Raw genomic sequence first — 57,671 nt, forward strand, 5'->3', positions numbered from 1 at the left:
CAAGGTGATGCGTGGTCAATCAGACCAAAATATTCTTTATAACCCGCTGGTTGGCCTGAGTTACCCGCCGCCACCGCGACAGAAATACCGGCTTCGCGAGCAGACAAGAAGGCTAATTCCACATCATCTACCCAAGGGTTTGAATCTTGGCCACCGATGGAGAAGTTGATGACATCAACGCCATCGCTGATTGCATCTTCAATACCGGCAATCAGCGCCTCACCTGGACAACCTGCATTCAGCTGGTTATCCGGATGACACACTTGGTAAGCGACGATGTTCGCATGGGGCGCGACACCACTCATGCGCGGGAACAGATTCGGTTTAATCACAGCGCCATCGGAAACGGCTTTGCCACCTTCTGGGCTAACATAATCCACATCCAGCAGCACGTTACCCGCTGCGGTTGAGGCAACGTGTGAACCGTGGCCTTGATAGTCTTCACCTACGGCAGGGCGAGTCGCACCATAAACACCGCTGGTAAAGTTATCGGTAATAACTGGGTATGAGCGAACGCCAATTAACTTGTCGTTACACATGGTCTCAAAACCGCTCTTGGTACAGTCACCTACGTAGTTACCGGCGCCCCAAGGGTTGCTGTGCTTATAACCATCGTCACCGACAGCGGCAAATGAGCGGTGATCTGAGTTAATCCCGGTATCGACGATACCAACAATAATCCCCTCACCTTTGTAAGGCACGGCCTCTGTCGCTTCACCCGACCAAATCTTATCGGCTTGGATAAGCTCAGGGCCCGCATCCGAGAATAGCTCATAGTTTTTCGAGCGACGTACCGAAGACACATTGGCTAACTGAGACACGCGCTGCGCCTCTTCCTGTGTCATCGCCATCGAGAAACCGTTCACCGCATTAGTAAATTGTTGGCGAACTTGGCGCGCACCGACGGTCGATTGAATGTCAGCGATCACTTGTCTTTGGCTATCGAGTAAGCGGCTACGGTAGTTCTTTACTGCACTACTTGCAGGTTGTCCGGCAACGAATAATTTTTGGCTTGACGATTTCGCAACGGTTTTGCTGGCGTTGCTGCTAGCAAACAGTTCCGTACTCACTTGTGCCAGTGGTTTTTGGTTTAAGCGAACGATGTAGATCTGCTCACCGGTCAAACCTTCCTCATATTCGAATTTGTTAGCTTGAGGGGTAATTTGAAGGTTGAGTCCAACCCCTTGTGCCGAATCATCGATCTCGGCTTGGGGAGCATTTAACTTTGCAATTTGTTCTGGTGTTAACTGCAAACCTTTAAGTTGATGTACATCGCCTATGCTAGCAGCAGCCTGCATAGCACCAGCACCATAAAGGGCGGCAGCAATAGTACAAGTTAGTATTTTAAGCTTCACTTTGCTTTCTCCATTATTGTTATCGCAAGCCGTTTATCACGGACAAGCTGCCTAGCGGCCAACCATCTAAGCACTCAAGCTGGAGAAAACAGTAACACTTTTACGTAGCATTTTGTACAATTTGATAACACACAAAAAACACAAAACTCACACACTCCTTTGCAGACAAAGATGTAGCATTTTGTAGCACTATGAATAATTATGCTTAAATTCTGTGAACAAAATGATAGGCTGAGGCTCGTCTTAATGCGGTTTAGCAAAGTATTTGAACAACATTGGGGATTATCTAAGAAGTGACAGTTAAGGTTAAAAAACGATTCTTACTGCTCGCACTACTACTAAGTCAGAGTGCCGCGCTGCAAGCTAAAGAAATTGAAACAGTTTCCGCCGGAGACTGGCAGATTTCCCTTGCCGCAGGTTATGGCGCACTCGAAAACCCAAGGGCTAAGGTGGAAAACATCAGCACTTGGATACTGCCCACTTGGTATTATTACGGTGAAAACTTTTATGTCGAAAACTTCACCTTAGGTTACAGCCTGTACGAATCAGATAGCTTTATTGTCGACGTGCAGACGCGTTTTAATGAGGATGGTTTTTTCTACGAATTCGATGGACTGAATAAACTATTACTGAGTGATATTTTAGGTTACACCCCAGTGAAACAGCCCATTAATCCTAAAGTCGTCAAATTCGAGGAAATTGAACGCAATCTTTCCTACCTAGGTGGACTCAACGCCACTTGGGTGACTCCCTATCTCGATGTCAGCCTAGGTTACTTCCATGATATTACTGGGGTTCATCAAGGTAACGAGATCCAAATTAGGCTAAAACGCAGTCAGGCGTTTTCTTGGGGCGCATTAGGCTTTGAAGTCGGTGCCATTCGAAAAAGTGAGAGCCTCGTCAGTTACTACTACAAGCTCACTAAAGAGGAAGAAGGCCCACTGCATCCCAAATACACCCCCTCTGCCGCCATCAATTATCATGCTCGCACTGTGGTTAATGTGCCCATTTTCGACAGCGTTAATTTTGTGGCGATACTCGAATATACTTGGCTAGGACAAGAAATCACTGACAGTGTATTAATAGATAAAGCTGGCTATATTTCTGGATTTGTTGGAATTAGCTATGACTTCTAAGGCGTACCATTCCAATTCTGTGTGGCTCATCTACTGCACCTATTGCAGTTTAATTCTCGCCTGTTTCGTGAGTCTATCTTCCTTTGCTGACGAACTAAAGATTACACCAAATACTTGCGCGGTCACCCTCGAAAAACCCGATTGCCATTTAGACTTACTCATTGAATATCAATCGGATATTCCACAGTCGCTCTGTATTTGGTTAACCACAGAATCAGTGGCTATCGCCTGCTTTCAAGATAAACTCGATTTTAAATACCAAGTACAACTCACCTTAGCGAAAGACACCTTATTCGAACTTAGGGATCCTAAAAGCAATAACTTAGTGACTACGGCGTTAGTCAAAGTCGCTAAGTTTGAACCCGCCAATCCCAGAAGACGTCGTGGACTGAGCTGGAACTTATTATGACAAGCGCGCCAATGCCTGAACCCCTATTGCAAATCCTACTGATTGAAGACGACCAACCTCTTGCCGAGCTGGTCTGCACTTATTTAACCCAAGAGGGCTATAAGCTTATCCATTTGGACAATGCTGAAGATGCGCTCATTCGCCAAGATACCGATGATTTTGACCTGATTATTTGCGATGTCATGCTCCCTGGGCAGGATGGTTTTAGTATCTACCCGCAGCTGGCGGCAAGTTATCCCTGCCCAATTATTTTCCTGACGGCGCTCGACAATCATGCAGATCAAATTCGTGGATTAAATTTGGGCGCCTGCGATTACTTACTCAAACCTGTGGTTCCACCTCTGCTCCTAGCTCGAATAAAAGCCAATCTACGCAAACAACAATCCAGCAGCAGCCGCAGTAAGCTCAAGTTACACAACCTCTATTTAGACCCCAACCTACAGCAAGTTAACCTAGGTGATGAAGCCTTATCCTTCACCACCAAAGAGTTTTCTCTGCTGTGGATCTTCGCCCTGCATGCCGGCAAAGTCTTGTCTCGAGAGTTTTTATTCGAACAACTCGTCGGCCGTGAATATGACGGTTTAGACAGGGCCATAGACTTAAAAATCAGCCGCCTGCGTAAACGCTTAGATGAGCTCAATGTGCCAGGATTAGCCATTACGACTATTCACGGAAAAGGCTATTTATTCAATTACTTACCAAAAAAAGGCTAGGTTTAACCGGAATGAAATTTCAGTTCTACCGCTTGTTTATTTTTTTATTGTTGTCCTGCGGATTAGTGATCTGGAGCTTTGGTGAACTCGCCGAGCATTTTGCCCATGATGAGTATAACTACCAAATCGACGTTGACGACCTACTACAAAACTATGATAAGCAGCTTCCTAGGATAAAACGCATACCAGTTGATGCCCTGTCCCTGCCTGAAAATCTGCAATCCTCACTGCAACAAGGCGCGACTATCGCCCTACGCCATAGTAGTAATGAACTCTATTACTACCACTTAGAGAAAGATAAACAGCACATTTTGATGTTAGGCCCAGTGCAAACCTCTGCGCCCAAAGAGCGTAATACTAGTTTGATTTTATTGGGATTATATTCATCTCTGTGTTTGGTTGCTCTGTGGTGGATTTGGCCCGTATTTCGGGATCTGAACCATCTGCAACGTGCAGCAATTGAGTTTGGTCAATCCCCGCGCAAACGCCCCAACGAAGTCCATAAACACTCGGCTATTTTCCCGCTGGCCAAAGCCTTTAACAGTGTTAGCCACCAAATTGTCGACTTTGTACAAATGCATAAGGAATTATCCCGCACTATCTCCCACGAGGTACGTACCCCCTTAGCTCGGATGCGTTTTGCTCTGGAAATTATTCGGCCACAAATCGATGCTAATTATGCTAACCGATTAAACGAAGATATTGATGATATTGAACAACTCGCGGCAAATTACCTGTCCTTTGCCCGCCTAGAACATAAAGAAGAAACCTTAAATCAAGAATCTCAATCCATTGAATTATTTATGGAAAAGCTGGCTCATAAATATGCTATCTACCAGTCTAAGTTCAATATTGTGTTTCACTATGAACCGCTGCAGGCCCATTTCGACCCCATTGCCATGACGATTGCGATTCAAAACCTAGTTCAAAACGCCATGCGCTTCGCAAGCCATGAAATCCATGCCCACTTCTATCAGGAAAACGGTATAAATCGTATCAGTGTCGAGGATGATGGTCCGGGATTTGAAGGCAAAGGCAAAAAATTGGTGGCCGCCTTCGAACGGGATAGCCAACAGAGCGATACCAGCGGTTATGGTTTAGGGCTGTATATAGTCAAAAAAATTGCCACTTGGCATTATGGTACGCTGAAATTAAGCCGCTCAAAGACCTTAGGTGGCGCCGAAATCAGCATAATCTGGGACGATGCCTTAACGCCCAAAGCCGATACTGACGCCGAGTAATTGAGTGCTGAGGTTTAGTCTTTTACTAATAAGGCTAACACTTCGAAATGATCCGAGTGAGGAAAGAGATCGAACAACTGTACCTTAGTTAACCGATAACCACGAATATGGGCAAGATCCTTGGCAAGAGTTTTAGGATTGCAACTAGAATACAAAATCGCCTTAGGCGCAAACTCACTTAAGGCATGGCACAGGGACTCACCAATCCCGCGGCGCGGTGGATTAACGATAATCAAATCGGGCTTCGTTTGCGCCGCCTCGCCCTTGGCAAAGTCGGTAGAATCTAGCGCCATAAACTGTACTTTATCCAGCCCCATCTGCTGCGCCGACATCTTAGCGCAGGCAATGGCCTCGGCTTCAATTTCAATCCCCGTCAGCGGAATATCCTTAGTCGCACAGTGCAAACCAAAGCCGCCCACACCACAAAATAAATCCCAAAGGGACTTAGGCGCAAAGTCAGCCACCCACTCACGGGCGGTTTGATACAGCTTTACCGCCACCTGCGGATTGGTTTGAAAAAAGCTTTTTGGGCGAATAAACAAAGGTACATCGTTAAAGCGCTCTTCGAGGCGAGTGTTTTCGGTGAGGAAAATCTCCTCTTCACCCTCCAAGATAGCCATATGAACAGGTTGCAAATTGACTGAGACGACTTTGATCTGCGGATATTCAACCATCAACGCAGGCAATTCACGCTCAATACGGGCGATAGCATCCCGCGAGCGTAGCACAAACCGCAACATATACTCGCCACGCACTTGGCTGCGCGTCAGTAGGATAAATTTAAGCTCGCCCTTGGCTTTATCGACACGGTAAGGCGGAATGCCCGCCTGCTGTACAAAGCGCTCTAAACGGTGGAGTAAGGCTTGCATATCAGCAGGATACAACAGACAGTCACACAGGCTCACCGCTTCGCCGCTGGGGCTAACAATCCCCAACACGGGGGTGTGAGCAGCGCCCAGCGCCACCATTTTGGCCTTGTTACGAAAACCGCTGCTGTCACCCACTACTGGCGGCAACAATTGAGTGTGAGTGTTATCGACAAAAGGAGCTAACAATTGCTGCAATTCTTGGGTTTTCGCCGCCAATTGTTGCGCCATAGGTTGCTTAATATGGCGACAGGATTGGCATTGGCCTCGTTCAAAATACCCACATTGTACTAATGTACTCACAGCATCGTACCCACAGCAGTTCCCGTCTATCTTATCTATTGAGATGGCGAGTGAAATTTGGATGACAACTCAAGCCTAACAAACACAACTAAGACCTCAGTCAAAAAGCGCCACACTTTAGCGTTTTTATGCCGAAAAATCACCTCGAAGTGCAGCATCAAGCCCTTGTATGGGCTAAATTAACTTAATCTCAGGCTATCCACATCGGCTTTAGTAGTACGTTTCCCGAGTTTTTGTTCAATCCACTCAAGCACTTCTGCTGAAGTACTCCTAAAGGTAGTAAGTTTTCCACCGTATAGACTCAGCAGCCTTGGATGAGAAACAGAGGTTTGCATTAACGTGTCCCGTGGGCGCTCAAAGGCGGAGTTCGCCTGTTTGGGTAGAGCTCTCACCCCGCAAAAGGTCTGCACTATCTTCGTTTTAAGCTCGTCAACCGAGGGAGACAGCGGAAAGTAATGGCGATATATCCCTAAGAGATAATTCATTTCTGACTCAGTGACTTGGGGCGGTGAATCTAGGGAAGTCAGCTCAGTTTCCGTGGTGCCAATCAGCATTTTGCCATACCAAGGCATCACAAAAATCACCCGCTTATCGAAGCAAGACTCTAGGTATAAGATGCCTTCGGGAGCGGGTAAATCAAGCAGCAGATGCGCGCCCTGCACCCAATCAAGCTCAACCCCTGCCAGTGGCGGTGTGACTTTCGCAATCACCTCATTGACCCAAGGGCCTGCGGCATTTATCACTAATTTAGTGTCTATCTGTTGGACTGCGCCGCGATGACGAAAACTCAGTTCAATCAACTCACTCATATGATTAAGCTGCAAAAACTCCGCCTCAGCATAAATATGAGCGCCCAACGACTCTGCACTACGCGCCACCGCCTGGGTAAGCAATTTATCGTCGGTTTGCGCATCCCAATATTGGAACACCGCCTTTAAACCTTGGAGTTTAAGCCCGTTAAAACGATGCCAATGCACGGCAGGTATCGACACAAAGCGGCCAAGCGGGTCAAATTCACTTAACAGTGCGTACAGACTCAAGCCCGCCCGAATCGTCCACGGATTGCGTTGGCTATCTTGATAGACGGGAATATAAAAAGGCACAGGTTTGACTAAGCTTGGCGCGAAGTCGAGTAAATGGCGCCTCTCCAGTAGTGATTTACGCACTAAGTTCAATTGACCACTTTCGAGATAACGTAAACCTCCGTGGATCAACTTGCTAGAATTGGCCGAGGTTTGGCCACCAATCTCGCCTTTTTCGATAAGTAAGGTTGAATATCCGGCCGCCGCAGCGTATTGGGCTATGCCCACACCGCTGATCCCACCGCCGATAATCGCAATGTCGTATGTACTCATACAGGCTTTACCCATCCCTACACCTTGATGACTTGTTTATCCATGTCTCCAATCCTTTGCCGTATATCTTGGGCAATCACACTATTCGATACTGGCGTGCAATTGTTTTAACGCTTTGTCACACATGGCTTTTAGTGCCTTAAAATCATCAATTTCTGCGCCAATTTTACAGCGCATCAGATGCGGGATCTCACTCGCCTCGAGCTTAAGCGCCTGCCCAACGGGGGTCAAAGACAGCACTCGAACCCTTTCATCCTGTTCGCTGCGCCCACGGCTCACCAAGCCCTTCGACTCTAAACGTTTTAACAGAGGCGTCAACGTCCCCGAATCGAGGAACAATTTATCCCCTAAGGTCTTCACGCTGATCCCCTGCTCCTGCCACAAAACCAGCATAACCAAGTACTGGGGATAGGTTAAATCTAGCTTATCTAGCATAGGTCGATAGGCACGCACCATAGCATTAGCGGCACTGTAAAGAGAGAAGCAAACCTGATTCTCTAAACATAAGGCATTGTCTATTTGGGCATTTTCAGCTGAATCCTGTGATTTTGCTGAGGATGATAACTCTGAATTAGGCATAGTCGATCCAAAAAACTTAAATATATTGCGCACAATATACTTGCATTCATTGTAAAGATCGAATTATAGTTCATCACAATTGAATTGCGCGCAATTTAAATTACTATTTATCACTATGAGGAACGAAATATGAAAACATTATATGAAACCCAAGCTACCGCCAGAGCCGGTCGCCAAGGCCAAGTCAGTACCGATGATGGTTTACTCGATGTTGCGCTCGCCTATCCAAAGGCGATGGGCGGAAGTGGATTGGCAACCAACCCTGAGCAACTGTTCGCAGCGGGTTATGCAGCCTGTTTCTCTAATGCAGTTTTGCACGTTGCCAAAATCGGCAAGGTGGCCATTACTGAAGCGCCAGTGAGTGCTGTGGTTGGCATTGGTGCCAATGATGCGGGTGGCTTTGCCTTAACCGTCGCCCTAGAAGTGAATCTAGACCTTCCCCAAGCCGAGGCCGAAGCCCTAGTGCGTCATGCCCATCAAGTGTGTCCTTATTCCAACGCTACGCGTAATAATATCGATGTAAAACTGAGTGTTAATGGCGCGACATTAAACTAAGCCCCATAAAACAATAGACACAGCAGACCAAAAAGCACCTCAGGGTGCTTTTTGGATATATGCCGCTAAATCCCACAAGTGTAAACCTGCCTCACTTCCCAAAAAACCGCTAATCGCGAGTTAACTAACATTTCTTAATGCTTAATTTAATCAAGGGGATTGAATTCAGTAGAGTAGTAGTCAGAGAACCGTCTAAACACTAATAACCCCACGATTGTGGAGGCACTATGACTAAATACTTAACCAAATTTGCTCTGCTATGCTCCTTAGCACTGGCCATGTTGAGCACACCGAGTTGGGCCGAAACGCCCAATAACCCGGACCAAACTTGGCACTATGTGAATGCCCAAGGGGAGCTTAAAATCAAGCTCTACTTCTTTTGGTCAAAAACCTGCCCGCACTGCGCCGAGGCTCACCCCTTTATCGACTCACTGCCACAGAAATACCCTTGGATAGAACTCGAATCCCATATGGTTTCTGCCCCAGGCGTGCAGGAAATTTGGCAAGGTATCGCCACTAAGACCATGACAGAGGCTCGCTCTGTGCCTTATATGGCGAGCTGCGAAAAAGCCATTGTTGGTTACTCCAGCGAGGCGGTGACAGGTGAGTTTCTGGTGAATCGCTTGAAGAACTGCTACTTATCCCTTGGCGGTCAGCTGAGCGAAGCGGATATGCCGACAAAGGGAGCGGCGACAACTGCGCCTTCCAATAGTGAACCCCTCTTTGGCACCTGTGGAACCGACTCTGGCGAAGGTACCTGCGATGCAACGAGCCTAACAAGTACCGACCAAGCCGAAGTGCAACCCGTTGAATTACCGCTTGTGGGTGTGGTTACACCTGAGACTATGTCACTCCCCTTGTTGACCTTAGTACTCGCGGGCGTCGATGCCTTTAACCCCTGCGCCTTCTTCGTCCTGCTGTTTTTGCTGTCGATTATGGTTAACGCTAAGAGCCGCAGCCGTATGCTATTAGTCGGCGGGATCTTTGTGTTCTTCTCCGGCTTTATTTACTTCCTGTTTATGACGGCCTGGCTAAATATCTTCCAACTATTAGGCGCAGGTAGTGATGGCGGGATGATCATCTTGGCCGCGGGGATCTTAGCCTTGATCGCAGGCACGATAAACGTGAAGGATTATTTCTTCACCAAGGGGGAAGTCACCCTCTCTATGTCGGCGGAAAACCGCACAAGTCTTATTAAACGTATGGGAAAACTGTCGAATTCCAGCAGCTTAGGCGCGCTGATTGTCGGCTCGACAGTGCTGGCTATTTTAGCGAATGCCTACGAACTGCTCTGCACCGCAGGCTTCCCGATGATTTACACCAGTGTGCTATCCATGCATAATCTGCCGGACATTGAGCGCTATATGTATTTGGTTTTATACAATATTGTTTATGTGATCCCACTGGCGATTATTGTAATAGTGTTTAGTGCGACCTTAGGTAAACGCAAACTGACAGAAAAAGAAGGTCAAGCACTCAAGCTAATGTCGGGCGTGATGATGTTTGGTATGGGTGTCGCACTAGTGTTAGATCCGACCGCGCTACAGAGTGTAGGACTGGCACTGGGGTTAATTCTAGGTTCATTAGGGGTAACCGCCATCATAGTACTCAGTCGTAAGTTACTCACGACAAAAGCGAATAAAGCGGTATAAGCAATAGCGGGGTTTTGAATTGGCAAACTTGGGATAAAGGACTAAAGTAAGACCTGAGCTTGCCGATACAAAGACTCAGCTTACAATTGAGGTTAGTTATGTCTATTTCACTGAACACCCAAGCTATCACGCCTAACTTAGAAAATGGTGCCGTTGGCGTTAAAGTGGCGCAGTTAGCCAAAGAGCAGCAAAAGGCGGAAGGTCAAATTGCCGTTGATTTGATTAACGCTGCAACACCTCAACCCGTGGGAAATACTGGCCACAATATCAACACTACGGCCTAACCCACCCGCAATGTATTGATAAAAAAGCGCCCCGAAGTTCGGGGCGCTTTTTTGTTTAAGGCATTTGAGTGGAGTTAAGCCATTTGAACGGACTAATTAGATCTACCCGACTCTGCCCTAAGAAAAGGCATTACCATTGACATGCATAATAGTGAATGTCCACACCACAAACGCGAGTGGAATATGCACTAAGGCGTAGAAGCATTGATCCAGCCGACTCATTCCCTTGGCCAGCCAAATCAAATACAGATGCAGGCCAATCACCACAGGGAACAACATAAATAATGGATACAAGGCAAAAGGGCTGGCATCGGCTAATAGGCTGTGACTCAACAGCGCCCAAGCCACCATCAGCGCCGTGGTTAAAGGTGGCGTGGCAACACGATACTGCTCTGGATACGGGAACATCCTGGCCTCTTACACTTCTTCAATACTGATATGGTCAGTCGCCCAGCGATGGGGTGACGTCTAGGGTTTTCGAGCGATCAGCTGCGCCTTGGCACTTTCAGTACCTGCAGCATCGCTTAACCGACCTTCAAAGTAATGCAAAGGTTGCCAGTTAGCAAATACGGATTGCAGTTCGTTCTCTGTCAGTAAAAAGTCAGGGTTGCGAGGTCGACCAATTTGCGCCTGTTGCCAAGTAAAGGTCTCATACACAATCAGTCCACCGGACTTTAAGCTCGCAGTGATTTGCGGAAACAGTGGTCGATATAAGTAATTAAAGACTAATACAATATTAAAAGACTCTTGGGGTAACGGAGGCGCGCTGCCGTCTTCTAAATTCCACTGCCATTGATGTGCTTTGTCGTGTGTCAGCTTGGCTAAGGCACCCAAATCCTGGTCGATAAAGGTCACTTCACAACCTTGGGAGAGAAACCACAGACCATTTCGGCCCGAACCACAGGCTAAATCCAATACCTTAAGCCCTGTAAGCTCAGGCCATGAAAACTGGGTAATTAAGCTTGAGGCGGTGCTGAGTGTGGCGTGTGTCATCCCTTTATCTCTTTTTTAGTATCTATCTGTTTGCGATGCACAATCGAATAGTGCCTTAGCCCCGATGGGCCATGGGATACTACCACAGATAAAAATAACACTAAGATAAACAGTTCTGGCTTATAGTTGGCAAGCGGCACAAACAGGCAAAGCAGCCCTAATTTCCCGAGGGTTAACACGCCCTTGAGCTGAATTAACCAACGCCAATCTCGACTAATTTCCCACAACATCAATATGCTGCCGGTAATCATCGCCAGATACCAATAATTGAGCCATAGGGATTTCTCAACGGAAAGTAATATTCCGCCGCCCGCTCCAGCAATCCCCAATATATGTAAAGCTCTTAGGGTTGTTTTACTCAGCCGCTGTACCCAAAAACGTCTTTCAGACATCTGCTGCCTTGGCATAGATTTAACCCCTCAACACCACTAAAGTAACAATTTGGAAAAATATATTATATTTTATCAAAAAACACTGGTGACATTTCATTATTTACGGAATACTCACAGGATAAATATTCGAATATTTACACTAAACAATTAAATCGAAAATATTCTATAAAATTAGCATGTTAAAATAACAACTTCGTACAAGCCATTATTTTCCCACAATTATTCAGCAATGATAATTTAGCCCATCAAAATATGTTAACTCACGCAAGTTATACCGTATTCACTGAGTGATTAACTTCAATTTCGTTAATATTTTCAGCCATATTGCACATTTCAAATATGTAATTTTCGTTGTAACAATCGTTATGTGACCCAAGTACGCATATACCTCTTTAGATAGTGGTAACTTTGTTCATGGAGAATACTCTAAAAGTGCGTGAGCTACGTAAAATATAAATATCACGCCATGATGAATAACCCTTATTAAGTAGATGAAATGTACGGCGGAGGAACTATTATGTTCACAAGAAAGATTCAAAAAACAGCACTAGCCATGCTGATCTCTGGTGCAATGGCGGGCACAGCCTATGCCGCGCCAGAAGTACTAGCCGATTTTCACGGTGAAATGGGCGGCTGCGATAGCTGCCACGTATCAGACAAAGGTGGCGTGACTAACGACAACCTGACCCATGAAAACGCCCAATGCGTTAGCTGCCACGGTGATTTAAAAGAACTGGCTGCAGCGACGCCAAAAGATAAAGTTTCTCCGCACAAATCTCACTTAATCGGTGAAATCGCTTGTACTAGCTGTCACAAAGGCCACGAAAAATCAGTAACTTATTGCGATGCTTGCCACAGCTTCGGCTTCGATATGCCATACGGCGGCAAGTGGGAACGTAAGTTTGTACCTGTTGATGCAGACAAAGCGGCTCAAGATAAAGCCATTGCAGCTGGCGTAAAAGAAACTACTGACGTTGTCGTCATCGGTTCTGGTGGTGCAGGTCTTGCTGCCGCAGTTTCAGCCCGTGATGCTGGCGCCAAAGTGATTCTGTTAGAAAAAGAACCTATCCCAGGTGGTAACACTAAACTGGCTGCCGGTGGTATGAACGCCGCAGAAACTAAGCCACAGGCTAAGTTAGGTATCGAAGATAAGAAACAAATCATGATCGACGACACCATGAAAGGTGGTCGTAACATCAACGATCCTGAATTGGTGAAAGTCCTAGCCAACAACTCTTCAGACTCTATCGATTGGTTAACCTCTATGGGTGCCGACATGACTGACGTGGGCCGTATGGGTGGCGCAAGCGTGAACCGTAGTCACCGTCCAACGGGTGGTGCGGGTGTTGGTGCTCACGTAGCACAAGTGCTGTGGGACAATGCTGTTAAACGTGGTACTGACATTCGCTTAAACAGCCGTGTTGTACGTATCCTTGAAGATGCAAGCGGAAAAGTGACCGGTGTTTTAGTGAAAGGTGAATACACTGGTTACTATGTGATCAAAGCCGATGCCGTAGTCATTGCTGCAGGTGGTTTTGCGAAAAACAACGACCGCGTAGCTAAGTACGATCCTAAGTTAAAAGGCTTTAAAGCGACTAACCACCCTGGCGCGACTGGTGACGGCTTAGACGTTGCACAGCAAGCGGGCGCGGCAACTCGCGACTTAGAATACATCCAAGCTCACCCAACTTACTCACCAGCTGGTGGTGTGATGATCACCGAAGCGGTCCGTGGTAACGGTGCGATCGTGGTTAACCGTGACGGTAACCGCTTCATGAACGAAATCACTACCCGTGATAAAGCGTCTGCTGCGATTCTGCAACAAAAAGGCGAAAGCGCTTATCTGGTATTCGATGACTCTATCCGTAAGAGCTTAAAAGCCATCGAAGGCTATGTTCACTTGAACATCGTTAAAGAAGGCAAAACCATCGAAGAGTTAGCGAAACAACTCGATGTGCCCGCCGCTGAACTGGCGAAGACCGTCACTTCTTACAACGGTTTTGTGAAATCAGGTAAAGACACACAATTCGAACGTCCAAACCTGCCACGTGAAATCGCGACAGCGCCTTTCTATGCCTTAGAAATCGCACCAGCAGTACACCATACTATGGGTGGTATCGTGATCGATACTAAGGCCGAAGTGAAGAGCGAAAAAACAGGTAAACCTATTGATGGTTTATATGCTGCTGGCGAAGTTACTGGTGGCGTTCACGGCGCTAACCGCTTAGGTGGTAACGCCATCTCTGATATCGTGACCTACGGCCGTATCGCGGGTGCATCTGCCGCAAAATACGCTAAAGATCACTAGTATCAAACGTTTCTAGGTTAAGGGACTAACCTTAGGCTCACATAGCACGACCCATGAGAGCCCAGCTTGAATAATCAAGCTTATCTGTACAAGCGAGCCGTCAGGGGCTCGCTTTTTTTATGGTTTTTTGTGCAATTGATGACAAAGCTCACTCTTTTTATGGGGCAAATTCATCACCAGAGGACAAATGTCGCCGAGTCACATACACTCAGTGCCAGTAACAATGTAACCCTTAGGTGATTGAAATGAGAATTGGATTTTTTAGCGCAAAACACTACGACATGCAGCATTTTAACCGTACAAATGCCGCATTTGGTGCGCAAATTGAGTATTTCGATTATCGCCTCTGTATGCAAACCGTTAAGCTTGCCGAAGGTTTTGAGGTGGTGTGCGCCTTTGTTAACGATTCCCTCTGTGAAGAAGTGCTGGTCGAGCTCGCCAAAGGGGGCACTAAAATCATCGCCATGCGCTGCGCAGGTTTTAACAATGTCGACTTGGTCGCTGCCAAACGCTTAGGCATGCAAGTGGTCAACGTGCCCGCCTATTCCCCCGAATCCGTGGCCGAACATACCGTCGCCTTAATGCTGACCTTAAACCGCAAAATTCATAAAGCCTACCAACGTACCCGTGATGCTAACTTCTCCCTCGAGGGTTTAGTCGGTTTCAACATGTTCGGTAAAACCGTTGGTGTGATAGGCACAGGCAAGATTGGGCTCGCTACGATTAAAGTACTACTCGGTTTTGGTTGTAAAGTAATTGCCTTCGATCCATATCCAAATCCCGCAGTAGAAGCGCTCAATGTGGAATATCAGGATCTCGATACTATTTATGCCAACAGCGATATTATCAGCCTGCACTGCCCACTAAGTGCCGATAACCACCATCTGCTAAATAAAGAAAGCTTTGCCAAGATGAAACCCGGCATGATGGTGATCAACACTAGCCGCGGTGGCCTGCTCAATGCCTTCGATGCAATGGAAGCCTTAAAGCTCGGCCAAATTGGCTCCTTAGGGCTGGATGTGTATGAAAACGAAAAAGAATTGTTTTTCGAAGACAAGTCGAACCAAATCATTCAGGACGATGTGTTCCGTCGCTTATCTGCATGCCATAACGTGATTTTTACCGGTCACCAAGCCTTCCTCACCGAAGAAGCATTAGGCGCAATTGCCCACACAACCCTGAGCAATGTCAAAGCTCTACTCGCGGGCGAGCGTTCTGGTAACGAACTGTTTTAACTGACAGAACAATACCTGACTGCTAAAGTGAGGCTTCAACATTGAAGCCTCAAAGAGGAAACTAAATATGTTAGTGACTCAGCAAACTCAGGATATCAACACGCCCACAGGGCCGATGCGCACTTATGTCTATCGCCCAGATGCCCCAGGGCAATTCCCCTGTATTCTCTTCTATTCTGAGATTTTTCAGCAAACCGCGCCCATAGCCCGTACCGCAACTATCCTCGCAGGCCATGGTTTTGTGGTGTTAGTGCCAGAAGTATTCCACGAGCTAAATCCGATAGGCACAGTGCTGGCCTACGACGATGTGGGTAAAGATAAAGGCAATGCCGATAAATTTGCCAAGCCCTTAGAGCAGCACGACAGCGACACCCAAGCCCTTATCGATTTTGCCCGTCAGCAGAGTTATTGCACCGGTAAGGTTGGCAGTATGGGCGTGTGTATTGGCGGCCACTTAGCCTACCGCGCCGCACTCAATCCCGAGATTTTAGGCGCCTTTTGCCTCTATCCGACCGACATTCACTCCAATACCCTGCCCTGTGCCTACGGCAATGATTCACTGAGTCGCAGCGGCAATATTCAAGGGGAATTAGTGTTAGTGTTTGGCAAGCAAGACCCCCATGTTTCCCCCGAAGGGCGGGTATCGATCCACCAACAGTTGATGGCTAAAAACCGCAATTTCAGTTGGTTAGAGGTTAATGCTCAGCATGCCTTTATGCGTGATGAAGGTGAGCGCTACGATCCCGCGCTGGCGCTGCAAATGTATCAGCAGGCCGTGGCGTTTTTTCACCGTGTATTGAGATGAGATAAAACGAAAGAAAAAAGCCAACCCATTAATCAATCGTAATTAATGGGTTAGATTGTCTAAGTCCTTAAACCCCTAAGTGCTTAAACATCAGGATTGGTCTGCCCTTGTAAACGGCTTTGACTGTAGGCCACCAGCTCTTGATTACTCACGCGGGCAATAAAAGTATTGTCGAGGAAGAAGTCCACATCATCCCCCGATTTACGGCCCGACAATAACTGAGTGCTACCATCTTCATAGGCAAGAGTCATAGTCACAGTGTGCTCATCGGGATAGGCTATTTGCGCCTGAGTCAGTTTAACGGGCGCCGATTTCAGCTCATCACTCACATGGGGATTCACCTTAAAAATCGCGTCCACTGGCATATCAACTACCGCAGGCGATTTATCGGTGATCGGATTCTTACCCGTCCAAAACTCGATACTGTTAACAATAAACAGATCGCCCGTCGCAGCCAGACCATACACAGGGCTTAACAGAATAAATAGACCCGCGCGGCCATAACGGTTGTCCACGGCACTTAAGTTGCCCTTAGTCACCATTTGGCTTAAGCCCATTTGTCCCATACAACCCGTTAATTGTGTGGTTAACAGCGCGCCAATCGTCACAGCTAAGAGTTTAGATTTCATGAGGTTTTCTCCAATTCGTCAAAAACAAAAACACGAATTCTAAGGATTAGACAGGGCTAAACCGTGCGACGGGACACAAACCAAGGTAAATAAAGGGGTGCGAATGTAAGTAAGAGCACTGATTTTGTTATGAAAAACTCACCAAGAAAGTAAAGCTCACGGGAAGATAATAAATCTAATAACTTAGCCATGCGCCGACAACAGTTTGCTAATAAATGTATTGCTGCGGCGCACCTGTGGGAGGGGATTACTCGAGATCAAACCGCTTTTTGCCATCCTGCAGCGCCTGACGCTCGGCAAGAGGTGCCTGATCCGCCAGTTTCAACACTGCCTTTTGCAGCATCAAATTGTTGGGATAAGTGATGGTATCGCCATTGTCCCTGAGGATAAGCACATGAAATAGCGCGATTTCAATAATCACTCCGCTAATATCCTCATCCTTATCCACCACCCGAATGCGTTCACCAATTCGATACGGAAACACAAAAAAAATCAGCACTCCTGCGGTTAAATTACTCAGAATCGACCACTGAGCGACTAAGGCGACCCCCATCACCGCAAACGCAGAAGAAACAAACAGCGACACGTCCTGATAACCCAAACCAAGGGACACAGCCATCAAAGACAAGGTGATAAAAAACATCACATAGGAAATAAACCGAGTAACAAGGCTGGTACGGGCGGCGCTCACCTGCTTCATCAATGAGAGTTTTTTCACCCATTGAGTTAAGGCACGCTGCAAAAAGAGAAACACCGCAAGATAAATACAGGCAAGCAGGATTTGATTTGTCATAATAGCCACTTAAAAAACGAAACCAGCTGAATTCTAACTTTTTTGCATCTGCAGTTATAGAGTCCACAAATCAGCCCAACGCAAATAGAGTAATAAGTACTATGGCCGACGCCACTTTGCTACACGAAACCCAAGATGCCCTAGGACCGATCCGCGTGCTCGACTATGGTGATACCCGCGTGCTGTCCTTTGGCGACAACGATGAGCAGAGCAAAATTCTTAAAACCGCCCCGCATATTCCGCAGCATACTTATGTGCAAGGCATGCTACTGGTATTGTTATTTTGCAAACCGAAAAGCGCCATCGTCCTCGGCCTTGGCGGCGGCGCACTTATTCATGCTCTGCGTCGCTTCGATGCCGCTATTAAGCTTACTGCGGTTGAACTTCGCCCCGCAGTGATTGAACTGGCCAAGCGTTATTTTCAGTTACCTATTGGCAAAAAGCTTAATCTTATCAACGAAGATGCCGTAGCCTTTATGGCATCGGCCGAACATAAAAAAGTCGATGTGATTTTTGCCGATATCTATAGCGCTAAGGGTGTCGACACGGGACAACTCTCGGCCAGCTTCCTTGAGCAGTGCACACAACTGATTAAACCCAATGGCTATTTAGTATTGAACTGCTGGAAGGAACACAGCCAAAATCGTGAGTTACTCGCCGATCTACAACACCACTTTGCCCATGTGCATGCCTGCCTAACCAGCGGTGGAAACTGGGTAATATTTGCCAGCCAAACACCGCAACCGTTGGGCGCATCGGCGCTGAAAAGTCAGGCGCAAACCCTGTCACAACAACTGGATTTTGCCCTTGAGCGTTCACTGACTCGTTTTGGCCCTTGGATTTAAGATTAATCTCAGTCAAATGGCTTAAATTAGTTAACCCTAAGACTCAGCTTTGCTATGCTTCTCACTCTCTATTGATATGAGCTGTCACCATGAAAAATAAGAATAAATTTTTGTTAAGCGTTATGGCGCTGGCGTGCCTTAACTCTCTCAATGCTAACGCCGAAACCTTTAGTTTTGACACTCGTAATTCACTCAATTCTGACACATTAGTGCTATTCCAAAGCGCTGATTCGACTACATATAGTCTCGATTTTTTACCCCAGTCGACCCAAGACCAACTCAACCTTGCGGTCGCCGACAACAGTTTTGCGGGTAAACGCGGTGAAATCCTAGAAATCTTAGTCCCGAGCGAAATCGACGCTAAGCGGGTGTTATTGGTTGGAATTGGCGATGCTAAGACCTTAACACCTGGTGAAATCAACACTTTAGGTGGCAATATTGCCGCCAAGCTTGAAACCGTACCTCAAGCCACAGTGCGTGTGCTGACCCAAGGCTTAAGTAACGCGCCGCTGTTTGGCTCAGAACTAGCCCACGGTATTGAGCTGCGCAGCTACCGCTACACTCAATTTAAAGCCAGTAATCGCGCCGAGAAGAACTATCAAATCGGGGTTGATGACCTAAGCCAAAACCAAAAACACCATAAGAATCTGCAAGCTATCGAAGCGGGTGTGTTTTTAGCGCGGGATCTCACCAATGCGCCGGCTGGGATCATGTATCCTGAAAGCTTTGCCAACGAGGCACGTAAACTTAAATCCCTCGGCGTAAAAGTCACAGTGCTCGAAGCCAAAGATATTGAACGTTTAAACCTCGGCGCCTTAGCCGCAGTGGGTAAAGGCAGCGAGCGCCCACCTAAGCTGGTTGTCGCCCACTGGCCCGGCAGCAAAGAAGCGCCTATCGCCCTCGTCGGTAAAGGCATTACCTTCGACTCTGGCGGCTACAATATCAAGGCCACAGGCACCTCTATCGCGCGGATGAAGTCCGATATGGCGGGCGCAGCGACCGTGCTCGGCACTGTTAAGGCGATGGCCATTCAAAAGGCACCAGTCAACCTGGTCGCGATTATGCCGATGGCGGAAAACATGGTGTCGGGACATGCGATGATCCCAGGCGATGTGATTAAAACCGCCCAAGGCCTCACGGTTGAAGTGCTCAACACAGATGCCGAAGGCCGTTTAGTGTTAGCCGACGGTCTCTGGTATGCCCGTGAGAATTACCGCCCCTCGATTATCATCGATGTGGCGACCCTGACAGGCTCGAAAGTGGGCGCGCTGGGTAGCGTTTATGCGGGATTATTTACCGATTCTGAGCCGCTGGTGCAGCAACTCACCTTTGCGGGTCAGCAGGTGGGTGAGAAAGTCTGGCGCTTACCGTTAGATCAGGCCTACGACGATGAGCTGAAATCAACCATCGCCGATTTGAAGAATACCGGTAAAGAAGGCAGTGCGGGGGCATCGTCTGCCGCCATGTTCCTCAAACGCTTTGCGGGTGAGCAACCTTGGGCTCACCTCGATATTGCTGGCAATGCCTTAACTGCCACCGATACCGCCGTCGTACCCGCTGGTGCCACTGGTTATGGCGTGCGCCTGCTCAGCACTTGGTTAACTCAGCCTAAGGCGCAAAACTAACGCGATATTGTGACGCTCAAACCAAGTCTTAGGCTGGTTTGAATGCTAGATTAAGGGATATCGTCTATATCCCTTTTTTATTGCCCTGCTCTTTTACCACTTCATTAAAGTAAACAATCAATTAGCCGCCAACGCGCGCCAGTACTGCAAAATCAATTAATCCTCCCTCTCAAACCCGCTTAATTCGACAAAACCGATTAGGATGATAGTTTTTATGCGTTATATTTATCATTCTGGGCTGGGTAATATGCTTCACATCAACGGGACACAAGTTAAGTGACTCGTACTTAATTCACCATAATCAACTAAATGGAAGCATAAAATGACTCAGTCAATTATCAACAGCACAATCAAACCATTCAAAGCCACTGCTTACCACAATGGTGAGTTCGTTCCTGTCACTGAACAAGATCTGTTAGGTAAATGGTCAGTTGTATTCTTCTATCCAGCAGACTTCACTTTCGTTTGCCCAACTGAATTAGGCGACATGGCGGATCACTACGCTAAGTTACAATCTATGGGTGTTGAAGTTTACTCAGTTTCTACTGACACTCACTTCACTCACAAAGCATGGCACGATACTTCTGACACCATCAAGAAGATCAACTTCCCAATGCTGGCGGACCCTACTGGCGTGATCAGCCGTAACTTCGGTGTGATGATCGAAGAAGAAGGTTTAGCACTGCGTGGTACTTTCGTTATCAACCCAGAAGGCCAAGTGAAAGTTGCTGAAATCCATGACCTAGGTATCGGCCGTAGCGCGTCTGAACTGGTTCGTAAGATCCAAGCCGCTCAGTACGTTGCAACTCACGATGGCGAAGTTTGCCCAGCTAAATGGCAACCAGGTGACGAAACCTTAGCACCATCTTTAGACCTAGTAGGTAAAATCTAATCTAGCCTAACAAGAGTCAACCCCGCCAACCTGACCCGCCCCCTGCAAAGGGTTGGGTTGGCCCCCTCGCGTTTTCAATTATTTCATTTTCAAGGATTTTGGAGTCATCATGTTAGATGCGAATTTAAAAAATCAACTGCAAACCTATCTGCAAAACCTCAAGAGACCAGTTGAACTTGTCGTGTCAGCAGATGAAAGCAAGAAGTCTCAAGAATTAAAAAGCTTAGCCAATGACATCGTTAGCCTTTCCTCTTTAGTGAGCCTCAAAGAAGCTCAAGGCTCTCGTACGCCTGCGATGACAGTGGTTAACACCGATCTCAATACGCAGATTAGCTTTGCTGGTCTGCCTATGGGTCACGAATTCACCTCACTCGTGTTAGCCCTGCTGCACACGGGTGGACACCCAATCAAACTCAGCGATGACGTCATTGAGCAGATCCGTAATCTGCCAGGCAAGTATGAGTTTGAAACCTATGTTTCACTCACCTGCCAAAACTGCCCTGACGTGATTCAGGCGCTGAATATGATGGCCGCGATTAACCCGAACATCACCAACGTGATGATCGACGGCGCCCTGTTCCAGGATGAAGTTGCCAGCCGCAACATCATGGCCGTACCGTCTGTGTACTTAAACGGCGAGGTGTTTGCCGCGGGTCGTATCAGCATCGGTGAGATCTTAAATAAACTCGATACTGGCGCTGCCAGCCGTAAAGCTGAAGAATTGAGCCAAAAAGCCCCATACGAAGTCTTAGTCGTCGGTGGTGGACCAGCTGGTGCTGCGGCAGCGATTTATGCCGCCCGTAAAGGTCTTCGTACTGGTGTGGTAGCTGATAAATTTGGTGGTCAAGTCGCCGAAACCGTTGGTATCGAAAACTTTATTTCGGTAAAAGCGACTGAAGGTCCAAAACTGGTGGCAAACCTTGAAGCCCACGTTCGTGACTACGAAGTCGATATTATGGATAACCAGAAAGCCGTTAAACTGGCGAGCGATGGTTTATTCGAACTCGAGTTAGCAAGTGGCGCTACACTGCGCAGCCGTACCATCCTTTTGGCAACCGGTGCCCGCTGGCGCGAAATGAATGTCCCCGGTGAGAAAGAATACCGTGGTAAAGGTGTGGCTTACTGCCCACACTGTGACGGCCCATTATTTAAGGGCAAACGCGTTGCAGTGATCGGTGGTGGTAACTCAGGTATCGAAGCGGCTATCGACTTAGCCAACATCGTTGAGCATGTGACCGTACTCGAGTTTGATAGCAAACTGCGCGCCGATGACGTGCTGCAACGTAAAGCGGCTTCAATGGGTAACATCCACATTATTACCCAAGCGATGACCACTGAAGTGACAGGTGACGGTACCCGTGTAAACGGCCTGAACTACACCGACCGTGCAACGGGTGAAAGCCACCATATCGCGCTGGCTGGTATCTTCGTACAAATCGGTTTAGTGCCCAATGCCGAATGGTTAAAAGGCACTGTGGATTTGACTCCTCGTGGCGAAATCATCGTTGATGAGCGCGGCCAAACCTCAGTACCAGGCGTATTTGCCGCAGGTGACGTAACTAACTCACCTTACAAGCAAATCATCATCGCCATGGGTAGCGGTGCCAATGCCTCTCTGGGTGCGTTTGATTACTTAATTCGCCATAGCGATGACAGTACCGAGACTACAGAAACTAAAGCGGCTTAATCGTTAACGATTATTCCTATGACTTAAAAGCCAGCAGATGCTGGCTTTTTGTTGCCTTCGAGAAATGGCACTCTTCACAAAGAACGCGCTAATGCTTCTTGCTCTTTAGTATCCAGAGATAAGAAATAACTGTATTTCATCTTTAACCTCCGAACTAAAACACAATACGCTCTGATTCTAAAGAAGTCTAAAACCAAACCGAATAAGCAAAAAGGAATCACTATTACGATACTCATAGTGAGAAAAATATGAATGAACTCAGTGAAATTTCCAAACTCACTCATCACAGTTCGAAGCAGCGCAAACAGCATGCCCCCTAAAGTCAGGTAAATGACATACAAGAATGATAAATAAGCAACCCTTATAAAAGCTCTTAATCCTTTCACCTTGATTCACCCATACTTATCAAATGGACATTCCACTTCCTCACATCCCCTTAGGAAATCATCTATTGAGTACCATGCCTATTTACTGGATAAATCTAGGTAGGGGCTCTCAAGCCTAATTTGCATTAAGGTTTCTGGTGTATCGACCGCTTTGAAACCAAACTGGGCGTAGAGTCCGTGGGCATCGCGGGTAGCGAGCATTATGCGTCTTAATCCTTGCAGATCAGGATGTTCCATAATTGCTGCCATCATCATCTTACTTAAACCTAAGCCGCGGTGAGATTCGAGGACAAACACATCAGCAAGGTAGGCAAAGGTGGCTTTATCGGTAATCATACGCGCAAAGGCAAGCTGCTGATTATCCTTATCAAACACCCCAAAACATAAACTATTGCTAAGCGCCTTTCGCAAGAGTTCAGGCGGCATGCCCTGCGCCCAATAACTGTTGGAAATAAAACCATGGATAAGCTCAAAATCCATTTCCGTTTGCGCTGTGCTGACCCGATATTCCATCACTCGCCTCGATTTAGCTGTTGTTGAGGCTTACCAATAACATGAAAACCATGGCAAATAACACTAATTTAGCTAGCGAATACAAGGCGCCCGCCAGAGTGCCACCACCATGGTTGGTAAATGCCAAGTGACGATTGATTTCATATTTGAATAAATGAGCGAGATGACGATAAGCCAAGAAGTAAAGCAGTGAAGCGGCAGGCCAAATGCCAATAATCAGCATTTGGCCCTGTTCCTTGGTCGTCAAAAGCGCTGACAGAAAGGGAATACTCAAACATGCCGTGTATATCCACGCAAAGCGTTTGAGTAACTGACGAATTTTTTTATCCGATAACGGCTTCAACTGAACTCCTTTTCACCTTACGTCCACGCAATTACTGACTACATTGGCTCGATTTGCTCGACCATCAACTGCAGGGTGAAATTACCGCGATATTCGTTCACATCCAGCTTATAGACGATGCGCGCATGTTGAATCGTCGCATCGGGCCAAGTGTGTAAATCCACATTAAAGGCAATAGCGTCTAACATCACTGTACTGCATGGGGTTTCAAGCACTAATTTAAGGTGGCGCTCCCCCACAATCCGCTGCTGGATAATCTTAAAATAGCCATCGAATAATGGCTCCTCGAAGGACTGACCCCAAGGCCCCGCATTACGGAGTAACTGAGCAATTTCGAGGGTAAGTTCCGTCGGCGTTAATTCGCCATCGGACCACAGCTCGCCCGTCAGCTGCTCAGGCTTTAATAGTTCACGCACCGCATCATCATAGGCTTTAGCAAAGGTTGCGAAGCCGCCGGACTTTAAGGTTAAGCCTGCCGCCATTGCATGGCCGCCAAATTTGCTGATAAGCCCTGGATGGCGAGAGTTAACCAACTCCAGCAGATCCCGCATATGCAAACCTTTAATGGAGCGCGCCGAGCCTTTAATTTCGCCATTACCCGCATCGGCAAAGGCGATAACGGGTCTGTGGTATTTATCTTTAATCCGTGAGGCAAGAATACCGATAACCCCTTGGTGCCAATCCTCTTGAAAAAGGGCTATGCCCCATGGGAGTTGCTCTTCATTAAGCTTTAGATATTCAAGACTTTTCAGCGCCTCTTGCTGCATCCCGACCTCAAGCTCACGTCGTTCTTGGTTGAGGCTATCGAGTTCTGCCGCCATCCGCCTTGCATACATAATGTCTTCGCACAGCAGGGTTTCGACCCCTAGCGCCATTTCATCCAGCCTACCGGCGGCATTAAGCCTTGGGCCTACGGCAAAGCCAAAATCCGAGGCAACAATGCGAGCTGGATTACGTTTGGCCACTTCGAGTAAGGCGGTAATGCCTACGCGGCATCGACCACTGCGTACCCGCTGCAATCCCGCCTCGACCAGAATACGATTGTTGGCATCGAGCGAGACCACGTCGGCCACAGTGCCAAGGGCAACAATATCCAGCAGAGTGCCGAGGTTGGGCTCGGCAATACCGCGGGCTTGATACCAATGACGAGCGCGCAGCTCTGCCCTAAGCGCCGTCATCAGATAAAAGGCGACCCCAACGCCAGCAATGGATTTACTAGCAAACTGACAACCGGGCTGATTGGGATTCACTATGGCATCGGCCGCCGGTAACTCATGGCCGGGTAAGTGATGGTCGGTGATCACCACCTGCATGCCAAAGGCCTTGGCGGCGGCTACGCCCTCAATCGAGGAAATACCGTTATCCACTGTGATAAGCAATTCTGCCTGTTTGGATGCCGCCACGGCGACAATCTCAGGACTTAGGCCATAACCGTAGTCGAAACGATTAGGGATCAGATAATCGATCTTGCTCGCTCCCATCATTCGCAGTGCTAGGATACACACGCTGGTCGAGGTGGCGCCGTCGGCATCAAAATCACCCACGATTAGTATCGACTTATCCTGCTGCATCGCATCGGCAATCAACTTAGCAGCCTGCTCCAAGCCCTTCATAGTATCGGGTCTTAACAGGCCTTTAAGCACTAGCTCACACTCGTTAGGCATAACACCACGGCGGGCATAAAGCTGTCTTAATAACGGCGGAAGGTGAGCGGGTAAATGGCTATCATCAACGGTTGGACGACGGACTATCTTATGGTTCAAGGGAGCAAACTCTTAAGCAATCATGGGGCTAAGATAACAAAAAGGTGAGCCTTAAGCTCACCTTTAATGAGATAAATTTATCCGAAACGGGATTATTTACGCGCTTCTAAGGTACGCAGTAAATCCGCAGGTGGTTGATATCCAGGGATCATGCTGCCATCTTCCAATACGATTGCAGGCGTGCCGTTAACACCAAAGCTGGTACCTAACTCATACTGCTCGGCAATTTTGGCATCACAGGTCGCGGCAGACACTTTTTTGCCCGCCTTGGCTTCTGTCATGGCCTTTAATGGATCCTTAGCACACCAGATGGCTTGCATTTCATCGGCATTGGCAGATGGTACGCCCGCACGTGGGAAGGCTAAGTAACGCACGGTAATGCCCATCTTGTTGTAGTCGGCCATTTGGCTATGCAACTTGCGGCAATAGCCACAGCTTACATCGGTAAATACCGTCACTACGTGTTTTTCATCCTTGGCCTTGTATACCAACATATGATCTTCAAGCGGCTTCATCATCTCCAGACGCGGGCCAGCAAGTGCGGCTTCCGTCAGGTTTTTCATCCCCTTATCGAGATCGTACAAGTTACCGTGGAACAGTTTTGTGCCATCACGGCTGATATAGAGCACACCACGATTGGTCATGGCTTGGTATAAACCTTCGATGGGTGAATCCTGCATTGAGATCACTTCAACGTCTAACATTTCGCTGAGTTTTTGCTTAATCGCAGCTGTGTCGGGAATGGTCGCCGTAGCGGCGCTGGCCAGAGGCGCAACAACAAGCGCGACAACTAAAGATAATGCTCGGGTCAACTTCATGGGACTTCCTATTAATTAAATCGCTACTGCGAAATATGGGTCATCTTAGTAGACCCTGTATGGGGGCAAAAAGTTACAGACAAGCTAGATAGAATGCAAATTTATACTGTAACTAAATTCAATCATTCGCGGTTTTGTTAAGAATCCAACCTAACCGCGAGGATGATGCTGTTGATGCAACTCTTGTAATCTCGCTCGAGCCACATGGGTATAGATTTGAGTCGTGGATAAGTCACTGTGACCTAAGAGTAATTGTACCACCCTCAGATCGGCGCCATGGTTAAGTAAATGGGTAGCAAAGGCATGACGTAGAGTATGGGGCGACAGCTCAGTTTCGATTCCGGCGCGGCTAGCATAGAGCTTGATCCTATGCCAGAAGGTTTGCCGCGTCATCATCTGCGAGCGCTTCGAGGGAAACACCACATCGGATTGGATATTGCCTAACAGCTCATGGCGCGCAAAGCTTAAGTAACGCTCAACCTCGGTAATGGCCAGCTCGCCCATGGGCACTAAGCGCTCTTTACCGCCCTTACCCACAATCCGCACTAAACCTTGGCGCAAACTTATCTGCTCCATGGTGAGTCCCACCAGCTCACTCACCCGTAATCCAGTGGCGTATAAGAGTTCAAGCATGGCTTTGTCACGGCATTCGACGGGGTCGTCCACATTGGGTTCGGCCAGCAATCTATCGACCTGAGACTCACTTAAGGAATCGGGCAACTGCCGACTCAATTTAGGCGATTCAATTAACGCCATAGGATCGCCAGCAATCTGTTTGGTCTGCAATAAATAAGTGTAAAAACGCCGTAAACTGCTCAGTAGACGTGCGCTACTGGTACGGGCAAATTGTTGCTCGACGCGGTAGGCTAAATAGGCACGCACATCGGCTTGCCCCACCTCGATTAACCGCAGGCCTTGGCTCTGTTGATAGCGGTCAAAATGGCGTAAATCGGTACGATAGGCACTCAAGGTGTTATCACTTAAGCCCTTACTGGACCAAAGATCATCGAGAAAGGCATCGATAAGCGGATCGCACTGATAGGTTTTAGCCACAAAAACTCCATAAAAAAACGGCGCACTCTAAGGATACGCCGTTGATATTAGCTTAACACTCCCGCTAAAGGGAGGTTTAACTTAAGCCACTTTTGCTTGCTGTGGTTTGCCAACAAATAAACACAGCACAATCACAATCGCTGTTGGCATTAACCAAGCCATCCCCTCTTCATACAAAGGCAATTTAGATAGTGCTGGCGCCATGCCGTTAACTAAGTCAACAAAGCCTTGAGCTAAGCCATTGCTTGCCTGACCGTTTTCACCGACTAAGCTACCCGCTGCGACTTTCATGCCGTCTAAGATACCGAAGAACAACGCAACTAATAACGCTGCGCGGTGAGAAAATTGCGGATTACGGAAAAAGCCAGTTAAGAAGGTCACTGCAACCAAAGCAATCGCTACAGGGTATACCGTCATCAGCACTGGAATACTGATAGCAATCAGCTGCGTTAAGCCAACGTTTGCGACCAGTGCACAAATGACGCTGAAGAAAATCACCAAGAAACGGTAAGACAATTTAGGCATTAACTCGTTGAAGAACTCAGAGCACGCACTCACTAAGCCCACCGCAGTAGTTAAACAAGCTAAGGTCACAACAGTTGATAACAATACAGTTCCTAGGCCGCCAAACTGGTGAGTCACGTAGTTAGTTAAGATCTCACCACCATTTTTAGCCCCAGCAGCGATATCACCCGCGGTTGCTCCGAGGAAAAATAGTGACACATAGACAAAGGCTAAACCGCTCGCGGCGATTAACGCTGCGCGAATAAGATACTTAGTTTGTGCCGCAGGTGCATCAACGCCCTTTTTACGCAGAATATCGATAATCAACATACCAAACATCAGAGACGCCAGTGTATCCATAGTGTTGTAACCTTCTAACACGCCCTTGGTCAGCGGATGACGGGCATATTCGGCTACGGGAACACCAGCATCGAAAGCAGGTAAAAACATCACTGAAACGGCAAGGCCGATTAATAGAATTAACAAAATAGGGGTTAACACTTTACCCACGCTGTCGAGCAATTTACCAGGGAACAGTGCCAGCAACATAGTCACGATGAAAAAGCCCATGGTATAGAGCAGTTGTGACAGATTCAGCTCAGTTGAACCAAACATAATGGTCGCGGTGGTGTTGTCGATAAAGGGCTTAGCACCAATTTCATAGGCCACAAGACCCGTACGTGGCGCCGCAAACGCAGGCCCAATAATGATATAAATCGCGATTGCCAACGCGGTTGCAGCGAACACTGGCAGCATTGCCATAACCTTACCTTGAGCCTTAGCAACAGCAATGAGCCCGACTAAAGGTAAACCTACGGCAGTGATGAGAAAACCTAACATGGCAAGGAGCATATTCTCCCCGGCCAACATGCCCGCAAAGGGTGGAAAAATTAAGTTACCCGCCCCCAAAAAAAACGCGAAGGTCATAAAACCTAAGCCTAATGTATCCCCGATACTCATCTGATTGTCTTGCACGTAAAGCCCCATCTTGTCTTATTGTTTTTAATAAACTTAAGTGATTATGTGTCGATTAGCCATAGCTAAAACAAAGCCCATCCGGAGTGCAAATCTATGTTTACACAATTCCGTGGTAAATATGTGCGATATCTGCTGAGTTTATAAACAAAAATGAACTAAAAATTGGCTTCACTGCCGATTTATTCACCTAAAAACCCGTTCACCTATCCGTTAATCATAAAATTGATTAAAAATGGGGGCGAAACTAATATCAGAATTAGAAAACTAATACAACAGACAACACTGTTTTCACCTAAAAAAGCTCAACAATGCTAATTAACTGCTAACAATGCGTTACTAAGGTAATAAATTAAACCGTTACTTAAGTGAAACTCGACTTAAAACAGCATAAAAAACACCAAAATTAGATCTAAATGGAAGAATAGACTTATTTGTATCAGGCACAAAAATCTTAGCGAATATGCGGTATGCCCTTTAAAATACCCCTTCTTTACTGACGCGAAATCGTGATTATTCACTTGATGATGTAATTTCCATGGCATTTACCTTTAAACAATTCCACATTGACGATCTTAATTGCGGCATGCCCGTCAGCACCGATGGCGTGATATTAGGCGCATGGGCACCGCTGACGGAGGCACAGCACATACTCGATATTGGTGCGGGTAGTGGATTATTGAGTTTAATGGCAGCGCAACGTAGCCAAGGGCAGATCATTGCTGTGGAATTAGAAGAGAAAGCCGCCACCGCATGCCAATACAATATGGCGCAAAGTCCGTGGGCGCAGAGGTGTCAGCTTGTCCATGGGGATATTCAGAGCTTTTGCAAACAGGCTCAGTATCAAGGATATTTTGACCATATCATCTGCAATCCCCCCTACTTTGAGCATGGCCCGAAGGCGAGTGAACAACACAGGGCGATGGCACGCCACACTGACACCTTAGGCTTTACGCCCTTACTCAATGCGATAAGTCAGAGCCTATCGCTTGAGGGATACGCCAGCCTGATTCTACCAATCCAAAGCCTGACGCGCTTTAAGGCCTGTCTTAATGGCGCAGCACTGTATCTCGTGCAGGAAGTGTGGGTAAAAAGTGTAGAAAATAAAGCTGCGAATCGTGTGCTACTGCTATTAAGTAAAACTCAGGTGGAGCCATACCAACGCACCCAGCTCACCATCCGTGGGGAAGATGGAAACTACACCGAGCAAATGATTGAACTAACCGAGGATTTTTATCTTAAGCTTTAACTTGTTTGAGTGATAAGGCTCCTCAATTGAGCCTTATCCATCATGGCTAACGATCATAATTGACTTGCAACATGCTCAGCTATCTATCCATTTATTTTTAATTTCAATCACTTTATCTAAGTTTTCGGTCAGTAACCGCACCAACTCAGGGTCGAAATGTACGCCACTCTGCTCGTGGATATAGTCCATGGTCTTCTCAATTGACCATGCTTCTTTATAGGGACGTTTGCTGGTGAGTGCATCAAATACATCGGCCAAGGCGACTATGCGCCCCTCTAATGGAATTTCTCCGCCTTTCAATCCATTAGGGTAACCGGTGCCGTTCCATTTCTCGTGATGAGTCAGCGCCACGGATTTTGCTAATCGCAGCAGCTCGGAATCCGCCTCACCAATAATCTCGGCGCCGATATGGGGATGGTTTTTCATAATGGCAAACTCTTCATCGGTTAGCTTACCCGGTTTGAGCATGATGCTATCGGGAATGCCAATTTTACCAATGTCGTGCATGGGAGCCGCGTGCAATAAATCATCAGCCTGTGCCTCACTCAACCCATAGGCTAATGCCAAAATTTTAGAATAATGGCTCATGCGCAGCACATGGGTGCCAGTTTCGTTATCTTTATATTCGGCGGCGCGACCTAGACGTTGGATGACTTGCAAGCGAGTACGGCGTAATTCATCGGCCTGCACTAAAGATAAATGGGTTTTCACTCGCGCTTTGACTATGGTGGCCGATATCGGCTTGACAATGTAATCCACCCCGCCCACGGCAAAGCCCGCCGCTTCATCGTGTTCATCATTCAGTGCGGTGACAAAAATGACCGGGATCGACTGAGTTTCGGGGATATTTTTGAGCAACTGACAGACCTCCAGCCCAGTCATATTCGGCATCATAATATCGAGGAGGATAAGCGATGGCTGTTCAGTTTGCGCTAAACGCAAAGCTTCTTCGCCACTTTTGGCAAAGATAAGATGATAATCCTGATGCAAAACTTGCTTTAGTACCCGTAAGTTAACTGGCTCATCATCCACCAACAATAAGGTTTTTTTATGTTCAGCTGCAGACTGCATTGCTACTCCTTATTCGCTGTGATAATACGCCGTAACTCGAGCAATTCGTTATGGGCAATATCAAAATCAAAGTTATCTAAGGCCTCGGTAATTATTGTCACGCTAAGGCGCAAATGTTCATCAATACGCGCGGTAAGCGCCTCAAGATCAGACTCATCAAAACTATGGTGAGCAACCGACGCGAGCAAAGCCTCGATATGCGCTAATAATTGCGCAGGATCGCTTGTCCCCGCTTGGATGACATCGGATACACTAGCTGATGGCGCTGTGGTGTTCTCGATGTAATCCCCAATCTCGACGAGTGAGTCGCTGATCCTCGCAATGATAGCCTCCATCGCCTCAAGCGAGGGAGGCTCTGCTTGGCCTAACTGCTCTAACTGCGCAAAGTCGCTCATCCACTGCAATAAACCCAGATTACCGCTGACACCTTTCAGACTATGGCTTAAGAGTTTAATCCTTGCGGTATCTTGCTGATTAATTGCCTGTTGTAACGCTTGGCTTTTTTCTGGCCACTGGGCAATAAACTTCATCAACTCTTTGATAAATTGTGGTTTAGAGCCCCACAATTTCACGCCCTTGGCCTCATCGACAAGTAGAGTGCTGACTGGTTGCAAAGACTCAAACTCGGCTTGAGGTGGATTAAGTTGCAACACTCTGGCAATTTCCCGCGTCAGCAGCGCAAAATCGATGGGCTTATTAGCAAAGCCATCCATACCAGCTTGCTCTGCGGCGCTTTTATCTTGTTCAAGTACGCTCGCGGTCAACGCAATGATCGGCATATGGGGCAACTGGGACTCAGCCTCCTGCTCGCGGCGCATTTTAGCCGCCGTCAGTCCATCCATAACAGGCATTTGCAAGTCCATCAGCGTGATATTGATGTCGGCTTTTTGCATCCGCAGCAGCGCCTGCTCACCATCGCGGGCGCTGATCACTTTATGCCCTTGACGGGTCAACCATACGGACAGGAGATCGATATTCTGTTGAATATCATCGACCACTAACAAGGTCAGCGGCGGTAATACGCCATAATCGGTGCGTTCGGTCTCGAGCGGCTCAGAGCTAGGTTGCAAGGGAATGGTAAAGCGGAATGTACTGCCTTGCCCTAAGGTACTCTCAGCCTCAAGCTTACCGCCCATCAGCTCAACTAACTGTTTGCTAATTGTGGTTCCTAAGCCTGTACCACCGTATTTTCGGCTCATCGAAGCATCCGCCTGAGCAAATGCCTCAAATACCCGATTAAGCTGCTCGGGTGACATCCCAATACCAGTATCGATAATCTCAAAGGTCACCAGATTGTCGTTTTGCGGGAAGACACTGACTGTGACCTTGCCTTCACAGGTAAATTTAACGGCATTACCAATTAGATTGATCAGCACTTGGCGAATACGCTCGGGTGAGCCGATAAAGTTCACCGCCATTGAGGGGGCAATATCGACCTCGAGAGATAAACGCTGTTTTTTTGCCTGCAACCAAAGGGTTGAAATCACAGTATCAATTTCATCGGTTAAGCAAAACACACGGTTTTCTAACTCGAGTTTTCCCTTGTCGAGCTTAGCGCTGTCGAGCACATCATTGAGTAAATGCATTAAGGATTTAGCAGATCGATTGATGGTGGAGAGCTGTTTGTGCTGCTCAGTATTTAATACCGACTCCAACAGAATATCGCTAAAACCGATGATGGCATTCATCGGCGTGCGGATCTCATGGCTCATATTGGCCAAAAAGGCCGCTCGGGCCGCGGCCGCCTGCTCGGCATTGTTCTTGGCCGTCACCAAGTCCTGCTCCATCACCTTACGCTCGGTGATATCCATTAAGAAACCGTCAATCCATACCTCATTGCTGGTTTCATCTTGGATGTAATTACCATGTTCGAATAGCCAACGCACTTCGCCGTCTGCACGGATAATACGGTATTCCATCGAAAAGGTCGGAGGCTGAGCCTGTGCATAAATGGCTTCAATATCATCTGGATAATAGAGATCCGAAAAGAAACGTTTAGGATGGGGAAGCTCAAAATCTTCAGCCGGATAGCCAGTGATGTTCAGCACTGCCTCGCTAATAAACACCATGGGCCACCCCTCTGTGCTTTTACAGCGATAAGCAATCCCGGGAATATTGGTGATCAACGAGCGAAACTTTGCCTCATTGCTTTTAAGCTCTTGTTCCATCTCATTACGTTGGCTGAGATCAGAAATAAAGCCGACAAAGTAATGGTCCTTGCCCTGCATCACATGACTTATGCTGAGGCGTACCGGCACTGAATGACCCGCTTTATGTTGCGCCTGAACCTCACGGCCGGTGCCGATAATCTGTGCTTCGCGAGTGTTTATATACCGCGCTAAATAACCATCGTGATGTGGACGAATCGACTCTGGCATGATTTTTCTCACATTCTCGCCCAGTAACTCGGCGGATGACCAGCCTAAGATGGTGCTCACCGCTTTGTTAACATTGACTATGATGCCCTGTCCATCGATGGTAATAATGCCATCCACGGCGGTATTCATCATGGCGCTCATGCGGTCTTCATTGGATTTTGCTAGTAAAGACAGATCTTTATATTTAAAAATCACACTCACTATCAGCACTAAGCAGATGATTGCAGTGGTGATAACTGAGACGCCGAGCGCGAGATAAAATGAGATTTCCGAGGTCTGCTCGCTAAGCTCCAAACCTTCGGGTCTAACAAAACGCGCCGCCGCCATACCGGTGTAATGCATACCCGAAATCGCCAGCCCCATGACTATACTGGCAATAAAATTACTCGTGATGGTGCTCATATTGGATGAGATAAGCTGATTTAGCCCAGTGCGAACCCAAAGTGCAATAATGGCTAACAGCACGGCAACCACAATCGACAGGGCAAAAATCCACGGGTCGTATCGCAGCAACGGCGCCATATCCATAGCCGCCATGCCCACATAATGCATAGTCCCGATCCCCGCCCCGACTAGGGTGCCGCTAATCAAGACTTGGGAAAATTGAAAACTCGGTTTAGATAGTAAGTTCAGCGCCACCCATGAGGCACCTATGCTGGGTAATAGGGATAGTACCGTGAGCCCAAAGCCATAGGCCACGGGCGAACACAAATCGAAGGCCAACATGCCAATAAAATGCATCGACCAGACACCACCGCCAAGGACGACGCTCCCGGTCAACAACATGATCTGCTGACGTGCTTTCGACTGGCTGTGCACCGCTTGGGCTTGGGTTGTGACCTGAAAAGCCATAAAGGCCGCAAAAATCGCAATCAGAATAGAGATAGTCACTAACAGAGGATTGTAATAGACATTCAGCAAGAGGCTGTCTTGGGAAGAAATAAAAAACTGCGAAAACCAATCAAAAGCCATATGTTCTAAGCCCATGTTTTAGAAACGTAAAACCTAATCGTAACCAACACTTTGTACGACAATCCAAGCAGGGCTAACACTTGGGTACTATGGGATAGAACTCATCAACCATAGGCACTATTTATTGTTAAGACTCCAGCTAACATCCCATCAATCCTTTGAACACCCTCAACAAAAGCCGATATTTTTACAAAATTCTCTTTATCTTATACATCTTTCGCAAAATGTCTGCCTCCAAATGCAATAGAGTACGGTAAATCGACTCTCTAACGACTGCCATCAGCTAGCCTTACTGCGAGCAGACCCGTACTTCATCGGCCAAACCGCGTAAAAGTAAACCCCATCCGATTAAATGATTTAAGTTAACGGCTATAACCTTTATAATACTTGGCTATTATTCGTCGAGACGCCGCGCATGCAATTTGAAGATTTTCAGCTTGACCCTAGCTTATTAGAGTCACTTAAAGCCATGGGGCACCTGTCGCCCACCACCATCCAGCAAGAAACCCTGCCACACGCCTTAGAGCAGCGGGATATTTTGGCGCGCGCCCCGACGGGTACAGGTAAAACCGCCAGTTTCTTATTGCCAGCACTGCAACACTTAATCGACTTCCCCCGCCGTTATTCGGGCCAAGCACGCGTGTTGATCCTCACCCCAACTCGAGAGTTGGCGAGTCAAATTCACCGCTATGCCTGCCATTTAGCCACAGACCAAGGGCTAAATATTGCCATTATCACTGGCGGTGTCCCCTACGCGCCTCAAGAAGAAGCCTTAAAAAGCAATATCGATATTCTGGTCGCGACCCCAGGTCGTCTGATGGAGTATTTAGATAAAGGCAAATTCAGCGCAGAATCAGTAGACATACTGATCATCGACGAAGCCGACCGTATGCTCGATATGGGATTTTCTGCGGTGGTTAAGGCCATTGCGCTCGAAGCTCAAGATCGCAAGCAAAATATGCTGTTTTCGGCGACCCTCGAAGGTAGTGGCGTTATCCGTTTTGCCCGCGAAGTGCTTAACGACCCGATCGAAATCGACGTCGATGCACCGCGCAAAGAGAAGGCCAAGATCCACCAATGGATCCACCTTGCCGACGATAAAGACCATAAATTTGCCCTGCTGTGCCATCTGCTAAAGCAGGAAGATGTGAAACGCGCCATCGTGTTTGTGAAAACTCGCGATATCGTTTCAAGCCTTGAAGGCCAATTACTTAAAGCCGGCATTCCCTGCGCCTTTATGCGCGGCGACATGGAACAGAAGAAACGCTTCCAAGCCTTAAGTCGATTTACTAAAGGCGAAGTGAACGTGTTACTCGCAACAGATGTGGCCGCCCGCGGTATCGATATCGACGATATCAGCCACGTGATCAACTTCGATATGCCACGCTCTGCCGATACTTATATTCATCGTATTGGCCGTACTGGCCGTGCTGGCGCGAAAGGGACGGCAATTTCCTTAGCCGAAGCCCATGATATGCGTATTGTTGGTAAGATTGAGCGTTATATCGAACAACCGCTTAAGCGCCGTATCATTGAGGAACTTCGACCTCAGCACAAAGAGGCACGAGTCCCCACCAAGAAAAAGGCTAAAGTGAAAGCCAAAGAAGCGGCGAAGCGAACCAGCAAGAAAGAGGCCGCGAAAAAGGCCAGTAAAATCGCCCGCAAGAAACAATAAGACTTGCACTAGAAAAGCCGCATGATGCGGCTTTTTTTATGGGCAAACGACTTCATTTGATTTCGATACCGATGGAACCCGCAACACTTAAGCCACTCTAACACCAACAAATTGAGGTGATAATAGGCTAAGTACGACAATAGCTCAGCCATACAGCATTCGAGATCACCTTTCGACACATTTTATTTACAAAAATAAATTTATTGCGCCGCTCGACTCTGATACTTTAGGCGCATTAAGCGATTTAGCACGGATGTAACAATCATATGATGAAAACTTTACTCAGGAGATTATCTCCCCTGTTTATACTGCTGTTATTTGTTGTTGGCGCGTTTGCACTGATGTCAACCAAGGAAGCTCCCGAACAGAAACCCGAAGAAATGCCTGTACCTATCGTGGATGTCACGCAGGTTGAGCAGCAAACGGTATCGCTTAATCTTCCTTCCTACGGCGTCGTCACTCCTAAATATAAGACGCAACTGGTGACCGAAGTTCAAGGGCGGATGCTGAGCATTTCACCGCAATTTGTGGCCGGTGGCATAGTGAAAAAAGGTGACCAATTAGCCCAAATCGAGCCTTCGGATTACGAAGCCGATCTCATGCAAGCCGAAGCCACTTTGGCTCAGGCAACTGCGGCGCTTAATGAAGAAATCGCCCGTGGCGAAGTCGCTAAAATCGAGTTCAAAGGCTATGACAAAGGCTTGCCGCCAGAGCTGGGGTTACGCATTCCACAGCTGAAAAAAGAACAAGCCAACGTGAAATATGCCCAGGCGGCACTGGCGCGCGCGCAACGTAACTTAGAACGCACTGTCATCCGCGCGCCCTTTGACGGCATTATCAAGGCCCGAAATGTCGATTTAGGCCAGTATGTCACCCTCGGCACTAACCTCGGTGAACTGTACAACACTAGCATTGCGGAAATTCGCTTACCTATTTCTAACGATGATTTAGCCTATTTAGAATCTGTCGATCATCCCGATACCCAAGTCACCTTAAGTGCCTCTTTGGCGGGTAAGGAAAACTCTTGGATGGGAAATATCATTCGCAGCGAAGGCGTGATTGATGCCGATAACCGCATGGTTTACCTCGTGGCAGAGATTAAAGACCCTTACCTGCGTGAGCACAAAACCCCAGGCAGTTTACCGCTGAAATACGGCAGCTTTGTCAACGCCGTAATTAAGGGGCGCACCGTCGATGGTATAGTCAAACTGCCTCGCCACGTAGTGCGCAATGAGCATGTTGCCCTGATCAACGATCAAAATATTGTCGAGATGCGCCATGTGAATGTGGTGCGTAGCGATCTTGAACATGTGTTTATCAAGGACAGCTTAAAAACTGGTGAGCGCGTTGCCATCACTCACTTTAGCAATATGGCGAATGGCCAGTTGGTCAAAATCATAGGTGAAGATGCCAAACCCGTGCAGACACCCACTCCTAAGGAAGATGCTCCTGAGTCGAGTCTTGCGGCCGCTGGAGTTAACTAATGGATACTCAAAAAGGGATCTTAGCCTGGTTTGCCCGCAACAGTGTGGCAGCCAACCTGTTGATGTGGGCGCTACTGATTGGCGGTCTATTTAGCACTCTGCTGATCAATAAAGAGGTTTTCCCCTCTTTCAATCTTAATTTATTGAGCATTACCGTTGCTTATCCGGGCGCTGCGCCACAGGAAATTGAAGAAGGCATCAACATTAAGATTGAAGAAGCCATCCAAGATATTAACGGCATTAAAAAAGTGACCTCGGTTGCCAGTGAAGGCGTTGGTTCGATCACGATCGAAGTGGAAGACGACTACGACGTGCAAACCGTACTCGACGAAACCAAGTTACGACTGGACGCAATATCCACCTTTCCGGTGAACATCGAAAAACCGCAAATCTACAAAATCGAACCCGAAAACAACGTGATTTGGGTATCTGTCTACGGTGATATGTCACTACACGATATGAAGGAGCTGGCCAAATCAGTGCGTGATGATTTGACCCAGCTCCCCGCCGTTACCCGTGCCAAAGTTACAGGTGTGCGCGACTATGAAATCGGTATTGAAGTCTCGGAAGATAAGCTGCGGGAATACGGTTTAACCTTCTCCCAAGTCGCGATAGCGGTACAAAACTCTTCTATCGACTTGCCTGGCGGCTCGATTCGTGCCGAAGATGGCGACATTCTGCTGCGTACAAAAGGCCAAGCCTATACTGGCGATGACTTTGCCAATATCGTGGTGACCACCCGCGCCGATGGTAGCCGGGTGATGCTGCCCCAAGTCGCGACCATTAAGGACGATTTTGAAGAACGTTTAGAGTACACCCGCTTTAACGGCAAGCCTGCGGCCATTATTGAGGTGACCAGTGTCAACGATCAAAACGCTCTTGATATTGCTCAGCAGGTCAAAGACTATGTCGAGAAACGCCGTGCAACCCTGCCAGCTAACGCCAAATTAGATACTTGGGGAGATTTAACCCACTACCTCAAGGGCCGCTTAAACATGATGATGTCGAACATGTTCTATGGCGCCCTGTTGGTGTTTGTGATCTTAGCCCTGTTCCTCGATCTCAAACTCGCCTTCTGGGTGATGATGGGCTTACCCGTGTGTTTCCTCGGCACTATGCTCATCATGCCGCTGGAACCTTTCTCCATGACCATCAACATGCTGACCCTGTTCGCCTTTATTCTGGTCTTGGGGATAGTGGTCGACGATGCGATTGTGATAGGCGAAAGCGCCTACAGTGAGGTCGAACGGCACGGACACTCGATTGACAATGTGATACGCGGCGCGCAAAAGGTAGCCATGCCCGCAACCTTCGGGGTATTAACCACTATCGCCGCCTTTATTCCTATGTTGATGGTTTCTGGTCCCATGGGGATTATTTGGAAATCCATCGGCATGGTGGTCATCATGTGTCTGGCATTTTCACTGGTGGAATCTAAATTTATCCTGCCAGCGCACTTAGCCCATATGAAGTTTAGAAAACCGGGAGAACCCACGGGTTTCTTTGGTCGCTTTAAGGACAGATTTAACAATCGCGTTCAGCATTTTATTCACCACAGTTATCGCAACTTCCTCGAGCGCTGTATCCAACACCGCTACAACGTGGTCGCGGCCTTTATCGGTGTGTTGATTTTATCCATAGCCTTAGTCGTCAGCGGCAAAGTGCGCTGGGTGTTCTTCCCCGATATTCCATCGGACTTTATCCAGGTACAATTGGAGATGGATGAGGGCAGCTCAGAGCAGAATACCCTCAAGGTGGTGCAGGATATCGAAGAAGCCCTGTACAAGATGAACGCCAAAATGGAGAAAGACAACGGCAGCGAAGTGGTGAAGCACAGCTTTATCAACATGAGCTCCCGCACCTCCGCCTTTATCTTTGCTGAACTTACCAAGGGCGAAGACAGGGACGTGGATGGCGAGACGATTGCCGCCGCATGGCGCGAACAATTGCCCGAATTACTGTCGGTGAAGAAACTCGATTTCAATGCCAGCGGTAACGGAGGCGGCGGTGGCGATATTTCCTTTAGATTGACCTCAAGTGATTTAGAAGAACTATCCGCAGCCGCCAGTGAGCTAAAGCAAAAGCTCGCCACCTACGAAGGTGTGTATGATATTGCCGATAACTTCTCCTCGGGCAGCCATGAGATCCGTTTAAAGATCCGCCCAGAAGCCGAAGCACTCGGCTTAACCTTGTCTGATTTAGCACGCCAAGTCCGTTATGGCTTCTATGGTTATGAAGCACAACGCATTTTGCGTAATAAAGAAGAAATTAAAGTCATGGTGCGCTACCCATTAGAACAGCGCCGTACCGTTGGCTACCTTGAGAACATGTTGATCCGCACGCCACAGGGCAAGTCGGTGCCTTTCTCTACCGTGGCCGAGGTCGAAAAAGGTGAATCCTATGCCTCGATCACCCGTGTCGATGGCAAGCGGGCGATTACCATTATTGCGAATGCCAACAAACACAAGGTTGAGCCTTCCAAGGTAGTGAATGAGATCCAAAAGGATTACCTGCCGCAGTTACAGGCCAAGTATCCGAAGATCCAAACCACCCTCGATGGCGGCAGTTTGGATGAGCAGAATGCCATGGTCGGTTTGATGCAGGGCTTCTTCTTTGCGCTGTTTACTATTTATGCCTTAATGGCGGTACCGCTCAAGTCCTACAGTCAGCCACTGATTATTATGTCAGTGATCCCCTTCGGGATTATCGGCGCGCTGTTTGGACATTTGGTTCAAGGCCTTGCCATGAGCGTCTTAAGTCTCTGTGGTATCGTCGCACTCGCTGGAGTGGTGGTAAACGACTCCTTGATCTTAGTGGACTTTGTGAACCGAGCACGGGAGCAAGGACTATCGATAAAACAAGCAGCGGTGGACTCGGGATGTTATCGTTTTAGGGCAATTATCTTGACCTCATTAACTACCTTCGTCGGTCTGGTGCCTATTATTCTTGAGCGTAGCTTACAGGCGCAGATTGTGATCCCCATGGCGACCTCCCTCGCCTTCGGTATCCTGTTCTCGACTGTGGTGACCTTAATTCTGGTGCCTTTGCTGTACATCATTCTCGATGACATCAAACGTACCGCCAGTCGCTTTTACCACTGGTGGTGGCGTCCCAAAGCATCTCTGGAGGGGCATTTACATACCAATGAAAGCCACAAGGTCTCCTTAGATGCCTTTAAACCTGACTATAAACAGGATTAGTGGTTGCTGTCATACCGATAAAAAGAGAGCCTAGGCTCTCTTTTTTGTCTCTGGCATATTCTTAATAGGAAAGCACGTTTGCGATCTAGGTGGCAGTTATCCGCGATCGCATTCGTTACACTCAACCTAAGTGACCGCCAAGATGCCAATAAAGTCGATAGTATGAAAACAGATCGAATGCCAAACTCACAGCCTGCCCGAATCATCCCCGCACCACTCACAGCCACAGAAACCTTAGCCAATGGCAACACTACGGCAGAAGTGTGCACCAATGAGACCTGTGCTACCGAAACCTTAGTCTATGATATTCGCAAGAGTCGTTATCTGAATATCACTGGACGCTGCACTCTGCGCTGCGCCTTTTGCCCTAAGCATAATGGCAGTAAGCAAATCCACGAGTACCAATTGGCATTGACCCACCAGCCGAAACCAGAGGAAATCATCCCGCTATTAGGCAAGGTGGAAGACTTTGAGGAATATGTGTTCTGCGGTTACGGTGAACCGACCATGAATCTGCCGACCCTATTGGCCGTCGCCAAGGAAATCAAGCGCCATGGTGGGCGCGTGCGGATTAATACCGATGGTTTAGGCAATCTGGTTCACAGACGTAACATTCTGCCAGAACTGGCGGAATGTGTGGATGCTTTATCCATTTCCCTCAATGCCGACAATGAAGCCGCCTATAACCAACATTGCCGCCCTAAACTTGCGGGCTCCTACGCCGCCGTGAATGCCTTTATCGCCCTCGCCCCCCATTACATTGAACGGGTACAAGTCTCGGCGATTGAGGGATTAGAAGGGGTCGACATCGATCTTTGCCGCGAACAAGTGCTCGCCGCAGGCTGCGAGTTTAAACACAGAGTACTGGGCGCGCTTGGCTAATAGACTGGCTTAGTCTCTATTGGGTTGATTCACTGCTCGGGATAAACTGTCGCCGAGCAACTTGCCACTGTCGTAACATTTCATTCGTGTTAACATAGCCTAATTAACAGCTCATCAACCCAAAATCGGCCCATGCTGAAAAAGAATCCAAGCCTACATCCACTCGCGCCATTACGATCATTAACCCAAGGGCTGCATTGGTCTCACCAACGCATGTTGGCTGTCGCGAGCCAGTTGTCGATGCTGGTGATAGGTATGATTATTTTAACCAACTTAATCATAACCTTAGGTGAGCGCCGTTTACAGGAAGAATGGGCAACCCAAAGATATAGCGAATTACAAACCATAGGCACACTGATCACAGATAAGGTCGCCTTCCAGCAATTTCGAACTCAGTTATTTGCCAAGGATGAACTGCTCAAGCAGTATCTGAAAAATCCTACCGCTTCGTCTCAGCAAAAATTACAGGAAAGCTGGCAGGAACTAGTACAGCATATTCCCGAACTCCTCGGCATTGCCCTTTTCGATCCCCAAGGCAATTATAAGTTTGCGACCCCCTCAAACTTTAGTCAGGATGCGCTCCCCGCCGCCCTGTTAGGTTCGAGCCGCAATTTAGGCGGCAAAGAGGTCTTCACCTCGCCCTTAGAGTTTGTGCCACTTAATGGCATGCTAGAACCTTACATGTACCAAATGACCTGGCTTGAAAAAACCGATCAAAGCTCTCTGGGTTACCTCATTACCTACAACTCGATTGTGCAGATGCTAGAAGCAATAAAACCTGCATTTTCAAGTAATAAATCGCCCATGCTTGTACTGGATACCCAAGGCTTACTCTATGCCGGCGTGAGCGAACTAGCGCCCTTAACCCATATTCCCGATACCTTAGGCGCCAGTTTACGCCAGACTTATCCGGCGCTGTGGCGGGAAATGTCGATGAGCAACTTTGGCCAATTCCATGGTGAAGACGCCACCTTCGTGTACCTCAAAGTCGAGTTAACCAATCAACCAGAACTGCGTCGCGAGTATTTTTTACTCTCTTATATTCGTAATACCGACATCGCCTCTAAGTTTTCCCAATGGCAAAACATCGTCATCGTCGCCGCACTGATTCTGACCTTACTGGCAGCTTGGGTGATCTTACTCAGCCATATGTATCGCCTGCAGTATCGCTCGCGTCAATATAGTATCGATGTGGCCAATGCATTATTTAACAGTGACATTGGCTTTATTCTCGCCAATGAACAAGCACGGATTATCAGTGCTAACCCTAAGGCGGCCGAAGCGACTCAGGTGCCACAGGATGAGCTCACAGACCGCAGCCTACAGCGCGCACTTAACCTTGATGATCTCACCTACACCCAAATGCTAGATGAAGTGCATCGACAGGGTGAGTGGCAAGGCAAGCTGTCGCTGAATGATAAGGGCTCAAGGCTTAGCGTTTGCGTGCGCCAAGCTCCGAGGTTGGGACGCGGTTTACCTCATATGCTTGTATCCCTCGAAGATATTAGCGCTATGCTCGATTGCCAGAATCAAGCCTTCCTAAGCGACTTACTCTGCGATACCACTGTGGCCACTGCGTTAACAGACGCCAATGGTAAGTTGATAAAAATCAATCCGGTGTTCGATCAATTAATGCAGCTTAATGGCGACTTAAACCATGATTTAGCTTCTCTGCTCGCTAACGACCTGGGTAACCAATGGCAGCGGATCACCGCACAAATCAGCATGCAAGGGCAATGGCAAGGGCAGATCCTATGCTCACCCAATCTGCGCCATTCCAATTGTTTACAGGCAACACTCAAGGGCCATGTGGCCGCCGACGGTGAGATTGATTACATCATCTGTACCTTAGAACAAGCCGCCGATAGCCTAAGGGGAGCCGAACCTCGCAGCTTTGTGCCGCACCGCAGCACCATTTTGCAACATCTATCCGATTTAGAACGCTATTTTGCTTCTCTATCGCCCCAAAGCCGCAACCATTCAAGTCTGCTGGTAATGGACATCAACCCAGAAGGCTTACTCAGCCATATGAGTGATATCGACCAACTCGAGACTCGCCAGCAGGAAGTGGAAGTACAACTGCTGCTTGAAATCCCAACCCATTATCAAATTCTCCATTGGCAACTCGGCAAACTGCTGCTGTTATTGCCAGACACCGATGCCACAGCAGCGCATCACTTCGCGCTCAATACCATAGAGAAGCTTAACAGCAATGGCCTAGGTGAAGGTATCAGCATAGGGATAGCGAGCTATCAGGAAGGACAAAGCCTAGAGCAATATCTCAGCAATGCCGAACTGGCGCTCAAACGGGCTAAACAGAATAACGATCAGAATATCGGCCAGGCCTTTACTCGTCACCAACCTTAGCTGGCGGGTTAAAGGAGTCGGGTAGCTGACTTTGGGTGATCTCGATAATGGCAGAGCGGTTCATGGTAATTTTATAGCGGGCGTATTCCGGCTCTTCGCGGCCATCTCGCAGCACTAAAATCAGATTCACTTGGTAGCGCCGCTCGACCGACTCATGGCTGATTTTCCCCTCAAGTTCCTTATAAATCTTGGCCTTGCCCCGCTCTAAGTAGCGGGCAAAAGGCACAAAACTAAAGTTCACTTGCTCTTGTATGGTCGAGTAACCCGCCTGAAACTCGCCGTGATTTACCCGAGTCGCAATCTTGTAATGCAGAATTTCGGCATCGACCTTATTCTGGCTATGCCGTTGCTTTAGGATTTCGTTGACCTTGTCAGGCAAGTCCTGTGACCGCATAAATTCGAGCCACACTAATTGCTTAGCGATCACCGACTGACTGGTGGTATCCCTTAAGATGCGGCTCCAGCGCGGCCGACCACGCTGAATAAAGCGCCACATAGCATTACGCACATCGTCCTTAAAGATTTCCCTAAATCCGTATATCACCGCCAGCGTCAGCACCAATGCAATAGTAAAACCGCTAAAGACGCCCTGCGCTTCGATGATGAGTGCCGATACCACCAACATCACCAATGCGGTCGCAAGTCCAGTCGTAAACTTTTTAAGACCAATCCCCAGCGGTTTTAGCTCTTCTTTGAGTACCACCCCTTGCTGAATTAAACGCCTCAATAACAGCATCTTATTCGAAATCCGGTTGGGGTCTTGCTTGGTCTGCGCCGAGTTATAGTTATTAGCATCGCGATATGCGCATTCGTTGCGGCACAGGGTTAGTACCCGTTCTTGAATGTCGGCAAAATCACTGGTACGGGTCGCATGGGCGAGCACTTTTAGCAGTTGCTGCTCGCAGAACCAGGAGAGATAGTTATCGGCGTTCTCAAAATAGGATTTCCATTTAGGATCGCCCGGCTCGTTACGGCGAAACTTTTTCAGCAGTTGCGTCACCTGCTCGCGCAGTTCATCGAGCGCGAGATAAAAGTGCTCCACATCGGCGATGCGATTGAGTTCTTTAACATCGTTTTCGACCGCGACAGCAAACTGGTAGGCAAACAGGTTTAAGTACAACCTAAATTCTTCCACAGTGCGACGATTCATACTGGCGAAACGCCCTTGCACCAGTGGCAAGTGCAGGCCTTCGGAGTAGTAGGAGCGGCGCCCCACTATCGCGCTGTGGTAATACTCTTCTTCGTTTAAGGTGTGCGCGCCTATCCCCATCTCTTTTGGTAGAAAGAAATAGAGATCGAGCTGACGATTATCGCCCTTTTCCATCTGATGGCTGAACTTAATCGACAGGGATTCTTCTTGTTTGACACGTATCTTAAACACAACAACCTTATGATTGAGATGGAAGAGTCGGCATTAACACCATGGAAAATATAATCTAAACCGAAAGCGCGGCAAATTCACTGATTAAATTCGGCTATTGACGATTCGGCAGCCACAAACTGTGTTACTCGGTTGAAACAAGACAACCGCATAGTCTTGATTCGTATCACTGTCTAACACTTCAATACTGAGATTGTGTCGACCAGATTCACTAAAATGCAGGCTGCTGATGTAGGAAAGGTATTTCATATGTTCGGGCCAATACTTTTTATCGACGTCTTCGGACTCAGTCTTGGTTTTGACCGAGACATTGTAAGTCATGCGATTGAGCTCCATGCTCTTGACCTCGCCCTGCATCAGAATCGCCCCCGCACTCGAGCCATCGAGGTTAAAATAGCGGTAATTGATCTGTGCATTCCCCGCCGAGATTAATACATCGACCAATAAATAGAATTTACCATCGTCCACTTTCTGCGTATGGCGGTCAAAAAGCTCGGAGCTGCAGTTTAAGATCACCGCTTTATTGGAGACAGATTGCAGGTAAATCACGCCACAGGCGACGATCAGCGCCGAGAGTATGGTCAGATTTATCGTCCACTTAAGCCACTTAGCCACAGATCCCGACCTCCAACAGCCAGTTTGCATCGATAAATTCCTTCGGGCGTCTAAAGTCACTGATCTTTAAGTTGCGGATCACCGACTGCCCGAGTTTATAACCCCGCATGGTAATGTTAAGCACCTGTTTATCATGGGAAAGTGAGGAGTAAACCTCTGACCAATCACTGTGGCCGCAGCGACTCAGCCCTTGGCCTAAGCGATCGCCTAACTCAAACAATAGGGTATTGTTGGTTTTCGAGTTGGCATATAAATGCAGCCGGATATGTTGGCCCGATGCTAAGGGTAAATCGGTAGAGAGCAAAGGTTGAGTCGGGACGCTGTGGTCGATACGGCTAAGATAAAAACCTGAAATTGCCAGCATAAAGCTAAAGACGAGTAATACACTCCACCAAGGTAAAGAGAGCAATTTAGGATAGCGTAAGCTGTTAAGCCTTTGTCCCTGAGTACTGTGCAGCAGGTAGCCTTGGCCTTTGACGGTTTCGATCAGTCCTTCATATTGCGGACCAAGGAAGGAGCGGATCATAAATACCGCCCGTGCTAACGATGTGTCAGTGAGTGGAGGGTGTTCCCCATCGCCAGTCTTCAGCTCATGCTTGGAGACCAGTTTGCCTTGATGCTCAACCAATAGGCTCAACACTTGCAACTCGGCACGGGGAAGGTGCCAAGATTCATCACGAGCCTGTTCGATCAGTAAGCCCCGCTCACGATCAAACCAACAGCCCCCCACCTGCATCATCAAAACTCCAACCTATAAAATCATCGAATTAAGTCTATGCAAGGCTGCTAATGATTACTGTGATCCCGTTAACCCAAGGTGGCAAATAGTTAAATTTCGTGAACCAGCCCGCAAGGGGATCGCAATAAAATAAAAATCTGCGTTAGCTCACAGCAATAAATGCCATTTGTAGCGACATAGCTCGATGATAAATACGCGTAAATTTACATAAATGACACAAATAATGTGCACTGGCGCAAATTGAAATCGAAAGCCTCTACAAAACCACCCTACAACCACCAACTAAAACGATTGATAACCTGTCACAGCCCTTCATTTTAGGCCGCGAAATATCCCCTGCCGCAAATCACACTATTTATTGCTGAGATTTCTAGAATGATGTCATCAACCAATGGTTACTGATTGATAAATAAAAGCAATTAATAAAAGAGGATATTCATGATGAGCATTAATCGACGCCAAGCATTAACTCGCATTATCGGTATCAGTACGGCGGCAGCGGGCGCCACTTTAATGGGGACGTCAGCATTTGCAGCGACCAATGCCGATGGTCAATATCAATTAGCCCTCGGGGAAAAACTTAAATATGCGCCACTCGATCCTATGGCTACCGCAAAACTCGCCTACGAGACTGGTGGCGGCTGTATGCACCAAGTGTTTCATTCGGTTATCACTATGCTAGCGCAATCTAATAGTGCCGATGCGGACAAATTCAAAACCATTCCCACAGCCCTCGCAGGCTATGGTTTTGCAGGGGTCACAGGCCAAGGCACACTTTGTGGCAACCTCAACGCCATCGGCATGTTAGTCAATATCTTAGATGATATTAACGGCCAAAATAGCGCGGTTATCGCCAATACCTTCCGTTACTATGAAAACACCACATTGCCACTATCAACTCCCGAGTTCGTTGCAGGTATCGGCTCGACAGCAGAAAAAACCGCCCTAGTGGGCAGCTCCTCAAAGGCAATGAGCGTGCTATGCCACTCCTCCATTAGTAACTGGTCAAGGGCCTCAGGCCTGCCCTTCGCCAAGAAAGGTGAACGTTGCTATCGTCTATCGGCATCCATGGCCTATTACTTGGTAGAACTCTTAAACCGAGCTTATCAGGGTGAGAATATTGGTGCCCTGCCCGGCAGCAAACCATCACTGGAAGCGCAAGATTGCCAAGTGTGCCACGGCAGCACCAGCACCTTAGGTTCGGCGGCAAGTGTTAAAACCGATATGGAATGCACCACTTGCCACACTGGACACTTCAATTAAGGAGGCGGTGATGAAATACCCATTACTCGCATTAACCCTAGGTACACTCGCCCTTGTCGGTTGTGGTAGTGACGATGATAAATCCGAGGAAGTTACGCCTCCGCCGCCACCGGTCGAAACCACGGTGAGTATCAAGGACGCGACTCAGATTAATCTGGCCGTCGATCAGTTTGATCCCAACACCGGCAGCTTAGTCTTTTCACTGACCGATGCTAATCAGGTGGCTATTACCGCCGCTAAAAGCTATGACATTTATTACTTTGGCTTTCCGAACAAAGATAAGGCCTCTGCTAATCCTAAGGCATGGAAACGCTGGCACGTGACCCAAAGCTATCGCTGCCAGAGCCAAGGTGAATGCACAGGTCAATTGACCGAAGTAAAGAGTGGCCAATATCAGTTTGAAATCGCAGGACTCGATTGGCAGCAACAGGATCCCAGCGGCGCAGTGTCCCAAATCAAAGTCGCTATTCAGATCTATGGTGCTAAGGCCAATAACGAGCTGACATTAGTCCAAGTGACACCCCAGTCGTGACACAGTAACACCCCCTCTCATCGCCTCCAAAAAAAGGCATCCAGTTGGATGCCTTTTCATTGTGTAAATTAATGACTCTTACAGGCCCATAAATGACCGCTGGGATAGAACTTGATCAACACGTAATCATTTAAGGAATCCATGTCCACAATCTGCATATTGAAACTCATTCTGCCTTGCTCAAATAAAGCTTTGCGGGATTTTTGTACTTCAGTACGCATTAACTCGGGCATTTCGGTTTGCAATAGATCCATTTTCAAATTAGCTTGGTCTAAATTCAACTTATAAGTCATAGTGCCTGGTTCTAAGGCGCTAACTTTCCCACGGTAAATCAGTGCCGCCAAATCTTGTCCATCCTGCACATAGCTATAGGTTAACTTGGCGCGATTAGCCTCTATCGCCACATCGAGGGCTAAGGTTTGGCTAAATGCTGGTAGTGATTCGGCTATAAAAGGCGATTGGTACAGCTTAGCCTGGCAGCTCAAATTAAGTTGTTTGCTATTAAAGCTCATCGAGTAAGAGCCCAACACTATGCCGGATAAAACCACAACGCTCCCAATCACATGCCATAAACGCAACCTATGGGTCTTCGCCGTTAAATCAGAAAACTTAAGCACAGATCCCCACCATTTTTAGCCATAACTCATCAATCACATCGATATTAAAATCCTCTGACATCATCTTGATGGTTTCGAATTTCAGTCCGTCGGCATCTTCATTTTTTAGCACTAGACTCACAAATTTCTGATCCGTTGAAATGGTCGCCGCGATGGATTGCCAAGGAAACACTGAACAAGCCGAAACCTGTGTCAAAAAATGCTCGACTAAGGGTTTCATTGAATGGTCCGTCGGCTGCCCCGTATAGAATTGTATCTCCGAAAAATCACCATTATGCATAGGTAATTGCCTTGCATAATTGGGTGCAATACTTGTGGGATGGGAGATACGAGAGCCGACCCAAAACAGGGTTGCCAAGGTCAAGAGCATCAGCAACATAAACTGCGGCATACTCAGTTTGAATAGGGGCGAGTTAAGCTCAGTACGTGAATGCTTTCGAGGCGTGGCGTAGAGGATATACCCTTGATTGGCAACACTGACCAACAGCTGTGCCGCATCATCACCGAGAAACAACCTTAAGCGGCGAATAGTGCTATTGAGCAAATCATCGGCACGCATCGACAATTTAAGGTTCGGCTTAATAGCCTGCTGCAACTCCATGCGAGAGACGACTTTGCCGCGCTGTGCACTCAGCAGAGAAAGTATTTGAAATTCATCCGTACTTAATAACCAGCTGCGTCCCGAAGCCGAATCAACCAGCACTTGTTCCTGTGCATTAAACCAACAAGCGCCTATTTGCATCTCGGCCTCTTTCATCATATTACTTGAGGCCGAGTATACAATTTGAACTAAAACAACGCAGTGATCTTAATGCCACCTAACAGGAGCAGATGAATAATCTGTGAATCTCATCAATAAAACATTTAATGCTACAAATAAACACAGATACATTGTGTTTCATTTGTTTTTAGAACATTGCTGCATTGAGCCACATATGTACTAGAATACTGGCGATATAACCTAAGGCGATCACAGGAGTCCAACGTAAATGGGCGCCAAAGGTGTAAATCCCCCTCGCCTGTCCCATCAATGCCACCCCTGCCGCACTGCCGATAGACAACAAACTGCCCCCGACGCCCGCAGTTAAAGTCACTAGCAACCATTGGCCGAGGGCCATCTCAGGATTCATGGTCAACACAGCAAACATCACCGGAATATTATCGACAACCGAAGACAGCAGACCGATAGCCACGTTGGCATAGGTCACATCCCAGTGAGAATACATCGCCTCTGACACTAAGCTTAAATAGCCCATAAACCCTAGGCCACCCACACATAAGACCACGCCATAAAAAAACAGTAAGGTATCCCATTCGGCGCGGGAGATCCGGCTAAAAACGTCGAAGGGCACCACGCTGCCGAGCTGTTGTAGCCGTTGCTCATCGCGGCGTAACTCCGCCTTAGCACGCTCACGGGCAACGGATTTGTCGAAAGTCTTACGTAGGTAATAACCAAAGAACTGTAAGAAGCCTAGGCCCGTCATCATCCCAAGCACTGGCGGCATACCAAAGAAGGAGTGAGCACACACCGCGGTAGCAATCGTCAGCAAGAAAAGCGCCACGATACGTTTAGCGCCGGGTTTAGTGTACACCTGCTCTTTTTCAGGCTCAGGCACATAACTTGGGATAAACACGCTCATAATCGCCGCAGGTAAGGCGAAGTTGACTAAGGCGGGGATAAACAGATGGAAGAAGTCAGCAAAGTGCACTAAGCCTTTTTGCCACACCATTAGAGTCGTGATATCGCCAAAGGGACTAAAGGCACCGCCCGCATTTGCCGCGACCACAATGTTGATACACGCCAGCGTAATAAATTTACGCTGCCCCGCGCCCACCTTCATCACCACCGCACACATCAATAATGCTGTGGTTAAGTTATCGGCCACCGGCGAGATGAAGAAGGCCATAAAGCCCGTCAGCCAGAAAACGGTTCGCAGGCTAAAACCGCGCCCGACTAACCAGCCACGAATCGCATCGAATAAGTTTCGCTCCTCCATGGCATTGATATAAGTCATCGCCACTAATAGGAAGAGTAATAACTCGGCGTATTCGAGTAAATTGTGCTTAAAGGCGGCCTCAGAAACTTCCGACATGCCATTTTGCACATACACAAAACCTATCATGCCCCAAATAATGCCAGCCGCTACTAACACGGGTTTGGATTTACGTAGGTGCAGTGCCTCTTCGGCCATCACCAAGATATAGGCGAGCACAAAGACACATACGGCAATATACCCCACTGATGCAGCGGTTAAATCGAGCCGTTCTGCTCCTTCGGTCACAGCCCAAACTGCTGGTGAGAATCCACTCAATATTGCAACGCAGAATAGGCTAGATAGCACCACTCCACTGTTTTTAAACCACCGCTGTAATTTCATCAAAGTTGATCTCTGTAAGGGAAATTAGTTCGAAAATTACCATAGCTCGGGCTGTGTAAATTTTGACAAAACGCAACTTTCTACGCATTTCAAGTTAACCAAGGGCGTCTACAACATTAATTTTTGTATAACTACAGATACAACTAATAAAGAATTAACTAACTTTGTTTCAAGTTAGTCCAAAAACAGCTAATAAAAAAGCACCTCTCGGTGCTTTTATGTTGATTTCAATCACATCGATTAGAACGAATAGAGCAAGGTCATATTAGTTTCTGTATCAGTGCTCTTCTTATCATCCAATGGTTCACTGTTGTAGCGCACAATAATGGCAAACTTCATCGCTAAGGCGCCAATGATATTAGCGGTAAGCGAAGTTTCAGAACGCGCATCTAATTTTTCACCATAGTCGGCCACAAAGCGTTGCTGGAATTTTGAAGTTTCAGTGATTTCTGTTTCGAAGTTGATCACGCCGTGGGCAACCACGCTGTCATTCGAATCAGTACCTTCTAACACGGCTTGCTCTGAATCGAGACGTTGATAGATATAACCGGGACCGATTTCTACATCGAGGAAGGTCTTGCTGGTGTCATAGAGTCTATGACCATAACCCGCCGCGCCTGACACTGTGTAGTCATAACCAGTAAAAGGGTCGACTTCGTAGTTAGCGTTGGCAAACAGATAGCTGCGATCTGTCATCTTATAGTTGCCTTGGGCGCCTGCTAAATAACGTTTAGCCGTCACTTCACCCGTATCTTCTTTGTACAAACCTTCTAAAAGATATTGGTTTTCCCAGTCGCCCAACTCGTGTTTTAGGCTTAATCGGCCCTTATAGGATGAGGTATCGGTGTTACCTGTGGTTAAGGTTGCACCTAACTCGGCTTCACCTGCGAATGTCTTGTCGCCTTTTACAAAATCGGCTCCCGCATTAGCCATAAATGGCGCAGTCATTAATAGCGCTGCGGTCAGTACTTTCTTCATGTTTATCCGTTCCTGTTGCGTTTTATCCCCTAAAAAATCTGCGCAATATTAACATTTACGATAAAAAAATGAAAATTAAGCGATTTTAAGTATAAAAAAAGCCCGCTTATCGGCGGGCTTTTTCAAACAATCGTTAAGGCTTAGAGGTTGATCTTAGGATCTAAGGCACCTGATTGATAAGCTTTGTACATTGCTTGTAAAGACAAAGGCTTAATCTTAGAAGCTTGACCCGCACAACCGAAAGCTTCATAGCGAACAGTACAGATGTCCGCCATCGCTTCCATAGAGGCTTTTAAGAACTTACGTGGATCGAATTCGCTTGGGTGTTCTGCCAAGTATTTACGTACCGCACCGGTAGACGCTAAACGCAGATCGGTATCGATGTTCACTTTACGCACACCGTGTTTGATACCTTCAACGATTTCTTCTAATGGCACGCCGTAAGTTTCAGGAATTTGACCACCGTATTGGTTGATGATCTGCAACCATTCTTGAGGTACTGAAGAAGAACCGTGCATCACTAAGTGAGTGTTAGGAATGCGGGCATGGATTTCTTTGATGCGGTCGATACGTAGTACATCACCCGTTGGTTTACGGCTAAACTTGTATGCACCGTGGCTGGTACCAATCGCAATCGCCAGCGCGTCAACATGGGTATCGGCAACGAAGCGTGCAGCTTCTTCTGGGCTGGTCAGCAGTTGATCGTGGCTTAATACGCCTTCTGCGCCCACACCGTCTTCTTCACCGGCAGTACCGGTTTCTAAGCTGCCTAAACAACCGATTTCACCCTCTACAGACACACCACAAGCGTGGGCGAATGCAACGGTTCTACGAGTCACATCAACGTTGTACTCGTAAGAAGCTGGGGTTTTACCGTCGGCCATTAATGAACCGTCCATCATTACTGATGACATACCTAATTGGATAGAACGCTGACAGATATCAGGATCGGTACCATGGTCTTGGTGAATACAGACTGGGATATCTGGATACTGCTCAAGTGCAGCCGTCATCAGGTATTTTAAGAATTGTGGACGCGCATATTTACGTGCACCTGCAGAGGCTTGCACGATGACAGGGCTGTCTGTTGCTTCTGCGGCCTGCATGATGGCGCGCATTTGCTCAAGGTTGTTTACGTTGAACGCTGGCACACCGTATCCATGCTCTGCCGCGTGATCGAGTAGTTGTCGTAGGGAAATTAACGCCATTTTTTAACTCCAATAATAGGGTGACTGTCACATCAACGTTAGGTCACCGAGGTCGCTATCGTTTGGATGGATTTTTATGCTCAATCACTCAAGAACAACTTAGTCGTCTTAAAAGAATGAGCGGTTTTTTTATAATTTTTTTATCAAGTTTTTGTGCCATCGCAGCGCCCTGCCGCGATGGCACAATACCTAACTCAATGTTAGGCACCGCGTTGTTTTAGCATAGCTACAGCCGGCAACTCTTTACCTTCTAAAAACTCAAGGAAAGCGCCACCACCGGTAGAGATGTAAGAGACTTTATCGGCGATATCGTACTTGTCTACCGCCGCTAAGGTGTCACCACCGCCAGCGATTGAGAAGGCTTTAGAATCAGCGATAGCTTGAGCGATACGCTTAGTACCTTCACCGAATTGGTCGAATTCGAACACGCCCACAGGACCGTTCCATACGATAGTGCCAGCAGACTCGATGATTTTCGCTAACGTTTCGGCGCTGTCGGGGCCGATGTCGAAAATCATGTCGCTATCGCCAACCTCATTAACCGCTTTTAAGGTCGCGGCGGCCGTTGGGCTAAACTCACCCGCAACAACCACATCGGTAGGCACAGGAATGTCGCCACCGCGGCTTTGGGCGTTCGCCACTAAGCGCTTAGCTTCATCAATTAAATCCGCTTCGTATAAGGATTTACCTACATTGTGGCCCGCCGCAGCAATAAATGTGTTGGCGATACCACCGCCAACGACTAGCTGATCCACAATGCCAGATAAGCTTTCTAATACGGTCAGCTTAGTCGACACTTTAGAACCGCCAACGATAGCCACTAATGGGCGCGCTGGGTTGTCTAAGGCTTTGCCTAACGCTTCTAATTCTTGTGCTAATAATGGGCCAGCACAGGCGATGGGAGCGTGTAAACCAATACCATTGGTTGACGCTTCTGCGCGGTGAGCGGTACCGAAGGCATCCATCACATACACATCACATAAGGCCGCCATTTTCTTTGACAGGGCTTCGTCGTTTTTCTTCTCGCCTTTGTTGAAGCGAACGTTTTCAAACACAACCACTTCGCCTACCGCGACTTCAACGCCGTCTAAATAGTCGGTCGCTAAGCGCACAGGGCAAGACAAGGCTTTAGCCAAGTAATCGACTACAGGTTGCATGGAGAATTCGCTATTGTATTCACCTTCGGTTGGACGACCTAAGTGAGACATCACCATTACCGCAGCGCCTTTGGCAAGGGCTAATTCGATAGTGGGCAGAGAGGCGCGCAGACGTGCATCACTGGTGACAACGCCGTTGCTGACTGGCACATTGAGATCTTCACGAATAAGCACTCGCTTACCTTGGAGATCTAAATCTGACATATTGATAATTGCCATGGTAACGCTTCCTTTTATAATCAAAAAACAAACTGGTTTTGTATCAATCGGTTAAGTGTATAGCGACTCGGCACTCGACATCCCGTCGAATTGGCTATCACGCCTTAACCCATTGTCATTGTATAAATTCTTATATTTAGCTTTGTTTAGCTGCAATCATCGCCAAACTGGTATCTAGCATACGATTGGCAAAGCCCCACTCGTTATCGCACCAGAGCAACAGTTTAACCAACTGCCCTGCGCTCACCCGAGTCTGGGTACCATCGACAATGCTGGAGCGCGGATCATGGTTAAAATCACAGGATACGAGTGGCTCATCAGTATAGCCTAAGATGCCGTTAAATCGTCCATTGGCGGCCAATTCTAACACTTGATTGACGGTCGCAATATCCACTGTTTTATCTAATGTTACCGAAAGATCGATAGCAGTTACGTTGATGGTGGGAACGCGCACCGAAATCGCCTCAAACTTGTCTTTCATGTGCGGCAAAATCCGCTCGATACCGCGGGCAAGTTTAGTGTCGACGGGGATGATGGACTGACCCGCTGCTCGGGTGCGGCGTAAGTCATCATGATAGGCATCAATCACTTGCTGATCATTCATCGCCGAGTGGATTGTGGTAATCGCGCCACTTTTCACGCCAAAGTGTTTATCCAGCACATCGATAACCGGCACGATACAGTTGGTCGTACAAGAAGCATTGGAAACCACAGTATGCTCTGCGCGCAGTAAGTCTTGGTTCACACCGTAAACGATTGTGCCGTCGACATCGGCCGAAGAAGGATGACTGATTAAGACCTGTTTGGCACCTGCGTGAATATGGGCCTCGCAGCTTTTGCGATCCAAGATGGCGCCTGTGGCTTCATAGACGATATCTATGTCCATCTCCTGCCAAGGTAGTTTGGACGGATCCGGCTCATGGAGAATTTTGATGACGTCATCGCCGATCAGCATCTGATCATCGACTAACTTGACTCTGGGCTGAAACCGACCGTGGGTCGTGTCGTACTGGGTCAGATGAACAATGGCTTCGGGCTTAGCCAACTCATTAATGGCGACAATTTGGATTTGCTGGCGTTTTCCGGACTCATATAAAGCGCGAAGGATTGAGCGGCCAATACGACCATAACCATTGATTGCGACTCGAATCATTGAGGTCTTTATTTCCTCTTAACAATACTGCATATACAAAAACGGCCTGCAAACGATTGCAGGCCGCATTATACAGATTAACCTTTCAAAAGTTTAACCTTTTGTCGGTAATCTCATCACCTAAGCGATTAGCCTAGTGATTTTGCAGCATTCAGCACATTTTCAACGGTGAAACCGAAGTGCTTCAGCAGCACGTTGCCTGGCGCAGACTCACCAAAAGTGGTCATGCCCACAACAGTGCCTTCGAAACCAACATACTTGTACCAGAAGTCAGTATGGGCCGCTTCGATAGCGATACGCTTAGTCACCGCTTTTGGCAGTACAGATTCTTTGTAAGCAGCATCTTGCTTATCAAACTCAGTGTTTGATGGCATAGAAACAACGCGAACTTGTTTGCCTTGTTCGGTCAGCGCAGCTGCTGCTTCTACCGCTAATTGCACCTCACTACCAGTTGCAATCAGGATGTACTCAGGCGTACCTGCACAATCTTGCAGTACGTAAGCGCCCTTTGCCACATTCGCTAATTGCTCAGCAGTACGTGCTTGAGCCTTCAGGTTTTGACGGCTGAATACTAGCGATGTTGGTGCATGACGACGTTCGATAGCCGCTTTCCATGCCACTGCGGTTTCAGCCGCATCACAGGGGCGCCACACGGCCATATTTGGCGTCATACGTAAGTTGGCTAATTGCTCAACTGGCTGATGGGTTGGGCCGTCTTCACCTTGACCGATAGAGTCGTGGGTGTAAACGAAGATGTTTTGAATGCCCATCAGTGCAGACATACGTACTGCGTTACGTGCATATTCCATAAACATCATGAAAGTCGCGCCGTAGTTGATAAAACCACCGTGGAGTGACACACCGTTCATGATGCCGCTCATACCGAACTCACGCACACCGTAGTACACGTAGTTACCCGCTGGATCTTCTTGAATACCTTTAGAACCTGCCCACAAGGTCAGGTTAGAACCCGCTAAGTCAGCACTGCCGCCTAACAGTTCAGGTAGAACCGCACCGAAGGCGGCAATCGCGTTTTGTGAAGCTTTACGGCTAGCAATACCTTCGCCTTTCGCTTGGCATTCTTGGATGAATGCTTGGGCTTTGGCTTCGAAATCAGCTGGTAATTCACCTTTCAGCACGCGGCGC

Annotated in this window: 50 protein-coding genes (1 of these 50 running past the window's edge); 22 read left to right on the plus strand and 28 right to left on the minus strand. The window is 47.7% G+C overall.

The features are described from left to right. Positions 1-1,355: S8 family serine peptidase (locus ACK5NH_RS10345; protein WP_416919836.1), on the minus strand; the 1,355-nt coding region annotated here is incomplete at its 3' end. Positions 1,356-1,648: 293 nt separating this feature from the next. On the opposite strand from ACK5NH_RS10345, the gene ACK5NH_RS10350 reads away from it, so the two are divergent. The 4 genes from ACK5NH_RS10350 to ACK5NH_RS10365 are packed head-to-tail and all read left to right on the plus strand — an operon-like array spanning position 1,649 to position 4,854. After that, positions 1,649-2,491, plus strand: a complete 843-nt coding sequence (locus ACK5NH_RS10350; protein WP_416919838.1) for a MipA/OmpV family protein — start codon at positions 1,649-1,651, stop codon at positions 2,489-2,491. Continuing rightward, the gene (locus ACK5NH_RS10355; RefSeq protein WP_416919840.1) at positions 2,481-2,900 is read left to right on the plus strand and encodes a DUF3019 domain-containing protein; all 420 of its coding nucleotides are present in this window, start codon (positions 2,481-2,483) and stop codon (positions 2,898-2,900) included. Before ACK5NH_RS10350 ends, ACK5NH_RS10355 begins: the two co-directional genes overlap by 11 nt. Continuing rightward, entirely contained in the window at positions 2,897-3,613 is a 717-nt protein-coding gene (locus ACK5NH_RS10360; RefSeq protein ID WP_416919842.1) for a response regulator transcription factor, read from the plus strand. The genes ACK5NH_RS10355 and ACK5NH_RS10360 overlap by 4 nt, the downstream gene beginning before the upstream one ends. Positions 3,614-3,624: 11 nt before the next feature. Continuing rightward, positions 3,625-4,854, plus strand: a complete 1,230-nt coding sequence (locus tag ACK5NH_RS10365; protein WP_416919844.1) for a sensor histidine kinase — start codon at positions 3,625-3,627, stop codon at positions 4,852-4,854. Positions 4,855-4,868: 14 nt separating this feature from the next. On the opposite strand, the gene rlmC is transcribed toward ACK5NH_RS10365, so the two are convergent. From rlmC to ohrR, 3 genes are all read right to left on the minus strand, one after another. Then, complete coding sequence (gene rlmC, locus ACK5NH_RS10370) at positions 4,869-6,023, minus strand: 23S rRNA (uracil(747)-C(5))-methyltransferase RlmC (RefSeq protein WP_416919846.1); 1,155 nt, start codon at positions 6,021-6,023, stop codon at positions 4,869-4,871. A gap of 179 nt (positions 6,024-6,202) precedes the next feature. Further along, positions 6,203-7,378: a glycerol-3-phosphate dehydrogenase/oxidase gene (locus ACK5NH_RS10375; RefSeq protein ID WP_416920014.1), complete on the minus strand. Its 1,176-nt coding sequence runs from the start codon at positions 7,376-7,378 to the stop codon at positions 6,203-6,205. Between the two features lie 81 nt (positions 7,379-7,459). Beyond that, on the minus strand, positions 7,460-7,957 hold the full coding sequence (gene ohrR, locus ACK5NH_RS10380; protein WP_416919848.1) for a hydroperoxide resistance transcriptional regulator OhrR: 498 nt from the start codon (positions 7,955-7,957) through the stop codon (positions 7,460-7,462). A 129-nt stretch (positions 7,958-8,086) separates the two neighbouring features. Here ohrR and ACK5NH_RS10385 point away from each other — a divergent pair, with 129 nt between their 5' ends. The 3 genes from ACK5NH_RS10385 (at position 8,087) to ACK5NH_RS10395 (ending at position 10,448) form a co-directional block, all read left to right on the plus strand. Next, a complete protein-coding gene (locus tag ACK5NH_RS10385; RefSeq protein ID WP_416919850.1) occupies positions 8,087-8,512 on the plus strand; it encodes an organic hydroperoxide resistance protein in 426 nt (141 codons plus the stop codon). 227 nt (positions 8,513-8,739) lie between these two features. Continuing rightward, positions 8,740-10,164: a cytochrome C biosynthesis protein gene (locus ACK5NH_RS10390; RefSeq protein ID WP_416919852.1), complete on the plus strand. Its 1,425-nt coding sequence runs from the start codon at positions 8,740-8,742 to the stop codon at positions 10,162-10,164. Positions 10,165-10,262: 98 nt separating this feature from the next. Next, the gene (locus ACK5NH_RS10395; protein WP_011621607.1) at positions 10,263-10,448 is read left to right on the plus strand and encodes a hypothetical protein; all 186 of its coding nucleotides are present in this window, start codon (positions 10,263-10,265) and stop codon (positions 10,446-10,448) included. A gap of 117 nt (positions 10,449-10,565) precedes the next feature. On the opposite strand, the gene ACK5NH_RS10400 is transcribed toward ACK5NH_RS10395, so the two are convergent. Genes ACK5NH_RS10400 through ACK5NH_RS10410 form a run of 3 tightly spaced genes read right to left on the minus strand, consistent with a single transcriptional unit; the run spans position 10,566 to position 11,848 of the window. Further along, the gene (locus ACK5NH_RS10400) at positions 10,566-10,856 is read right to left on the minus strand and encodes a hypothetical protein (protein WP_011621606.1); all 291 of its coding nucleotides are present in this window, start codon (positions 10,854-10,856) and stop codon (positions 10,566-10,568) included. Positions 10,857-10,916: 60 nt separating this feature from the next. Beyond that, positions 10,917-11,441, minus strand: a complete 525-nt coding sequence (locus ACK5NH_RS10405) for a class I SAM-dependent methyltransferase (RefSeq protein ID WP_416919855.1) — start codon at positions 11,439-11,441, stop codon at positions 10,917-10,919. After that, complete coding sequence (locus ACK5NH_RS10410) at positions 11,438-11,848, minus strand: hypothetical protein (protein WP_416919857.1); 411 nt, start codon at positions 11,846-11,848, stop codon at positions 11,438-11,440. The genes ACK5NH_RS10405 and ACK5NH_RS10410 overlap by 4 nt, the downstream gene beginning before the upstream one ends. A gap of 502 nt (positions 11,849-12,350) precedes the next feature. Here ACK5NH_RS10410 and fccA point away from each other — a divergent pair. The 3 genes from fccA to ACK5NH_RS10425 all read left to right on the plus strand — a co-directional run bounded on the left by fccA (position 12,351) and on the right by ACK5NH_RS10425 (position 16,181). Further along, the gene (gene fccA, locus ACK5NH_RS10415; protein ID WP_416919858.1) at positions 12,351-14,141 is read left to right on the plus strand and encodes a fumarate reductase flavoprotein subunit FccA; all 1,791 of its coding nucleotides are present in this window, start codon (positions 12,351-12,353) and stop codon (positions 14,139-14,141) included. 245 nt (positions 14,142-14,386) lie between these two features. Then, positions 14,387-15,376 carry a lactate dehydrogenase LdhA gene (gene ldhA / locus ACK5NH_RS10420; RefSeq protein WP_416919860.1) on the plus strand — a complete coding sequence of 330 codons (990 nt, stop codon included), beginning with the start codon at positions 14,387-14,389 and terminating at the stop codon, positions 15,374-15,376. A 67-nt stretch (positions 15,377-15,443) separates the two neighbouring features. Next, positions 15,444-16,181 carry a dienelactone hydrolase family protein gene (locus tag ACK5NH_RS10425; protein WP_416919862.1) on the plus strand — a complete coding sequence of 246 codons (738 nt, stop codon included), beginning with the start codon at positions 15,444-15,446 and terminating at the stop codon, positions 16,179-16,181. A gap of 83 nt (positions 16,182-16,264) precedes the next feature. On the opposite strand, the gene ACK5NH_RS10430 is transcribed toward ACK5NH_RS10425, so the two are convergent. Together ACK5NH_RS10430 and ACK5NH_RS10435 are read right to left on the minus strand one after the other, a co-directional pair. Continuing rightward, entirely contained in the window at positions 16,265-16,810 is a 546-nt protein-coding gene (locus ACK5NH_RS10430) for a DUF3332 domain-containing protein (RefSeq protein WP_416919864.1), read from the minus strand. Positions 16,811-17,057: 247 nt separating this feature from the next. Then, positions 17,058-17,603, minus strand: coding sequence for a mechanosensitive ion channel domain-containing protein (locus ACK5NH_RS10435; protein ID WP_416919866.1), 546 nt, complete (start codon positions 17,601-17,603; stop codon positions 17,058-17,060). A gap of 101 nt (positions 17,604-17,704) precedes the next feature. Between ACK5NH_RS10435 and ACK5NH_RS10440 the strand changes: the two genes are divergently transcribed. The 4 genes from ACK5NH_RS10440 (at position 17,705) to ahpF (ending at position 22,652) form a co-directional block, all read left to right on the plus strand. Further along, positions 17,705-18,448: a spermidine synthase gene (locus tag ACK5NH_RS10440; RefSeq protein WP_416919868.1), complete on the plus strand. Its 744-nt coding sequence runs from the start codon at positions 17,705-17,707 to the stop codon at positions 18,446-18,448. A gap of 89 nt (positions 18,449-18,537) precedes the next feature. After that, positions 18,538-20,073, plus strand: a complete 1,536-nt coding sequence (locus ACK5NH_RS10445) for a leucyl aminopeptidase (protein WP_416919870.1) — start codon at positions 18,538-18,540, stop codon at positions 20,071-20,073. A 322-nt stretch (positions 20,074-20,395) separates the two neighbouring features. Continuing rightward, positions 20,396-20,965, plus strand: coding sequence for an alkyl hydroperoxide reductase subunit C (ahpC, locus tag ACK5NH_RS10450; protein WP_011718128.1), 570 nt, complete (start codon positions 20,396-20,398; stop codon positions 20,963-20,965). A gap of 109 nt (positions 20,966-21,074) precedes the next feature. Then, the gene (ahpF, locus tag ACK5NH_RS10455; protein ID WP_416919872.1) at positions 21,075-22,652 is read left to right on the plus strand and encodes an alkyl hydroperoxide reductase subunit F; all 1,578 of its coding nucleotides are present in this window, start codon (positions 21,075-21,077) and stop codon (positions 22,650-22,652) included. Between the two features lie 464 nt (positions 22,653-23,116). Here the strand turns inward: ahpF and ACK5NH_RS10460 are convergent, their stop codons facing one another. The 6 genes from ACK5NH_RS10460 to brnQ all read right to left on the minus strand — a co-directional run bounded on the left by ACK5NH_RS10460 (position 23,117) and on the right by brnQ (position 29,019). Beyond that, positions 23,117-23,551 carry a GNAT family N-acetyltransferase gene (locus tag ACK5NH_RS10460; RefSeq protein ID WP_416919874.1) on the minus strand — a complete coding sequence of 145 codons (435 nt, stop codon included), beginning with the start codon at positions 23,549-23,551 and terminating at the stop codon, positions 23,117-23,119. Positions 23,552-23,564: 13 nt separating this feature from the next. Beyond that, positions 23,565-23,894 (minus strand): hypothetical protein, encoded by a 330-nt coding sequence (locus ACK5NH_RS10465; RefSeq protein WP_416919876.1) that lies wholly within the window; start codon positions 23,892-23,894, stop codon positions 23,565-23,567. 38 nt (positions 23,895-23,932) lie between these two features. After that, positions 23,933-25,657: a single-stranded-DNA-specific exonuclease RecJ gene (gene recJ, locus ACK5NH_RS10470; RefSeq protein WP_416919878.1), complete on the minus strand. Its 1,725-nt coding sequence runs from the start codon at positions 25,655-25,657 to the stop codon at positions 23,933-23,935. A gap of 92 nt (positions 25,658-25,749) precedes the next feature. Beyond that, positions 25,750-26,475 carry a bifunctional protein-disulfide isomerase/oxidoreductase DsbC gene (gene dsbC / locus ACK5NH_RS10475; protein ID WP_416919879.1) on the minus strand — a complete coding sequence of 242 codons (726 nt, stop codon included), beginning with the start codon at positions 26,473-26,475 and terminating at the stop codon, positions 25,750-25,752. Between the two features lie 150 nt (positions 26,476-26,625). Continuing rightward, positions 26,626-27,528: a site-specific tyrosine recombinase XerD gene (xerD, locus tag ACK5NH_RS10480; protein ID WP_416919881.1), complete on the minus strand. Its 903-nt coding sequence runs from the start codon at positions 27,526-27,528 to the stop codon at positions 26,626-26,628. Positions 27,529-27,609: 81 nt separating this feature from the next. Further along, on the minus strand, positions 27,610-29,019 hold the full coding sequence (gene brnQ, locus ACK5NH_RS10485; protein ID WP_416919883.1) for a branched-chain amino acid transport system II carrier protein: 1,410 nt from the start codon (positions 29,017-29,019) through the stop codon (positions 27,610-27,612). Between the two features lie 526 nt (positions 29,020-29,545). Between brnQ and ACK5NH_RS10490 the strand changes: the two genes are divergently transcribed. Next, positions 29,546-30,256: a tRNA1(Val) (adenine(37)-N6)-methyltransferase gene (locus ACK5NH_RS10490; RefSeq protein WP_416919885.1), complete on the plus strand. Its 711-nt coding sequence runs from the start codon at positions 29,546-29,548 to the stop codon at positions 30,254-30,256. A 75-nt stretch (positions 30,257-30,331) separates the two neighbouring features. On the opposite strand, the gene ACK5NH_RS10495 is transcribed toward ACK5NH_RS10490, so the two are convergent. Both ACK5NH_RS10495 and ACK5NH_RS10500 read right to left on the minus strand, forming a co-directional pair. Further along, positions 30,332-31,327, minus strand: coding sequence for a response regulator (locus ACK5NH_RS10495; RefSeq protein ID WP_416919887.1), 996 nt, complete (start codon positions 31,325-31,327; stop codon positions 30,332-30,334). A gap of 2 nt (positions 31,328-31,329) precedes the next feature. After that, entirely contained in the window at positions 31,330-34,692 is a 3,363-nt protein-coding gene (locus tag ACK5NH_RS10500; RefSeq protein WP_416919889.1) for an MHYT domain-containing protein, read from the minus strand. Positions 34,693-35,092: 400 nt separating this feature from the next. On the opposite strand from ACK5NH_RS10500, the gene srmB reads away from it, so the two are divergent. The 5 genes from srmB to ACK5NH_RS10525 all read left to right on the plus strand — a co-directional run bounded on the left by srmB (position 35,093) and on the right by ACK5NH_RS10525 (position 44,285). After that, entirely contained in the window at positions 35,093-36,352 is a 1,260-nt protein-coding gene (gene srmB / locus ACK5NH_RS10505; RefSeq protein WP_416919891.1) for an ATP-dependent RNA helicase SrmB, read from the plus strand. A 266-nt stretch (positions 36,353-36,618) separates the two neighbouring features. Continuing rightward, entirely contained in the window at positions 36,619-37,836 is a 1,218-nt protein-coding gene (locus tag ACK5NH_RS10510) for an efflux RND transporter periplasmic adaptor subunit (RefSeq protein ID WP_416919893.1), read from the plus strand. After that, positions 37,836-41,036 carry an efflux RND transporter permease subunit gene (locus tag ACK5NH_RS10515; RefSeq protein WP_416919895.1) on the plus strand — a complete coding sequence of 1,067 codons (3,201 nt, stop codon included), beginning with the start codon at positions 37,836-37,838 and terminating at the stop codon, positions 41,034-41,036. Before ACK5NH_RS10510 ends, ACK5NH_RS10515 begins: the two co-directional genes overlap by 1 nt. A gap of 177 nt (positions 41,037-41,213) precedes the next feature. Continuing rightward, positions 41,214-41,918, plus strand: coding sequence for a TatD family nuclease-associated radical SAM protein (locus ACK5NH_RS10520; RefSeq protein WP_416920017.1), 705 nt, complete (start codon positions 41,214-41,216; stop codon positions 41,916-41,918). A 132-nt stretch (positions 41,919-42,050) separates the two neighbouring features. After that, a complete protein-coding gene (locus ACK5NH_RS10525) occupies positions 42,051-44,285 on the plus strand; it encodes a PAS domain-containing protein (protein ID WP_416919897.1) in 2,235 nt (744 codons plus the stop codon). On the opposite strand, the gene ACK5NH_RS10530 is transcribed toward ACK5NH_RS10525, so the two are convergent. The 3 genes from ACK5NH_RS10530 to ACK5NH_RS10540 all read right to left on the minus strand — a co-directional run bounded on the left by ACK5NH_RS10530 (position 44,266) and on the right by ACK5NH_RS10540 (position 47,017). Further along, positions 44,266-45,666, minus strand: coding sequence for a hypothetical protein (locus ACK5NH_RS10530; protein ID WP_416919899.1), 1,401 nt, complete (start codon positions 45,664-45,666; stop codon positions 44,266-44,268). The genes ACK5NH_RS10525 and ACK5NH_RS10530 overlap by 20 nt on opposite strands. 84 nt (positions 45,667-45,750) lie before the next feature. Then, positions 45,751-46,281, minus strand: coding sequence for a hypothetical protein (locus ACK5NH_RS10535; RefSeq protein ID WP_416919901.1), 531 nt, complete (start codon positions 46,279-46,281; stop codon positions 45,751-45,753). Beyond that, positions 46,274-47,017: a winged helix-turn-helix domain-containing protein gene (locus tag ACK5NH_RS10540; protein ID WP_416920019.1), complete on the minus strand. Its 744-nt coding sequence runs from the start codon at positions 47,015-47,017 to the stop codon at positions 46,274-46,276. The genes ACK5NH_RS10535 and ACK5NH_RS10540 overlap by 8 nt, the downstream gene beginning before the upstream one ends. Positions 47,018-47,461: 444 nt before the next feature. On the opposite strand from ACK5NH_RS10540, the gene ACK5NH_RS10545 reads away from it, so the two are divergent. Continuing rightward, on the plus strand, positions 47,462-48,283 hold the full coding sequence (locus tag ACK5NH_RS10545) for a cytochrome C (protein ID WP_416919903.1): 822 nt from the start codon (positions 47,462-47,464) through the stop codon (positions 48,281-48,283). 10 nt (positions 48,284-48,293) lie between these two features. Then, positions 48,294-48,815, plus strand: coding sequence for a hypothetical protein (locus tag ACK5NH_RS10550; RefSeq protein ID WP_416919905.1), 522 nt, complete (start codon positions 48,294-48,296; stop codon positions 48,813-48,815). Positions 48,816-48,883: 68 nt separating this feature from the next. On the opposite strand, the gene ACK5NH_RS10555 is transcribed toward ACK5NH_RS10550, so the two are convergent. The 8 genes from ACK5NH_RS10555 to tkt form a co-directional block, all read right to left on the minus strand. Then, entirely contained in the window at positions 48,884-49,432 is a 549-nt protein-coding gene (locus ACK5NH_RS10555) for a hypothetical protein (RefSeq protein ID WP_416919907.1), read from the minus strand. Continuing rightward, positions 49,425-50,174, minus strand: coding sequence for a winged helix-turn-helix domain-containing protein (locus ACK5NH_RS10560; protein WP_416919909.1), 750 nt, complete (start codon positions 50,172-50,174; stop codon positions 49,425-49,427). The genes ACK5NH_RS10555 and ACK5NH_RS10560 overlap by 8 nt, the downstream gene beginning before the upstream one ends. Positions 50,175-50,340: 166 nt before the next feature. Then, positions 50,341-51,810 (minus strand): sodium:proton antiporter NhaD, encoded by a 1,470-nt coding sequence (gene nhaD, locus ACK5NH_RS10565; protein WP_416919911.1) that lies wholly within the window; start codon positions 51,808-51,810, stop codon positions 50,341-50,343. A gap of 240 nt (positions 51,811-52,050) precedes the next feature. Then, positions 52,051-52,788, minus strand: coding sequence for a DUF481 domain-containing protein (locus ACK5NH_RS10570; RefSeq protein WP_416919913.1), 738 nt, complete (start codon positions 52,786-52,788; stop codon positions 52,051-52,053). Between the two features lie 140 nt (positions 52,789-52,928). Beyond that, positions 52,929-53,996, minus strand: coding sequence for a class II fructose-bisphosphate aldolase (fba, locus tag ACK5NH_RS10575; protein ID WP_011621571.1), 1,068 nt, complete (start codon positions 53,994-53,996; stop codon positions 52,929-52,931). A gap of 200 nt (positions 53,997-54,196) precedes the next feature. Further along, a complete protein-coding gene (locus tag ACK5NH_RS10580) occupies positions 54,197-55,372 on the minus strand; it encodes a phosphoglycerate kinase (protein ID WP_416919916.1) in 1,176 nt (391 codons plus the stop codon). Positions 55,373-55,508: 136 nt separating this feature from the next. Beyond that, entirely contained in the window at positions 55,509-56,525 is a 1,017-nt protein-coding gene (gene epd, locus ACK5NH_RS10585) for an erythrose-4-phosphate dehydrogenase (RefSeq protein ID WP_416919918.1), read from the minus strand. Positions 56,526-56,653: 128 nt separating this feature from the next. Further along, positions 56,654-57,671, minus strand: partial view of a transketolase gene (gene tkt, locus ACK5NH_RS10590; RefSeq protein ID WP_416919920.1) — the 3' portion only. It continues 977 nt past the right edge of the window; only the last 1,018 of its 1,995 coding nucleotides appear in the window; the start codon falls outside the window, past its right edge; its stop codon occupies positions 56,654-56,656.

The organism is Shewanella sp., from assembly GCF_047975355.1.
Classification (GTDB): Bacteria; Pseudomonadota; Gammaproteobacteria; order Enterobacterales; family Shewanellaceae; genus Shewanella.

What these genes read in the sequence shown, in the direction of transcription:
- ACK5NH_RS10355 (WP_416919840.1), top strand. Translation starts at nt 2,481, where the DNA reads ATGACTTCTAAGGCGTACCATTCCAATTCTGTGTGGCTCATCTACTGC.
- ACK5NH_RS10360 (WP_416919842.1), top strand. Translation starts at nt 2,897, where the DNA reads ATGACAAGCGCGCCAATGCCTGAACCCCTATTGCAAATCCTACTGATT.
- ACK5NH_RS10365 (WP_416919844.1), top strand. Translation starts at nt 3,625, where the DNA reads ATGAAATTTCAGTTCTACCGCTTGTTTATTTTTTTATTGTTGTCCTGC.
- ACK5NH_RS10375 (WP_416920014.1), bottom strand. Translation starts at nt 7,378, where the DNA reads ATGAGTACATACGACATTGCGATTATCGGCGGTGGGATCAGCGGTGTG.
- ohrR (WP_416919848.1), bottom strand. Translation starts at nt 7,957, where the DNA reads ATGCCTAATTCAGAGTTATCATCCTCAGCAAAATCACAGGATTCAGCT.
- ACK5NH_RS10385 (WP_416919850.1), top strand. Translation starts at nt 8,087, where the DNA reads ATGAAAACATTATATGAAACCCAAGCTACCGCCAGAGCCGGTCGCCAA.
- ACK5NH_RS10390 (WP_416919852.1), top strand. Translation starts at nt 8,740, where the DNA reads ATGACTAAATACTTAACCAAATTTGCTCTGCTATGCTCCTTAGCACTG.
- ACK5NH_RS10395 (WP_011621607.1), top strand. Translation starts at nt 10,263, where the DNA reads ATGTCTATTTCACTGAACACCCAAGCTATCACGCCTAACTTAGAAAAT.
- ACK5NH_RS10400 (WP_011621606.1), bottom strand. Translation starts at nt 10,856, where the DNA reads ATGTTCCCGTATCCAGAGCAGTATCGTGTTGCCACGCCACCTTTAACC.
- ACK5NH_RS10405 (WP_416919855.1), bottom strand. Translation starts at nt 11,441, where the DNA reads ATGACACACGCCACACTCAGCACCGCCTCAAGCTTAATTACCCAGTTT.
- ACK5NH_RS10410 (WP_416919857.1), bottom strand. Translation starts at nt 11,848, where the DNA reads ATGCCAAGGCAGCAGATGTCTGAAAGACGTTTTTGGGTACAGCGGCTG.
- fccA (WP_416919858.1), top strand. Translation starts at nt 12,351, where the DNA reads ATGTTCACAAGAAAGATTCAAAAAACAGCACTAGCCATGCTGATCTCT.
- ldhA (WP_416919860.1), top strand. Translation starts at nt 14,387, where the DNA reads ATGAGAATTGGATTTTTTAGCGCAAAACACTACGACATGCAGCATTTT.
- ACK5NH_RS10425 (WP_416919862.1), top strand. Translation starts at nt 15,444, where the DNA reads ATGTTAGTGACTCAGCAAACTCAGGATATCAACACGCCCACAGGGCCG.
- ACK5NH_RS10430 (WP_416919864.1), bottom strand. Translation starts at nt 16,810, where the DNA reads ATGAAATCTAAACTCTTAGCTGTGACGATTGGCGCGCTGTTAACCACA.
- ACK5NH_RS10435 (WP_416919866.1), bottom strand. Translation starts at nt 17,603, where the DNA reads ATGACAAATCAAATCCTGCTTGCCTGTATTTATCTTGCGGTGTTTCTC.
- ACK5NH_RS10440 (WP_416919868.1), top strand. Translation starts at nt 17,705, where the DNA reads ATGGCCGACGCCACTTTGCTACACGAAACCCAAGATGCCCTAGGACCG.
- ACK5NH_RS10445 (WP_416919870.1), top strand. Translation starts at nt 18,538, where the DNA reads ATGAAAAATAAGAATAAATTTTTGTTAAGCGTTATGGCGCTGGCGTGC.
- ahpC (WP_011718128.1), top strand. Translation starts at nt 20,396, where the DNA reads ATGACTCAGTCAATTATCAACAGCACAATCAAACCATTCAAAGCCACT.
- ahpF (WP_416919872.1), top strand. Translation starts at nt 21,075, where the DNA reads ATGTTAGATGCGAATTTAAAAAATCAACTGCAAACCTATCTGCAAAAC.
- ACK5NH_RS10460 (WP_416919874.1), bottom strand. Translation starts at nt 23,551, where the DNA reads ATGGAATATCGGGTCAGCACAGCGCAAACGGAAATGGATTTTGAGCTT.
- dsbC (WP_416919879.1), bottom strand. Translation starts at nt 26,475, where the DNA reads ATGAAGTTGACCCGAGCATTATCTTTAGTTGTCGCGCTTGTTGTTGCG.
- brnQ (WP_416919883.1), bottom strand. Translation starts at nt 29,019, where the DNA reads ATGGGGCTTTACGTGCAAGACAATCAGATGAGTATCGGGGATACATTA.
- ACK5NH_RS10490 (WP_416919885.1), top strand. Translation starts at nt 29,546, where the DNA reads ATGGCATTTACCTTTAAACAATTCCACATTGACGATCTTAATTGCGGC.
- ACK5NH_RS10495 (WP_416919887.1), bottom strand. Translation starts at nt 31,327, where the DNA reads ATGCAGTCTGCAGCTGAACATAAAAAAACCTTATTGTTGGTGGATGAT.
- ACK5NH_RS10500 (WP_416919889.1), bottom strand. Translation starts at nt 34,692, where the DNA reads ATGGGCTTAGAACATATGGCTTTTGATTGGTTTTCGCAGTTTTTTATT.
- srmB (WP_416919891.1), top strand. Translation starts at nt 35,093, where the DNA reads ATGCAATTTGAAGATTTTCAGCTTGACCCTAGCTTATTAGAGTCACTT.
- ACK5NH_RS10510 (WP_416919893.1), top strand. Translation starts at nt 36,619, where the DNA reads ATGATGAAAACTTTACTCAGGAGATTATCTCCCCTGTTTATACTGCTG.
- ACK5NH_RS10515 (WP_416919895.1), top strand. Translation starts at nt 37,836, where the DNA reads ATGGATACTCAAAAAGGGATCTTAGCCTGGTTTGCCCGCAACAGTGTG.
- ACK5NH_RS10520 (WP_416920017.1), top strand. Translation starts at nt 41,214, where the DNA reads ATGCCAAACTCACAGCCTGCCCGAATCATCCCCGCACCACTCACAGCC.
- ACK5NH_RS10525 (WP_416919897.1), top strand. Translation starts at nt 42,051, where the DNA reads ATGCTGAAAAAGAATCCAAGCCTACATCCACTCGCGCCATTACGATCA.
- ACK5NH_RS10540 (WP_416920019.1), bottom strand. Translation starts at nt 47,017, where the DNA reads ATGCAGGTGGGGGGCTGTTGGTTTGATCGTGAGCGGGGCTTACTGATC.
- ACK5NH_RS10545 (WP_416919903.1), top strand. Translation starts at nt 47,462, where the DNA reads ATGAGCATTAATCGACGCCAAGCATTAACTCGCATTATCGGTATCAGT.
- ACK5NH_RS10550 (WP_416919905.1), top strand. Translation starts at nt 48,294, where the DNA reads ATGAAATACCCATTACTCGCATTAACCCTAGGTACACTCGCCCTTGTC.
- ACK5NH_RS10560 (WP_416919909.1), bottom strand. Translation starts at nt 50,174, where the DNA reads ATGCAAATAGGCGCTTGTTGGTTTAATGCACAGGAACAAGTGCTGGTT.
- nhaD (WP_416919911.1), bottom strand. Translation starts at nt 51,810, where the DNA reads ATGAAATTACAGCGGTGGTTTAAAAACAGTGGAGTGGTGCTATCTAGC.
- ACK5NH_RS10570 (WP_416919913.1), bottom strand. Translation starts at nt 52,788, where the DNA reads ATGAAGAAAGTACTGACCGCAGCGCTATTAATGACTGCGCCATTTATG.
- fba (WP_011621571.1), bottom strand. Translation starts at nt 53,996, where the DNA reads ATGGCGTTAATTTCCCTACGACAACTACTCGATCACGCGGCAGAGCAT.
- ACK5NH_RS10580 (WP_416919916.1), bottom strand. Translation starts at nt 55,372, where the DNA reads ATGGCAATTATCAATATGTCAGATTTAGATCTCCAAGGTAAGCGAGTG.
- epd (WP_416919918.1), bottom strand. Translation starts at nt 56,525, where the DNA reads ATGATTCGAGTCGCAATCAATGGTTATGGTCGTATTGGCCGCTCAATC.